Origin of the sequence: Hymenobacter negativus (genome assembly GCF_016056375.1) — a bacterium.
GTDB lineage: Bacteria > Bacteroidota > Bacteroidia > Cytophagales > Hymenobacteraceae > Hymenobacter > Hymenobacter negativus_A.
In genome coordinates this window covers 109,929-166,679 of record NZ_JAEDAE010000001.1, presented here as the reverse complement: position 1 = coordinate 166,679, position 56,751 = coordinate 109,929, and the positions used below count along the sequence as shown (strand labels likewise).

Below are 56,751 nucleotides of genomic sequence, written 5' to 3'. Positions count from 1 at the left end.
CGGGCACGATGACGCGGTCGCGGCCCTTAGGCTCCTGCGGCGCGGCAATTTCCTTGAGGGCCAGGTTGGGCATTTTCACCTTCTCAAACCAGCGAACAGCTCCTTCAATGGCGGCTTTTTCGGTGGCCGTGGGCTGTTCGATGTCCATGAGAAACCGCACGATGCCGACGGATTCTTCGCCGCTGAGCGAAGGCAGTTCGAAGGCGCGGGCCTTGGCGGGCAGCAGGCTCACTTCGTCGTACTGGGCGCACCAGGCGGTGGGCTGGCCGTGCTGCACCACCTGGGTTTTCAGGATGCAAGCCACGCCCCGGGCCACGGCTTCCTTGGCCGGGGCCACCAAATCGGGGCTCACCAGGGCGTACCGCTCCTGCTGCCGGGCCACGCGGCGCAGCACGGTCAGGGCCCGAATCATGGCGTCGTCGTTGTAGGTAATTTCGTGGCGGTAGGCGCTCAAATCCGGGTAAAACTGCGGAAAGCCGCCGTTGGCGTACTGCATCTTCAGCAGGTAGCGGATGCCGTTTTCGGCCCCGGTGCGGTAGGCGGGGTTGTTGGTCTGTTGAAAAGCCTTCAGTAAGTAGTGGATTTCGCGGGTCGTGGCATCGTTGTCGATGGTGGCATCGTTCAGATTCTTGCTGTCTAGCAGGCCGGCGCGGGCCCCCGCGCTGATGCGGGCCGCGTAGTTCACTTTCACTTCGCCCAGGGCCTTAGGCCAGCCGCCCACGGCGCGCTGGTAGAGCAGCATTTTATCAGCTGTGGTATCAACCTGCGCGGCCGCTACGGGCTGGGTGGCGCGCACGGCCCCGGTCAGCGGGTTCCAGCGCCCGCCGAAGGTCCAGGCGGCGGTGAGGTCTTTGGGCTTAAGCGCGCCCTCGGCGGCGCTCAGGTTGTCCTGCATCCAGGCGTAGTCGCCGCCCTGGCGGTGGCAGCCAACGTAGTACACGCGCCGCCCCCAGAGCTTTGCCCCCGGCCCCGATACCGCATGGTAGATGTCAGCATCGGCCATATTGGCCGCAAACTGACAGTCAACCAGATAAAACTGGGCCTCGCGGTGAAAGCGGCCCAGTTTGAAGCCGTCGTCGCCGCTGAACGTGCAGTGGCGCAGCACGGTTTTCGAGTCGCGGTTGCCCGAGCCGTCGTGCCAGATGGCAGCCTCCTTGCTGTGGCAGATGAAGCGGCAGTTTTCGGCGTAGGCCCAGCCGCGCGGGCAGTAGAAATCCACGCCGCCTTCCATTGTGCAGTCCTTGAAATAATACGCGCCGGCCTCCGTGTCCCAGGGGCTCACCGTGTCGCCGCCCAGCGCCCGGAAGGTGCAGTGCCGCGCAATGAGGCGGGTGGCGCCGGGCAGGGCGCGCAGGGCCATCTGGTGGCCGGTTTTGCTCACGGTTTTCTTGCCCGTGGGGGCGGTGGGGCAGTCAATGGTGACTTCTCCGGTTGCATCGAAACCGTAGCTGTTGATGACGCTCAGGTTTTCGAGGGTGATGTCGGGGCTGTTGCGCAGGTTGAGGGTGGCCACGCCCCAGTCGCCGGCCATAGCGCCGGGGCCGCAGCTCCACTCGTCGCGGGCCTGCGGGTAGGTCAGGATTACGCCGGCTTCGCTCTGGCCTTTGAGAATGAGGTTGCTCTTGCCATCGATGAAGACTTTCTCGCGGTAGGTGCCGTTTTTGATGAAGATGGTGCGGGGCTTGGCCGCCGTTTCGGGCACGCTGTTGATGGCCTCCTGAATGGTGCGGAAGCTACCCGAGCCGTCGGCGGCTACGGTGATGGTTTGGGCGCGGGCCGGCAGCAGGCACAGCCCCAGCAACAGCAGCATGGCCAGCCCCAGCAGACGCAGGAAAGTCGTTTTCATCGGAAAGAAAATAGCCGCCGAATGGGCAGGGCGTTAGCTCAAAAAATCGTCGCGGCGGGGTGTAAAAGCATCCACCAGCACGCCGGCCTCGATGCACGCCACGCCGTGCCAGGCTAGCGGTGGCACGTAGCAGCTGTCGCCGGGCCGCAGGGTGTGCGTTTCGGCTTCGATGGTGTACTCGAACACTCCGCTTTCCACATAGCTGAGCTGGGCGTGCGGGTGCTGGTGGCGGGCTCCTACCCCACCGGCCTCAAAAGCCACGCGGGTGAGCATGAGGTCGGGGCCGTGGGCCAGCACCTTGCGGCGCACGCCGGGGCCGGTGGTTTCCCAGGCCGCGGCGGCATCGGTCACGAAAGTGGGCTGGGCAATGGGTTGTGGCGTCATGATATCAGGTAAAAAGAACAGGTCGGACCTTAAAAGTCCGACCTGTTTGGGAGTGCCGCCAAGGTCAGCGGGCTTTTTAATTGCGCAATCGTTCCCGAAAACTGCGGAGCCGGGGAGGGAAAAAGGCCGTCATGCTGAGCGCAGCCAAAGCATGACGACTTATTAAACACGGTATCTTAATACCCCTCGTTCTGCTTGAAGCCAGGGTTTTTGTTCGTGTCCACCGTGCCCTGCGGGTATGGCAGCAGCTCCTTGCCTTTGCCGGGCACGTACTCCGACGCTACGTTGGCGATGCTCGCGGCCGTCACGGCCGTGCGCCAGGCTACGGCCGTGGTGCCAGCGGGCGCGGTGGCCGGCGAAGGCCGGTAGAAGGAGCGCGCCCACACCACCTGCCCGCCGGTGACGCGGTAGTACATGGTGGCCGGCACGAAGGCGTAGGGGGCCTGCGCATTCATCAGCTTGGTGAGGTTGGCGCGGGCTTCGGTGATTTTGGTATCGAGCAGGTTCCAGCGCAGCAGGTCGTATTTGCGGATGCCTTCGCCGCCAAACTCCAGGAAACGCTCGTTGGCAATGGCGTTGAACATATCGGTCTGGTTGGCCGGCGTCGGAATCTGACCCAGCGTGGTGCTGCCCCCAAATCCGCGCTGGCGCACCTCGCGCAGGGCCGCCACGGCCGCCGCCGTCGGGCCTTTGTTGATTTCGTTGTCGGCTTCGGCAAACATCAGCAGCACATCGGCGAAACGGATGAGGGGCCAGTTGTAGCCCAGGTAGTTGCCCGCGCCGTTGAGGGTGGGCACGCGCCAGTCGCGCCGGAACTTGCCGTCGGTGAGGGCATTCAGCAGCACCCCCTTCTGGTTATTAGCTCCGTCGATGCTGTAAGTAGTCAGGGTGATGTCGCGGCGCACGTCGGTCGAATCGAAGGCGTAGAAGTAAGTGGGCAGGGGCCGAATCTGGGCCTGGGTGCTGCCGTAGAGGGGCGAGGCGCTCAGCAGCGGGCCGCTGTAGTAGCCCAGCTTGCTATCGCCCGAAATGCTGGACCCGCCCATCGCCACCTGGAAGATAATTTCGTTGGAAGACGACTCCGGCCGCAGCTCGTTGATGCTCTTGAAAACCTCGCGGTAGCTGGGGTTGAGGGTGTGCTCGCTGCGCTTGTTCATCAAGTCCAGGCACTCCTGCCGGGCAATGGCGTAAAAAGCCAGGTAGTCGGTGGGCCGCGTCATTTGGGTGCCGTGCAGTGAGTAGCCGCCCCGGAACAGTGCCAGGCGGGCGCGCAAGGCCTTCACCGCACCCTTGGTAATGCGCTCGTTGGTGGTGCCAGCCTGCGAGCGCCAGGGCACCAGCTTTTCGGCTTGCAGCAGGTCGGCGATGAGGCGGTCGTAGGTGGCGAGGCGGTCGGCATTGGGCTGGGTAAGCTCGCCGCCGGCCAGGGCTGTGGTGTAGGTGGGCACCAGGGGCGCGGGCACGTCGCCCCAGTTCCGCATCAGCTCGAAATAATACTGGGCCCGCAAAGTCAGCACTTCGCCGTACAGGCGGTGCAGGGCGGCGGTATCGGCCGACGAGCCGGTGGTGTAGAGCGGCATCTTCGGGATGCTCTGAATGCAGATATTGGCTCGCTCCACGCCCTGGTACAGATTGTTGAAGGGGTTGGTCACTTCGGGGTTGGAGGGCTCGGCGGTGTAGCGCGAGATGCTGCGCGAGCGGCCGTCGAACGGGCCGGGCGCGCCCTGCATCTCGTCGGTATCGTAGGGGTAGTAGCAGCTCAGGCGCGTGCCGTAGCCGGTATCGCCCGAGAGCATGTCGTAGGCGCCAATCACGGCGCTGGTGGCGCTGCCCACGCTGTTGAAGGCCTGCTCGTTGGTGTACAGCGAATCTGGCTTCACGTCGAGGTAATCTTTGCAGGCAGACAGGCCGGCGGCCGAAGCCAGCGCGGCGGCCACAGCCAGGGTGGAACGGAAAAATATCGGTTTCATCGGAGGATGGGAATTTTCGGGTTGGGAGAATTACAGCGCTAGGTTCACACCGAACAGCAGCAAGCGGCTGCGCGGGTAGCCGGCGTAGTCCACGCCCGGCGTGAGCGGCGAGGCGCGGCGGGTGTTGGCTTCGGGGTCGTAGCCGCTGTATTTGGTCCAGGTGTAGAGGTTGCTGCCGGTCACGTAGAAGCGCAGCTGCGTGAGCTTGGCCTTCGCAATCAGGGCTTTGGGCAGCGAGTAGCCCAGCGTGATGTTGTTGAGGCGGATAAACGAGCCGTCTTCAATGGCCCAGCTGTGCACGAACAGCGTGCGCGTAGGCTGCCAGATTTTGGCGTTCTGGTTGAGGTTGCGTGAGGTTTCGAGGTCGGTAATCGGCACGCCGTTGTTGTCGATGGTGCGGTACCGGTCGTTCATCATCGTGAGTAGGTTGCTGAACGGGTTCACGGCCGTGGTAAACTCTACCTTGTTGGCATTGAACACCTGGTTGCCGTACACGAAGTTGAAGAACACGCTGGCATCAAAGCCCTTATAAGTGAACTGCTGGTTGATGCCGCCGGTCACCTTGGGGTTGGCGTTGCCGATGGCCACCCGGTCGTTGGCGTCCACGATGTTGGCGGCCGCACCGGGCGTGTCCACCACGTTTTTCAGCTTGATGATGCCGGGCGCCAGGGGCTGACCCTGCACGGCCACGTCGTTCGCCACGCCGGGCTTCAGCGTCCAGGTACGGGTGGCGGCGTTGTAGCCCGTGAAATCATCCACGGTGTAAAAGCCGTCGGTCTGGTAGCCGTAGAAAATACCCACCGGGTCGCCCACGCGGGCTAGGAAGTCGCTGGCAATGGTTGTGCTAGCCCAGCCCGAATATACGCCGGGAATGGCCGTAATCGGCCCCAGCTCCTCGATGCGGCCCCGGTTTATGGAGGCGTTGCCGCTAGCCGACCAAGTGAAGTCCGGCGTCTTAAGCACGGTGCCGGCCAGCTGGAATTCCAGGCCGCGGTTGGTGGTCGAGCCCACGTTCTGGAACTGGGTCTGGTAGCCCAGGGTGGGCGAAATCGGCACGTTCACGAGCAGGTCGTGGGTCGAGTTGTAGTAGGCATCCACAGAAAACTGCACGCGGTTGTTAAAAAGCGCCAGGTCCACGCCCACGTTGCGGGCGGTGGTGGTTTCCCATTTCAAAAACGGGTTGGGCAGGCCCGTAACCACCGTGCCCAGCGAGATGGCGTGATTGAGCGAGTACTGGCCCAGGCCGGTGCGGTAAAACTCGCTGTAGCCGAAGTCATTGATGCGGTTGTTGCCGGCCAGGCCGTAGCTTAGGCGCAGCTTCAAATCCGAAATCGTGTTCGACAGCGACTTCATGAAGTCCTCCTTCGACACGCGCCAGGCCAGCGAGGCGGCCGGGAAGTAGCCCACCCGCCGCCCGGGGGCAAACTTGGACGAGCCGTCGGCCCGGAACGTCACCGTGGCCAGGTACTTGTCATCAAACGAATAGTTGAACCGCCCGAAGCCAGACAGCAAATGCTGGAGCGTGGGGTTGTCGCTGGTGGGCGTGGGCTGCTGGAACGAAGCCGACGGCAGCACCCCCTGGTTGATGTTGGCAATGGCCTGCTCGGCGGTGATGTCGAGCGGCAGGAAGTTGGTTTGCACCGTCAGAATGCGGCTGCTCTGCTGGTAAATTTCCTCGCCCAGCAGCGCATCGAAGGAATGCTTGCCGATTTGGTGGGCGTAGCTCAGCACGTTGGACTGGTTGATGGACAGCGCCGAGCCGGTGGCGATGGACACAAACGGCTGCAGGTTGAAGCCGCCACCGGGCTGCCGGATGGCCGGCGAGTTGCGCCCCGAGAAATTCTCCAGCGTCGAATTACCGAAATCGAAGCCTACCGTGGACCGGAACGCTAGGTCCTTGGTGAAGTTATAGGTGGCATTGGCGGCCAGGTTCAGGGTGCGCTGCTTGTCGTGCCGGATGTCGCTGCCAATGGCCAGAATGGGGTTTACCAGCGTGGTGTTGGTGGCGAAGGTTTCGTCGAGCGTACTGGGGTCAAAGCCGCCGGGCAGGTTGATGGCCAACGGGATGTACTCGATGGCGTTGCGCAGGCGCGTGGTGGTGGTCGAGAGCTGCGACGAAGTGCCCAGGCCCTCCACCTTCTGGTCGTTGAAGCGCACGTTCACGCCGAAGCGGAATTTTTCGGTGGCCTTGTTGTCGAAGCGGAAGTTTACCAGGTTGCGGATGAAACCCGAGCCCAGCTGAATGCCGTCCTCGTTGTTGCGGGTCACGCTCAGGGCATAGGTTGAATTAGCGCCGCCGCCCGAGAGCGAGATGTTGTGCGTTTGCTGAAATGCGTCGCGGCCAAACACTTGGTCCTGCCAGTCGAGGAAGGGCGAGTTGCGGCTCTGGTTCAGCGTGTCGCTGTTGTAGTTTTTCGATTTGAAGAACGATTTGAAGGTGTTCAGACCGCCAAACGTGGTGGTGTTGCCGGCGGCGCGGTCAATGTTCACGGCGCGCTCGTACTGGTAATTCACGAAGTCAGTGGGCTGCATCACGTCCAGCTTGCGCGAGAGCTGGCGCACGCCCGCGAAGCCGTTGTAGGCCACTACCAGCTTGCCTTCCTTGCCGCCCTTGGTGGTGATGATAACCACGCCATTGGCGCCGCGCGCCCCGTAAATGGCGGTGGCAGCGGCATCCTTCAACACGTCCACCGACTGGATGTCCTGGGGCGAAATCACGTTCAGGGCGTTTTCTACCTGCACGCCATCCACCACGTACAGTGGCGAGTTGTCCTGCGTCACGGACCCGCCGCCTCGAATGCGAATGTTCACGCTCTGGTTGCCGGGCGTGCCTTCCGAGCTCGTGACCTGCACGCCGGCCAGCCGGCCGCTCAGCGCCTCAGCGGCCGAGTTTACCGGTACGTCCTTAATCTGCTGCGCGCTGACGGACGATACCGAGCCCGTCACGTCGCGCCGCTGCACGGCTTGGTAGCCAATCACCACCACGTCATCGAGCTGCTTGGCGTCCACGGTCAGCGTCACATCAACCTGGCTCTGGCTGCCCACGGCCACTTCCTTGTTGGCATAGCCCACAAAGCTGAAGCTGAGCGTGACGTTGCCCGTGGCGGGCACGTTCACCTCGTAGTTGCCGTCGGCCCCGGTCGAGGCCCCGTTGTTGGTGCCTTTCACCAGCACCGTCACGCCGGGCAGGCCTTCCTTAGAATCCGAAGCCCGCACCGTGCCGGTGAGGCGGCGCGTGGCCTGCGCCCAGGCCCGCGAGCCGTGCGCCAGACAGCTGACTAAAATCAGCCAGAAGAGTAGAGTGTAGCGGTTTTTCATCAGGAAAAAGGGTTAGGGTGAGAATTGGTGACGTGAAGGAAGACCGGCTTAACTGCGGGCAGGCAAACGCAGCAAAGCAAATATCAATAAATAGATATTTTTATTCCTATTAACCCTCTAAAAGTCTGGCTTTATTAGCCATACGCCAAGCAAACCACCTTTTTTAGTTGCGCAATCGTTCCCGGCAACGATGCCACTCGCTTCCCTCCTACCATCAGCTCCCCCCAAAGCACTGCCCAGCTGATAAAGCACAAAAAAAGCCCCCGCATTGGCGGGGGCTTTTTCACAGGTACTGACCGGTTCCGGTCAGTTCGCACCAAGACTTAGTTCTTCTCGATGCGGCGCACAGCGAGTACATCGCCCTGCTTCACCTCGAGCATATAGACGCCGCGGGCCAGCGAGGCCGGCAGCACTACCTGCTTGTCGGCACCCAGCGTGGCCGGGGCCAGCACCACGCGGCCGGTGAGGTCGCGCAGGGCTACAGTAGCAGCGCCAGCCGAAGGCAGCGCCACGGTGATGCGGTCGGTAGCCGGGTTCGGGAACACCGACAGGCCGGGCAGCGCTTGGCTGGCGGCCGTAGCCGTGCCGGTGAAGTTGGTGATGTTCAGGTCGTCGAGGTTGATGCGGGGGTTCTGGCCCGACGTGGTGTTGGTCGTGCTAAAGCGCAGCCGCACGTTGCCGCTCCGGTTTACCGTCAGGGTGTAGGGGGTCAGCGTGCTGGTGAGGGTGGCCGGCGTGCCGGCAATGGGCTGGTAGGTGGTACCCCCGTCGGTGGATACTTCGGCCGTGAACGTGGGGCCCGTGTCGGAACCGTACAAGCCAGCCGAAATGGTCACAATGCCCGCGCCGTTGGGCTTGTCGAAATTCATGGCAATAGAGCCGCCGCCGCGAATACGGGCCGACTTCGTCTGGTTCACACGGTCGTTGAACAAGTCTCCCAGCAGAGCCTGGGTGAAAGTCCAGGCGCCGGAGCGCAGCGCTACGGGCGCGGCATCGGTGTAGCCGGTGCGCGTGCCCTGCTCAAAATCTTCGTAGGCAACCGTCGTGGCAGCAGCCACTACCGCGAAGTCCAGCGTGTTGGAAGCCGTACCGCCGTTGTTCACCGTCACGGTGAACTGACCAACGGTGGCGATGGCGCTGGCGGGGATATTGACGGTAATGCTGGTGGTGCCGGTAACCGTAGCCGCCGTGTAGTTCTGGCCGCGGAAGTTCACCTGCGTGGTAGCCGTCAGGTTGGTGCCGCCTACGGTGAGTACGAAAGCAGGGCCACCTACCACAGCACGGGCCGGGCTCAGGGTCGTGATGGTGGGCACTGCGGCCACCGTCACCGTGAAGCTGGTGGTGCTGGTGGCCGTGCCGGCAGGCGTGGTCACTACGATGGGGCCGGTAACGGCCGTAGCGGGCAGCACGAACGTGATGGTCGTAGCATTAACCACCGTGAAGCCGGTGACGGCGATGCCGCCCACGGTCACCGCCGTAGCACCCGTGAAGTTGGTGCCCGTGAGGGTTACCGTGGTGCCAGCCGCGCCCGTAGTGGGCGTGAAGCTGGCGATGGTAGGAGCCGATGCCGTTACGGTGAAGGTACCAGTGCTGGTAACCGTGCCGCCGGGCGTAGTCACGGCAATGGTGCCGGTGGTAGCAGCGGCGGGCACCGTGAAGGTGATGGTCGTGGCGTTCACCACGGTGAAGCCGGTGATGGCCAGGCCATTCAGGGTAACGGCGGTGGCGCCGGTCAGGTTAGTACCGGTGATGGTAACAGTAGTGCCGGCCGCGCCCGTGGTGGGCGTGAAGCTGGTGATGGTGGGTGCGGGCGTAGCCACGGCGGTCACGGTGCCGGTCACGTTCACGTTCACGGAAGTAGCGCCGGTGCTGTTCAGGGCCACGTTGCCGGTAAAAGTGCCGGTAGCGGCACCGGTCAGGCGCACATATACGGGCGTGTTAGCGACGGTGCCGCTGGCCTGGGGCACCGTTACGGTAGCGGCAAAGCCGGTGGTGGCACTCAGCGAAACCTCGTAGCCGGTTGGGGCCGTCACCACGATGTCAGCGGTGAGCGACGTGCCACCCACCGTGATGGTCTGGGTGGCCGAAGGCGTGCCCACAGCCGTGGTGAACGCCGTGAGGCTGGCCGGCGTGCCGGTGATAGTGGCCGTAGCGGCCGAGCTGCAGCCCGCGTTCAAGGGAGTGTCGGTGGCGGTGAGCACCACGGCCGCAGTGCCGCCGGCGGGGTTCACCGTGTTGGCACCCGAAGGCCAGATGCCGTCGGCATCGCTGTTGCAATTCAGCACGGCACCGCTTACGATGCTGCGCTCTTCTACCCGGCGCACGCCGGTGGCGAGTGTGTTGGGGATAACGGCGGTGTAAGAGCCGCTGGTGGTGCTGTAGGTGTAGGCGTTGGCACCAGTCTGGGTGGTGCCGGTAGTTACGCCGATGCTCTCGACCACTGCGCCGCTGAGCGGCCGGCCGGTACCCGCCGTGTTGTCATAAGTAAAGACCACGTTGTTGGGCGTGGCCGACGACGAGCCGGTGAGCAGGGTGCCGTTGTTGGCGCCAGCGCCGGGCAGGAAGCCCAGCAGGGTGATGCTCTGGTTGAGCGCACGGCGGGCCACCACGGTAGCCGGCACCGCGTCGGTAGCCAGCGTAATGGTGGGGAACAGCACGGTGCCCGGCGTCTGGAAGCGGGTGGCGTTGTTCGAGTTCACGAAGAAAAACCAGCCCGTGTAGCTGCCCGACGCGTCGGTGGTGAAGGTGGCATACGAACCCGCCGTCGACAGGCTGCCCGTGCTGGAGGTGGCATAGGTAGAAGTAGCCGGCGTGGTGCCCGGTGTGGCCGAAAGCACAACCCCAGCCCCCGAAGCCGAGTTGCCGAATTCCGTCGCCGTGGCCGCCTGCACATAGTAGCGGTACATGGTGCTGGCGGTCAAATTAGAAACGGTGGCGCGGAAGGCCACGCCCAGCCGCGGGCCGGGAAAAGTGGTTGTGCCGCTGTTGTTGCCGTTGCTCAGGTACTGCGGTACCACTACGCCGGTAAAATCGGCCTGGGTGAGGGTTTGGGCCTGCGTTGCCAGGGTGGGCCACGTCAGGGCCAGCACCGCCAGGCAGGAGCGCAGGCGCGTTGTGAAGAATTGCTTCATAGTGAAGAAATAAAGTGAAAAAGGAAGGTGAAAAAAGTGAGTGACGTAAGTATTGCATTTGCGCTTATACACCCCAAAGATAGAGCGACGCAGCGCGGTTGGAAAGTTACGGAATTATCTCCTGCCCAAAGCCGGGATGCCCGCGCTGCCGAATGTCACCCCGGGCCCGGGGCTTTGCGGCGAAGAACTCCTGCTTTTTATTCCCACAACGGGTAATGCTCCAGGTGCACTTCCTGCTCGAAGAATATCCGCGTACTCTCTTCAAAAGAGCGGGTGAAATCGGACACGTAGAAATGGTGCGCGGGCGGCGTGGCCGACGCGGGGGCCAGCAGGCCATGGGCTGCTAAGTATGATTCGGCCGCCGCCGCCACTACGTCCGAAGCATCCAGCACATCCACACGGCCGGCGTAGAAGCGCGCAATCTGCTCCTTTATCAGCGGGTAGTGCGTGCAGGCCAGTACCAATGCGTCGATATCGGCCAGGGCCGGGTTGCCTAAATAAGTGCCGATGATGTCGTCCGAAATGGAATTCCTGAAGAAGCCTTCCTCAATCATGGGCACCAGCAGTGGGGTGGCCAGCGACTGCAGGTCGACACCCGCATCGAGGTCGTCGACTTTCTTCTTGTACACGTTGGAATTCACCGTTTGCTTCGTGCCGATGAGGCCCACGCGGCGGCCGGCGTAGGCCTGGCCCAGGTGCGCCACAATGGGGTCAATGACGCTCAGCACCTGGGCCTTGCTGCCCACGTATTCGCGCACCAGTTCGTAGGCGGCGGCCGAGGCCGAGTTGCAGGCAATGACAATCAGCTTGCAGTGCTGGCGCAGCAGCAGGTCGCAGATTTTGATGGAGTAGGCCTGGATGGCGGCCGTGCTTTTGTCGCCGTAGGGCAGGTGGGCCGTGTCGCCGAAATACACGATGCGCTCGTGGGGCAGGCGCTGGGCCACGGCCCGCGCCACCGTAAGGCCGCCAATGCCGGAGTCGAACATGCCAATGGGCCGGGCGGCCAAAGCCACCGAAACGGCCAGCGTGGGAGCAGCAGTAGTCATTGGGCAAAGGTAGCCGGGTTGGCAGTGAACAGTTTTCAGGCAATAGCCAGCATTCAACCGTTGGGCCTTGCTATTTACGGCCAACTGAAAGCTACACAGTATATTTCCGCCAATTTTCAGCTCAACTCTTTTTCCATGAGCATCATTCTGGCCGAAATCGACCACGCCCTGGCCGCGCACGATGCCCGCCTGGGCCGCCCCGTCGCCATTTACCTCGGCGAGCGCAAGCTCACCCAGCTCACCCTCGACGCCGCCCGCGCCGCCCTGCCCAACCTCAGCACCGATGCCGGCCGGCCCCTTGCATACCGCCACTTGGAGCTGCTGCGCGATGAAGTGAACCTCGACGGACTGCGGGTGATATAGAATGGGTATAAGGGCAGGAGGGTGTGAGGGTAAGAGTTGCCCATCCTGACCTCACACCCTCCTGCCCTACTTCAACAGCGGCTGTAATACCGCCCACACCGTGCGGGCCACAATGCGGTGCCCGGCCGGCGTGGGATGAATGCCATCGGCTTGGTTCAGGCTACGGTCGCCGCCCACGCCTTGCAGTAGAAAGGGAATCAATACCAGGTGGTTTTTGGTGGCTATTTCCTGGTAGAGGGCTTTGAAATCCTGAGCGTAGTCCTGGCCCATGTTGGGCGGTATCTGCATGCCGGCCAGCACAATTTGCGCGCCGGGGCTGCGCCGCCGCACCGTGTCGATGATGCCCTGCAGGTTGTCGCGGGTGGCCGAAAGCGGCAGGCCACGCAGGCCGTCGTTGCCGCCCAGCTCCAGCACGAATACATCCACCGGTTGCTTCAGAATCCAGCCCACGCGGCTGCGGCCGCCGGCAGTGGTTTCGCCGCTCAGCCCGGCATTTATTACTTCATAGGGCAGTTTGAGGGAATCGATTTTAGCACCAATGAGTCCGGCAAAGGCTTGCTCGGGCTCCACGCCGTAGCCGGCGGTGAGGCTATTGCCGAAGAATAGCAGGCGCTTTTTGGTAGCGGGCGTAGCCGCCGGAGCGGTAGTGGTGGGAGCCTCGGCAGCAGCCGGCTTTTCGGCCGTGGGGCCGGTATTGCAGGCGGTGAGGGCCAGCCCGAGCAGGGCGGCCAGGGATAAATTAAGGAATTTCATAAGCAGCTTTTTGGGCACGAAACCATAAAGCGGGAAAACATGCCAAGGGTTTCAACGTCTTGGGTAACGAACGGGGGGCGGTGCGGTTGTGCGGGGCGGGCTTTGGTAATCGAAAGAACATCAACGAAAGCACATCCCCCCCTACCCGCTCACCCCCACACCCTCCTGCCCTAATCCAATGTCCATTCTTCGCGTCGATAACCTCACCAAAACCTACCCCAGCGCCGGCCAGCCGCTCACGGTGCTCCACGCCGTCAGCTTCGACCTCGCCGCCGGCGACACCTTTGCCATTGTCGGCCCCTCGGGCTCGGGCAAAACCACGCTGCTGGGCCTCTGCGCCGGGCTCGACCGTGCCACTTCGGGCAGCGTTTGGGTCAACGGCATTCAGCTCGACAACCTGAGCGAAGACCAGCGCGCCGCCGTGCGCAACGAGCACGTCGGCTTCATCTTCCAGAATTTCCAGCTGCTGCCCACCCTCACGGCCCTCGAAAACGTGCTGGTTCCGCTGGAGCTGCGCGGCCAGCGCGGCGCCACCAAAACCGCCCTCGACCTGCTCGACCGCGTGGGCCTGGCCGCCCGCGCCGACCACTACCCGGCCCAGCTGTCGGGCGGCGAGCAGCAGCGCGTGAGCCTGGCCCGCGCCTTCGCCAACCGCCCGGCGGTGCTCTTCGCCGACGAGCCCACAGGCAACCTCGACCCCGACACCAGCGAGCGGGTGGTAAACCTGCTGTTTGAGCTGAACCGCGAAGCCGGCACCACGCTGGTGCTCGTGACGCACGATTTGGAGCTGGCCGCCAAGACGCAGCGGACATTGCGGCTGCGCGGCGGCAAGGTGGTGGAAGAAATACTGGGGGCAAATCAAGTAAGCATCTGAATGGCAGGGCGAGGACATTCTCAGCAAGACGGTCTTCAATAAGCTATTACGACATCTCAAAAATGACTAATACCTCCTGGCTTTTTCGCATGGCGTGGCGCGACAGCCGCCGCAGCCGGGCGCGACTGCTGCTATTCATGGCCAGCATCATTCTGGGCATTGCGGCACTGGTGGGCATCAATTCCTTCGGTGACAACCTGGCCCGCAGCATTGCCGGGCAGGCGCGGGAGTTGCTCGGGGCCGACCTAGTGCTTAGCGCCAATCATCCCTTCGAACCCAAACTGGAACCGGCCCTTAAAAACCTTGGCACGGCCCGCATGCGGGAAGTATCCTTTGCCTCGCTGGTGCAGTTCCGGCCGGGTCGGGGCACGCGGCTGGCGCAGGTGCGTGCCCGGGACGGCGGCTTTTTCTACGGCGACTGGGACACGCAGCCGCAGGCCGCCGCCCGGCACTTCGCCGATACCGCCGCCGCCCCCGGCGCGCTGGTCGATGACGCACTGCTGGTGCAGTTTGGAGCCAAAGTCGGCGATTCGGTGCAGGTGGGCAGCGTGGTGCTGCCCATCATTGGGCGGGTTTTGAAAACGCCGGGGCAGTCCGGCATCAGCACGGCGGTGGCGCCCACGGTGTTTCTACCGTTGAAGGAGGTAGCCGCCACCGGCCTGGTGCAGCGCGGCAGCCGGGTGAAGTACACCCGCAGCTACCAATTCGCGCCCGGCACCGATGTGGCAGCCGTGCTCAAGCCCCTGCAGGCCCGCCTCGACGCGGCCGATATCGACACCGATACCGTGGCCAGCCGCCAGCAAAGCACCGGCCGCGCCTTCGCCGACCTTACCCGCTACCTCAGCCTGGTGGCCTTTGTGGCGCTGCTGCTGGGCTGCGTGGGCGTGGCCAGCGCCGTGAACCTCTACGTGCGCGAAAAGCTGGCCGCCGTGGCCGTGCTGCGCTGCCTGGGGGCCAGCGGCCGGCAGGCGCTGCTTATTTACCTGATTCAAACGGCCGGCCTCGGCTTCATCGGCGCGGTGCTGGGGGCGGGCCTGGGCGCAGCCGTACAGGGCCTGCTGCCCCGGGTATTGGGCGATTTCCTGCCGGTGGATATTACGGTGAGTGTGTCGTGGGCCGCCATTGGCACGGGCTTGCTCACGGGGCTGCTGATGGCGGTGCTCTTCGCGCTGCTGCCGCTGCTGAGCATCCGGCGCGTGTCGCCGCTGCGGGTGCTGCGCACGGCCTTTGAAGATGATACCGCCGCGCCCGACCCGGTGCGGGGCGTGGTTATTGGCGTAATCGGCTTGTTTATTCTGGCCTTCGCCTACGGCCAGATGCGCGACTGGAAGCTCACGCTGGGCTTCGGGGCGGGGCTGCTGGCGGCGTTTGGGGCGCTGGCCGGCCTGGGCCGCCTGCTGATGCTTGCGGTGCGCCGCTTCTTCCCCGCCGGCTGGGGCTACGTGTGGCGGCAGGGCCTGGCCAATCTGTATCGGCCCCAAAACCAAACGCTCACGCTGGTCACGTCCATTGGGCTGGGCACGTTTTTGCTGGCCACCCTTTTCCTCACCCAAGCCATGCTGCTGGGCCGCGTGCAGGTGGCCGGCCAGAAATCAGCGGCCAATCTGGTGCTCTTCGATATTCAGCCCGAGCAGCGTGCTGGTGTGGAGGCCCTGCTCACTTCGCAAAAGCTGCCCGTGCTCCAGCGCGTGCCCATTGTCACGATGCGCCTGACGGCCATCAACGGCACGTCCGTTTCCGTTATCAAAAAGGATACGGCGCGGGGCATTCCGGCCTGGGCGCTCACCCGCGAGTACCGCGTGACCTACCGCGACTCCCTGAACTCCTCTGAAAAGCTCGCCGCCGGCACTTTACCAGGCATTGGCCCCGATAAAATCCCGCGCATATCCGTCGAGAAAGGCTACCTGGAACGCACCAAGCTCAGCCTCGGCGACACGCTGGATTTCAACGTGCAGGGCCTGCCGCAGCGCACCATCATCGGCGGCACCCGCGAGATTGACCGCAGCCGGGTGCAGCCCAGCTTTCTGGTCATCTTCCCGGCCGGGGTGCTCGAGGGCGCGCCGCAGTTCCAAGTGGTGCTCACGCACACGCCCAGCACGGCCGCGCTGGCCGCCGTGGAGCAAAAGCTGGTGCAGCAGTTTCCCAACGTGTCGGCCATCGACCTGGGCCTGATTCTGCAAACACTCAATGACATCGTCGACAAAATCTCCTTCGTGATTCGCTTCATGGCCGGGTTCAGCATCCTCACCGGCCTGCTGGTGCTCGGCAGCTCCGTCGTCATCAGCCGCTACCAGCGGGTGCGCGAAAGCGTGCTATTGCGCACGTTGGGCGCCAGCCGGGCCCAGATTCTGCGCATTACACTGGTAGAGTACGGCCTGCTGGGGCTGCTGGCGGCACTCGCCGGCATTGCGCTGGCGGTGCTGGCGGCGTGGGCACTGGCCGTGTGGGTGTTCGAAGCCAGCTTTGGGCCGGCCGTGCTGCCGCTGCTGGGACTGGCGGCGCTGGTCACGGCCCTCACGGCCGCCATCGGCCTGTTTAACAGCCGCGACGTACTGCGCCGCTCGCCGCTGGAGGTGCTGCGGGCCGAGGGATAGCCGGGAATTTTCAAACCGGCTGCGCGGCCCAGAAAAAAGGCCATCTGAATAGTTCAGATGGCCTTTTTTCTCCTACTTACACTAATGCTAATTTATTACATGCGGATAATGCCTACTACGTGCGGCTGGCCATTCAACGGGGCAAAAATCTCTACAATAGCCTCCCAAATAGCCGTGCCCTGCGGCAGCGTGGCCGAGCATTTGAACTTATAGTTGGTGCCGGCCACTACCTGCGTCGAAACCACTTGCGGCGTATATTTCACTCCCACGAAACCGTGCATGGCCTCGTTAAATACCTGCTGGTCCTGGGGGGTGAGGGGGTGGTAGGGAGTCCAGCCGCCGGGCAACGTATTTGCCTGGCCGTTTGCGGTGGGTGCTGCTGCGGTTGAATTTGACATGGGTTTATTGGGTTATTATTTTTCCTACTCGTAAGGCTTTTCGGAATCATCGCCCCGTTTGGCAAAGTGGTTGCTGCTCCACTCGCTATTACTGAAAAACCGCTGCCTGTTGCCCATGGGTAGCTTCAGCAAACCGCCTGTTTCTCCGCGCAATAACTGATGCAAACCTAGCGCGCTACTGGGTGCTGAAATCGCGTAAAATCACCTATTTTTAAAGGCAGGTATTTGTACGTGCGTTGGGGAGGGTAGAAATACGGGCTTCGTCAGGAGGTCTGCTTCAACAGAAAACGGCCGGCCGGTTTTCATTGCATAGGAGGTCATCATACCCGCGTTTTTCTCATGCCCAAGGGCGCTTTTCAAGTAGAAGTAGCAACGGTCATTGGGTAGGCTTTTCAGCACCACTGTTACGCTGGTAGGATGCCAGCCGGCGTAGTAGCTTTGGGGCTTTCCACAACCCTTTATTCGACATGTTCTACCGATTAAGCGGCCTTTTGGCCCTGCTGGTGCTGTTGGCCGCGCCCACCCACGCGCAGCTTATCACCGACCCCGCCCGCGCTGCCGCCGCCCGCGACACCCTGCTGCAACAAGCGGCGCAGCTTCGGCTGCACGCGGAGCAAACCAGCCCCATATTCAACACCAATGCCCGGGCTCGCGGCCGGCGCCGCGTGGTGGTGCAGGGCATTTCCCACCAGAACAGCGGCACCTTGCCCAACGACGGCGTGCGACAGACGCAGTGGGCTCCCGATAACATTGCCTGGCGCCACGTCACCCGCTACCGCCGCGATGGCCGCGTGCAGGAACGTTACCGCCTCAGTGCTGGCCACCAAATGCTACTAAACGAGCGCCGGCTAAACGGCGCTGTTATCTGGCTATCCGTTCCTGTGGCTTACACCAGTGTCCCCGGCATGGTCGTTCGGCATCGGGGTTTGTTCCTGCGCACCGGCTACGTCATGCTCGACAAAGACCAGTACGTGCTGCCCAAATCATTGCAATAGCTCCCTGCCGCATTGCCAGACACGGCGCGCCAAAGGCCCGTTTACCAACCGGTAAACGGGCCTTTGACTTTGGTTGAAATCATGGCGCTGCGATGCGTCTGGCCCCTCCTACCGTTGCGCGACGAGCGTTGCAGGCTACCTGTGGCACGGGCCGGACTGCTTTTTACCAGGCTTCCTCAATCTGGAATAATGAATTGAGGCGCAGCAGGTCAAGGCAGCGTCGCAGGGGGGCATTCACGTTGCGCAGCCACACCTTGGCCCCCGCTCGATGCAGCAGCAGCAGCTGCGAAACCACGTAGCCAACCCCCAACGCACGCTGGCACGCCAGCCGCGAACAATCGATGTGCAGTGACGATGCGCCAAGCGAAAATGCCAGCGCCCGTGCCCGCAACACCGCATTGGGCTCATCCAGATTGAGGGTGCCCGGCGCAGCTGTCCAGGAAGTTGAGGTCCGGAATGGCAAAATGAATGATTTCATGATTATTGAGGACTTAGTGAATAGTAAACATAGTAAATATTATTAAAATATATACAATCTTTCTCCCAAAGCGCCGAAGCTTGCCTGGTGCGCCGACCGCCCCGGTTGCTAGCTCACGCAGCATCAAACCGATTGCCGGCCGTAACCAATGATTTCGCGTCTGCCGATGCGCCGCAGGCCGCTAGGAGCTGGCGCAGCTCGGTTCCGCTGTGCACCGGGCCACTATAGTGTAGCTTCCCGCCACACAAGCTGCCCGTGAACAGCTCCAGCTCTCCACGCTAGGCCAGCACGAAGGCCCGAAGCACGCCCCTGGCACCGGGCCGCACGTAGGTGGTACCCGGCGTGGCTGTCTCAGCCCAACAAATGGGGAAGAAACCTTCTTCGTGCAAATGCAGCGTCAGCATAAGAATGAATAGCTGGTGAATACTATAGCTTCACAAAGCTCTCCAACTCGCAGGCACTAGCCCTACCGCACAAATGCGGAAACGCACATGGGCAACTACGTATTTATTGACTAGGTATTTTACAAGGCGATTCTTTGGATGATGCAATAAACAACCCATACCCGGTATTCAGCCAACAGCCGGACCTACGAATCAAGCCAAAAGCTGCACGAATACCTCGTTTGCATTAACCAGCAAGCCATTCAGAAATGCTACATTTCCCCGCCGCGCCGAGGCGTGTCGGGCGCCGCGACAGGGGCTGGGGAAGTTTTCAGTAACGGTACACAAGTCTGTTTCCTGACTTTCGCCAGACACCTCTGAAATTAAACAGCCACAATCTTCCTTTTTTATCACAGCGCAGGTATCTCTGGTCTTCATCAGGAAGAACAGTAGTATCTCGAACTTGTCCATTTGCAATTCGCAGCAAATAATGTGGCGTGGGACTGACCGCACCGTTATAGCCAACCACATAGGTGCTACCAGCGCAAGAGCAAACATCATTGACTTCATTGATGAATCCCGCAGTCACAATTGGGTGCCAGCCTTTTATGGTTCGAGAAAACAACTGACCTGTTTCAAGGAATTTAAATTGCCCGCCAGAAAAAAAAGAGTCGCCTGGTATAGTGTCATTAACGGAGTTATCTAATTCAACAACCGTCTTGACAGATTTCCACTTTTTTCCTGCTCGGTCTTGCATCTGAGAAACCGTTCCATCATAGGCAATAATTCGGAGCGGTTTGCCCGGCAGAGAATAAAACTCATACGGAAAGAACTTATGCGTATCAAATTCGAGATGCTTCCATGTATTCCCAAAATCGGCGGAATAAGCAAGGCGTGAGTACGCAGGTTCGTGCATACCGGGCCAACTGTCTAGCCCCCATAATATATGGTGCTCGTCAATAGTTAGGTGTTTGAAATATAAAAAATCGTGCTTCTGTGGTTGGTCGTGCAGGTTTTGCCAATGCAAACCGGCGTCCGTTGTGATGGCTAAACCGCCGTGCCATTTCACCGCAATAAGTGTATCGCTATTAACAGGCAATAAATCATAAATTGCTTTGTCGGGACCAGTCGGCTTATAAACTAGTTTAGGTTTAGCCACTGAAGAGGTTTGTGGCTTCTTCACCTTATCAGCTTGGTTTGATTCTGAGTTACACGAACTGCTCAAGCAACCCAAAGCAATGAGCCCTAAAAACCGGCAATGTCGAAAGGATTGGGAAAGATGCATGGCGGCGAATGTAAGTGTAATCCCTAAACGTCCCCGCCCGCCCCGGCCGTACCTTTGCGGCCTATGAACCTGTTATCCGCCGAGAACATCTCGAAGAATTACGCCGACCGCTGGCTGTTTAAAGACCTCAACTTCGGCCTCAATCAGGGCCAGCGCGTGGCCTTTGTGGGCATCAACGGCACCGGCAAAACCACCCTCATGAAGGTGCTGGCCGGCCTCGAAGCCCCCGATACCGGCGAGGTGAGCGTGCGCAAAGGCATCCGCGTCACCTACCTGGGCCAGAACCCCGTGTTCGACGAAAGCCTGAGCGTGGAGCAAACCATCTTCGCCAGCCAGAACGACACGCTCAAGGCCATCCAGGAGTACGAGCACGTCGTGAACGACCCCGACCACAAGCCCGACGACCTGCAGCGCGTGCTCGAACGCATGGACGCCCTCAACGCCTGGGACTACGAAGCCCAGGTGCAGCAAATTCTCGGCCGCCTTGGCATCCTCGGCGAGCTGCTCACGCGCCAGGTGAGCATGCTCTCGGGCGGGCAACGCAAGCGCGTGGCCCTGGCCCGCGTGCTCATCGAAGAGCCCGACGTGCTGCTGCTCGACGAGCCCACCAACCACCTCGACCTGGCCACCATCGAGTGGCTCGAAAACCGCCTCTCCTCCCCCACCCTCACCTTGCTGATGGTGACCCACGACCGGTATTTCCTCGACAAGGTGGCCAATGAAATCGTGGAGCTCGACAAGGGCCAGGTGTACCGCTACCAGGGCAACTACGCCTACTTCGTGGAGAAAAAGGCCGACCGCGAGATGCGCGAAGCCACCGAAGTAGAAAAGGCCCGCCAGCTCTTCAAAAAGGAGCTGGAGTGGATGCGCCGCATGCCCCAGGCCCGCGGCACCAAGCAGAAAGCCCGCATCGACGCCTTCTACGTAACCAAGGAAAAGGCCAGCACCAACCTCAGCAAGCAGCAGGTGGAGCTGAGCGTGAAAACCACCCGTCAGGGCGGCAAAATCATCGAAGCCAGCCACCTCAACAAGCGCTTCGGCGACAACGTGGTGCTCGACGATTTCAGCTACGTGTTCAAGAAAAAGGACCGGATTGGCCTCGTAGGCCCGAATGGCGCGGGTAAGTCGACGCTGCTCAACATGCTCACCGGCAAGCTGCAGCCCGACTCCGGTACCATCGACGTGGGTCAGACCACCGTGTTTGGCTACTACACCCAGACCGAGCTGGAATTCGACCCCTCGCAGCGCGTCATCGACATCGTGAAGGAAGTGGCCGAAGTGGTGGAGCTGGCCAACGGCGACGTGCTTACCGCCAGCCAGTTCCTCAACCTGTTCCTGTTCCCGCCGGCCCAGCAATACACGCTGGTGAGCAAGCTGAGCGGGGGCGAGAAGCGCCGCCTGCAGCTGCTGCGCGTGCTCATCAAGAACCCCAACTTCCTCATTCTTGACGAGCCCACCAACGACCTCGACCTGGCCACGCTCAACATCCTGGAAGACTTCCTGCTGCACTTCACCGGCTGCCTGCTCATCGTGAGCCACGACCGGTATTTCCTCGACAACCTCGCCGAGCACCTCTTCGTGCTGGAGCCCGGCGGGGCCGTCCTCAACTTCCCCGGCAACTACACCGACTACCGCGAGTACCTGGCAGAGCGCGAAACCGAAGCTGCTCTCCTTGAAGAAGAGAAAGCCGCCAAAGCCGCCCGCGCCGCCGCCAAAGCGGCCATCACGCCCGCACCCGTGAGCACGGCTGTGGCCCCCTCGCCCGCCAAACGCCGCGCCACCTTCGCCGAGAAAAAGGAGTATGAGCAGCTCGAAAAAGCCATGGCCGCCCTGGAAACCGAGAAGCAGGACATCACCGCCAAGCTGAACGGCGGCGCCGGCAGCCCGCAGGACTTCGCCACTTGGGGCGCCCGCCTGTCAGCGCTGAATGAGGAGCTGGAGGAAAAGGAAATGCGCTGGCTGGAGCTGGCCGAGCTGGGGTGAGCACTCCCAAGCGGTTCATTTTCGCGGACCCAAGCTCCGTAAACAACAAAAAGCCCCGGCAGACTGCCGGGGCTTTTTGTTTAGCCAAATATCTGGACCAATACGGCAGCGGCAATTAATATACCGCTCAAAATCAATCCGTTTCTCTGCGATTTTTTCTGGTGTCGGGCGCTTTCAATGAGCCACGAAGAAGGCGGTGTGTACATAGCGGTAAAGGCGTATTGCGTGGAAAGGAATCGAAATATACAGCACGTAGTGTTGCATTTAGCAATTATTTTTTATTGCCGCCGGCGTACCTGCGCAAATTCCAGCGGCACCATGCTACCTCCAATTGGGGCCTTCACCACCAGGCCATCGGCCGCGTCGTAGCGGGGGAAGTAGAGGTAGCCGCGCACTTGCTGGCCGGGTTCCAGCGTCACCTTGCGCAGGGCGTAGTCCTGGAGCATGGCGGCGCGCTGCTGAAGTACGTCGGCCGTCACGGCGTGTTCGACTTTATTGGCAGCCGAAACGACGTTGTAGGCAAACGCTGCGTCGCGGATGCTGGCGCGGCTTTGGTACTGCGCCACTGTTTCGCGCTTGCCTATGCTGGCCACGTCGGTGGCCAGGCTGGCTGCGCTCAGCGCGATGCCGAACCAGTCGATACGCGCGGCTTTGGCGGCTTCATTTTCGGCCTGGTTGTGCAGGGCGGCTATTTCAGGCTCGGGGTCGAAGGCCGAGACGGGTTTGGGCGGCAGCGGCGGCAGCGCCAGCCACTGGCTGGCAGCCGCCACGGCGGCCGACACCTCGGTGCCGGGCAGTGGCTTGGGGCGGCGGCCTTTGAAGTCAAAGCCGGCATCAGCCCGGCGGCTGGCTTCGTACTGAAATGCGGCCGGGTCGACCACCAGCGCGTGGCGGGTGGGGTTGCGGTATTCGGCCTCGAACACTACCCGCGTGGGCTCGTAGCACACGAAGCTCAGGCGCACTTCCACGCTGTCGGCCACGGCCTGAGCCTGCTCACGGCCCTCCACAAAAAAGCCGGTGGCCCGGGTCGGCTTCATGCCCAGCTGATAGGTGGGAGCGCAGGCCGTAGCCAGCCCGGCCAAAGCCAGCCAGCGAAACGAACGAACGTAAAAAGGCAGCATACAACTGACGATTTGGGGTGAGCTTCTGGTCGGAAGATGCCTCCGCCCGGGACGAGGTTGCACGGCGGTAAAAAAATTATTCCCCCAAAACAACCAGCTCCGGCGGCAGCTGAAAACCACCGCTTTCATCGGCTCCAAGTAGCCAATGGCGGCACACCGCTCCCAGCGGCACCGGCCCAAAAACGTGCGCAAAATGTTGTTGCCGGCTCGCCACCCACTCGCGCTCCACGCGCACGCCAGCAGCGGCCAAGGCAGCTTCGTCCCATTCCAGCAAAACCAAATCGGCCCGCCCGGCATAGTACCGGCGGGCCGTTTCGAGAATCTGGTGCGGCTCCGAGGAATGGATGAAACCTTCGGCGGCGAGGTCGGCGCTGGCGAAAAAGCCGGTCTGCTGGGCGTGGTGCCAATCGGCGGGCTCGGCGATGCGGTAAAGCATAACTTCTGTCATTGCGAGCGAAACGCAGTGGAGCGCGGCAATCCGTCCTCTCGATGCGACTAGCCCTGTGCTGTGATAAGTCAATTAATTAGCTCGTCACATTATCAGGTTGACCGCTGAGAACAGGACGGATTGCCGCGCTCCACTGCGTTTCGCTCGCAATGACAATTAAGCCATTACGCTTTCCACAGCTCCTGCTGCACCTGCTTGCCCACAGTAAGCATGATTCGCACCGGATTGGGAACCAGGGTAATGCGGGCTTCCTTGCCGGGGTATTTTTCCGAATCAACCCAGACACCTTCTTTGGGCGTGGGCGTAGAGCCGGGGTTGCTGGGCAGGTAGGCAGTGGGCAGCAGCACGTCGGTGTCCGATTTCAGGTCGGTGTGCACTTTGTCGAGCGCCGTTTCCAGGAAGTCGCCATACTCGTCGTTGAAGTCGTCTTCGAGGTCGTGCAAGGCCTCTTCCACGTCGTCGTAGCGGGCGTCGTCGTACTTAAGGGTGTGCAGCTCGGCCTTTTTTTCAATCAGGGCCACGAGGGCGCGGTTCAGTTCTTCGGTATTCATGGGAGCGCTAAGGCAGATGATTGGGCACAAAAATGGGAATGAATTGGCAAACGCGCGCCGTTCCGGCTCCGGGTTTGGGCGGGTTTCGGCCAATAGTCGCGTCAAACCGACAGAAGCTGTATTTTTACCCTGTCATTCACCCCGCTAATTTCCTCCTCCCACCCATGCAAACCATGACCTCGCCCGAAGTGCTGGCCCAACCCGCCCAGGATTTCCTCCCCCTCAAAGGCACCGATTTCGTCGAATTCTACGTCGGCAACGCCAAGCAGTCGGCCTACTACTACCAGGCCGCGTTCGGCTACGAGCTGGTGGCCTACGCCGGCCCAGAAACCGGCCTGCGCGACCGCGCCAGCTACGTATTGCAGCAGGGCAAAATACGCCTGGTGCTCACCACCTCCCTCCTGCCCGATTCCGAAATCACGCAGCACGTGGCCAAGCACGGCGACGGCGTGAAGGTGATGGCCCTGTGGGTGGACGACGCCCGCAAGTCGTGGGAAGAAACCACCAAGCGCGGCGCCAAGTCGGCTTTCGAGCCCTATACCCTTGAGGATGAGCACGGCAGCGTAACACTCTCAGGCATTTATACTTATGGCGAAAGCATCCACACCTTCGTGGAGCGCACCAACTACAGCGGCCCGTTCCTGCCCGGCTACGTGGCCAAGAGCAGCGGGGTGCCGCAGGGCGCGCCGGTGGGCCTGCTGCACGTCGACCACTGCGTGGGCAACGTGGGCTGGGGCGAAATGAACCAGTGGGTAAAGTTTTACGAGGATGTAATGGGCTTTAAGTTGCTGCTCACCTTCGACGACGAGGACATCAGCACCGAATACTCGGCCCTGATGAGCAAGGTGGTTTCCAACGGCAACGGCTACGTGAAATTCCCCATCAACGAGCCCGCCGAAGGCAAGAAAAAGTCGCAGATTGAAGAATATCTCGATTACTACCACTCGCCCGGCGTGCAGCACATTGCCATTGCTACCAAGGACATCCGCGCCACGGTGACGGAGCTGCGCCGCCGCGGCGTGGAGTTCCTGACCGTGCCCGGCGCGTACTACGAAGACCTGCTGGAACGCATCGGCGCGATTGACGAGGATTTGGAGTCGCTGAAAGCGCTGAATCTGCTCGTGGACCGTGACGAAGAAGGCTACCTGCTCCAGATTTTCACCAAGCCCGTGGAAGACCGGCCCACCGTGTTCTACGAAATCATCCAGCGCAAAGGCGCCAAGAGCTTCGGCAAAGGCAACTTTAAGGCGTTGTTTGAGAGCATTGAGCGCGAACAGGCGCTGCGCGGCAACCTGTAATTTATTTCTTTTATTCTGAGGTAGAGACGCATATTTGCGTCTTGTCGTCCGCGCCGCTTTGCCGGCCGTTCAACGACGAGACGCAAATATGCGTCTCTACCTTTATCACCCAACCGAACCAAATCCCTCCCATGCCGCTCACCCCCGAAATTCAGCATACCATCAGCACCTGGCTCACGCCCGAGTACGACGCCCAAACCCAGCAGGCCATCCGCGACATGCAGGCTGCCGGCCAGGACGATGCCCTTACTGATGCCTTCTACCGCTCCTTGGAATTTGGCACCGGCGGCCTGCGCGGCATCATGGGGCCGGGCTCGAACCGGATGAACCGCTACACGCTGGGCATGGCCACGCAGGGCCTGTGCAACTACCTATTGCGGAGCTTTCCGGGGCAGGAAATCAAAGTTGCCATCGCGCACGATAGCCGCAACAACAGCACCGAATTTGCCGAAATCGCGGCCGGCATCTTCTCGGCCAATGGCATCACCGTTTACCTGTTTGAAGCGCTGCGCCCCACGCCCGAGTTGTCGTTTGCCATCCGGGAGCTGGGCTGCCAAAGCGGCTGTGTGATAACAGCTTCGCATAATCCCAAGGAGTACAACGGCTACAAGGTGTACTGGAACGACGGCTCGCAGGTAGTGGCCCCGCACGACACCAACATCATTGTTGAAGTCAACAAAATCACCAGCCCGAGCGAGGTGAAGTTCGCAGCCGATAACTCGAAAATCATTCGCATCGGGGCCGACATCGACGCCCGGTATTTTGCCGCTGCCAAGAAGCTCAGCATCGACCCGGCCGCCATCCAGCGCCAGCACGATTTGAACATCGTGTACACGCCCATTCACGGCTCGGGCATCACGCTGGTGCCGGGCTTGCTGCGCGAGTTCGGCTTCACCAACGTGAACGTGGTGCAGGCCCAGGCCACGCCCGACGGCAATTTCCCCACCGTGCAGTCGCCCAACCCGGAGGAGAAAAGCGCCATGCAGCTGGCGCTCGACCAGGCCAAAGCCACCAATGCCGATATCGTGTTGGCCACCGACCCCGACGCCGACCGCGTGGGCGTGGGCGTGAAAAACAACCAAGGCGAATGGGTGCTGCTCAACGGCAACCAGACGGCCGCCATGCTTACCAATTACCTGCTTTCGGCCCGGCACCGCGCCGGCCAGAGCACGCCGCAGGACTTCATCGTGTACACCATCGTGACCAGCGAAGTCCTCGGCGACATTGCCCGCGAGTACAACGTGAAGAGCTACCGCACGCTCACCGGCTTCAAATATATCGCCGGCCTCATCCGCGACCTGGAGGGGCAGGAGAAATACATCGGCGGCGGCGAGGAAAGCTACGGCTTCCTCATCGGCGACTTTGTGCGCGACAAGGATGCCATTTCGGCCTGCGCGCTGGTGGCCGAAATGGCCGCCGTGGCCAAAGACCAAGGCCGCACGCTCTACCAGGAAATGGTGGCCATGTACGCCCAGTACGGCCTCTACGTGGAGGATTTGATTTCGCTCACCAAAAAAGGCCAGCGCGGCGCCGAGGAAATCCAGGAGATGATGGCCGGCCTGCGCGCCAACCCGCCGCAGCATATTGCCGGCCTGAAAGTGGTGGAAATCCGCGACTACAAAACCGGTAAAATCCACGACCTGGCCACCGGCCTCAGCACCGACACCGGCGTGGAAAGCTCCAACGTGCTCCAATTCCTCACCGAAGACGGCAGCAAGATTTCGGCCCGTCCCAGTGGCACCGAGCCCAAAATCAAGTTCTATTTCAGCGTAAAGCAGCCCCTGAAATCGGCCGTGGATTATGACCTGGCCAACCGCCTGGGCCACGAGAAAATTAAGGCAATTATTGCGGATATGAAGCTTGTTTAGAGCGTCAATAGTTGCATAAAAAAGGCCGTCATGCTGAGCGTGACGGCCTTTTTTATGCAATTAGAACAATTTTCATGCTGGCATAAGGATGTAGCGACGCAAAATATTGCGTCTCGTAGTTGCCGCGGTTATTGTGCCTGCGCAAATTTGGGCAGTTCCGGCCGTTCAACGACGAGACGCAATATTTTGCGTCTCTACTTAAAGCCCAATCCTACAGCGCCGGCACCAGGATGGTGCGCCGCCGCACCGAATGCGCGCTGAAATACCCCAGCACATCGCCCGAAAAGTTTGATTTCGGATTAGCCGGTGAGGCGGTGGCCATGCCGCCGCCCTGCAAGGTCAGGTTGAGGGTGCGGAAGTATTCGTACACGTCGGCGTCCACGTTTTGCATTTCCACGCGTAGGCTGTCGCCGGCCACCAGTTTGTCGGCATCGGTGCCGCGGCTGCCGCCACCCCCGGTGCCCAGGCCGCGCACGTTGGCCTTGCCATCGGTGAATTCGTCGTTTTGCAGGTAGATGTTGGGGTTCAGGCGGCCGTTGCGGTACTGCCGGAACAGGTAATAATTGCGCGTACCGGCTGGGTCCAGGTAGTCCGGCAATGCCTGGATGTTGGTGCCGATGGGCGCTTTCTGGGCGCGCAGGCCCGCCAGCGGCACCACCGGCGAGGGCAGCGTAGACGCGGCCACGTAGGCCTGGCCCTCAACTTCTACGCGCAAGGTGTAGCGCCGTCCCGGCTGGCCCAGCACGGTGCGGCCCCGGTACTGGCCGGGCGTGCTGGTTTCGGCCAGGGTTTCGAGGCCGCCCACGTCGTCGCTCAGCGTGACTTTGGCCCCGCTCACGGCCGGAAAGGTGTTGGTTTCGGTGTAGCTTACGCTGCGTCCCAGCAGCACGGTGCAGGGCTGCCCGTCATCGGCCAGGTTGCCTTCGATGCTCAAGCGTGGGGCGCTTTCCTTGAGGTCGAGGGTGATGACCTTCTGGCAGGACGCGGCGAGCAGCACAGTGGCGGCAGCGGCAAGGAAGCGAAGGGAGCGGGTTGGGGTTTTCATAAAGAATAGCTGGAACGTCATGCTGAGCGAAGCCGAAGCATCTCTACCGCATAACTTTTCATTTGATTGGATTACTTGCGCGGTAGAGATGCTTCGACTTCGCTCAGCATGACCGTGCATCTTCACCTTTCAACCGGCACTTAAAAATTGAAATTGTAAGTCGCCGAGGGCACCATGCGGAACAGGGCGGTTTGCAGGGCCTGCGTGCGGCTGGGGTCGTCGGGGTTGGTCTGGAAGGTGATGCTGTAGGGGTTTTCGCGGCCTAGCACGTTGTAGATGGAGAAATTCCAGCTGTGGTGGAAGCGGCGGCCTTCCTTTTGGGGCTTGTCGAGGGTGGCGCCCACGTCGAGGCGGCGGTAGCCGGGCAGGCGGTCAGCGTTGCGCTGGCCGTAGAGGCTCACCACCTGGCCGGCCACGTAATACTTGCCCACGGGATAGGTCACGGCGTTGCCGGTGCTGGCCACGAAGGTGCTCGACAGGCTCCAATTGGGCGAGAACTGATACACACCCACCACCGAGAGGTCGTTGGGCCGGTCCTGCCGGGCGTTGAACCAGGTGCCGCTGTTGATGTCGGTAAACTGCCGCTCCGATTTGCTCAGCGTGTAGCCCACCCAGCCGGTGAGCCGGCCGGTTTCTTTTTTCAGCAGAAACTCCACGCCGTAGGCCCGGCCCTTGCCGTAGAGCAGCGTGCTTTCCACGTCCTGGTTGCCACGCAGCTGGGTGCCGTCGCGGTAGTCAATCTGGTTCTGCAGCCACTTGTAGTACACTTCGGCCGAGAATGAATAGCCCTGATTGGCCCCCAGCTTGCGGAAATAGCCGCCCGAAAGCTGGTCGGCCAGCTCGGGCTTCACGTTGTTGGTGGTGGGCACGTACAAATCGGTGGGCGACGACGCGGCCGAATTGCTCAGCAAATGCAGGTTCTGCACGTTGCGGGCGTAGCCGGCCTTCAGGGCGGTATTATCCGACAGTTGGTAGCTCACCGCCAGGCGCGGCTCCAGGTTCACATAGGTTTTGATGACTTGGCCCGAAGAATAGCTCTGGCTGCTAAGCACCGTGCCGGCCAGATTGTAGGTAGAATACGTGCCCGCACCCAACAAACTAAACGACGAGAGCCGCAAGCCCGTGGTAAAATCCAGCTTATCCGTGGCCGCCCATTCGTGCGAAACATAAGCCGTCGATTCCAGCGAGTAATTGGTTTTATCGGCCGTGGAATTCACCGGCCCATCCGAAGCCGCCGTGACGTGGCCCGGCGTGATGGTGTGGTAGATGACGTTGGCCCCGAAGCGCAGCGTCTGCTTGGTGCTGGGTGTGAACTCGAAATCCTGCTTCAGGTTCCAGTCCTTAATCTTGGAATCGATGCTGAAATCGGAGTCATTGGCCCGGATTTTTATCTGGTAATCGTACTTGCTGTACACGAGCGAGGTGTTCGAAAACAGCCGGTCGGTGAACAGGTGGTTGAAGCGGAGCGTGGCCGTCTGGTTGCCGTAGTTGTTTTCGAAGGTATTGATGCCGAGCACATCGCGCCCCAGGTAGCCCGAGAAATAGAGCCGGTTGCGGGCATCGAACGTGTAGTTGGCCTTGGCGTTGAAATCGTAGAAGTAGAGGCGGGCGCTTTTGGTAGTTTCGTTGTTCGACAGCTTCAGGAAAATATCGGCGTAGGTGCGGCGGCCCGTCACCAGAAACGAGCCTTTGTCCTTCACCAGCGGCCCTTCCAGCGCCAGGCGCGAGGCAATGAGGCCCAGGCCGCCGCTGCCGTGCAGCTGCTGGTTGTTGCCGTCCTTCATCTTGATGTCGACCACCGACGACAGCCGCCCGCCGTACTGCGCCGGCATCCCTCCCTTGTACACGGTCAAATCTTTGATAGCGTCGGAGTTGAAGGTGGAAAAAAAGCCCAACAGGTGCGAGGCATTGTACACGGGCGCTTCGTCGAGCAGAATCAGGTTCTGGTCCACGTTGCCGCCGCGCACCGAGAAGCCACTGCTGCCCTCCCCCGCCGTTTTAATGCCGGGCAGCAAGGTCAGGGTTTTGATAACATCCTTCTCGCCAAACAGCACCGGCACCTTGGCAATCTGCTTCATATCCAGCGTTTCCACCCCGGACTGGGCTTTGCTGATGTTGGCCTGGCTGCTGCGGCCTGTCACCACCACTTCGTTCAGTTCCTGCCCGCCGCCAGCCAGCTTAAAATCGAGGCGCTGGCTTTTGTCGAGGGTGACTTTGCGCGGCTGGGCGGCATAGCCTACGAAACTGGCCTCCACCGTGTAGGTGCCCGCTGGCAGCGTGAGGGTGTAAAAGCCGTAAGCATTGGCGGCCGTGCCGGTGCCCGGCAGCTCCACGATGCGAATGGATGCACCGGTCAAATCCTCCCCCGTTTTGGCATCCTTAATCGTGCCGCTGATAGTGACGCGGCCCTGCGCCTGGGCCATTTGCGGCAGCACGCCCGCCACCAGCAGCCCGGCGGCCAGCCCGCGCCAGCGTCCGCTGCCAAGGGTTTTAGTCAGACAAAAAATGGACAACGCAGCAGCACGGGGTGATTTCATGCCCCAAAACTACCGCCGAACTACGCCTACCCTTCTGCTTTTTCTGCCAATGACCGGAAAAGCCGGGTGATTGCCACCATTACGCCCGCGTTGCCGACGCTACAGCCGCACCCCAATGCCCGGACCCAGCATGTAGAACCAGCGGCTGGTGCCTAGCAAAAACCCGCCCCCCAGGTACAGCGGAAAGGTGAATTTCGCCTCGCGCCGCGTGGGGTACACCGAGCCGAGAATAACCACGCCGAGGTCGCGGTTGGTGCTGCTGCTGCCCAAGTTGAAGGCGTTGAGCGCCACAAAGCCGGCCCCGATTTTATAGGGCCGCAGACGGTTGATTTTGTTGGGGCTGTAGAAGCTGAACTGCGCCAGCGTGGCCAGCGAAATGCCGCCCAGGTCGCCAAAGCCGGAGTCGCCCTGCTTGCGGGTGAGCAGGCCGGCCGGAAAGCTCACATCAATGTCAAATTTGTAGCGGCGTTTCAGCACCAGCTCCACGGTTTGGGTGTAGCCGGTTTCGCCATATTGGCTGGATATATGTTTGACCGTAACCACAATGCGGCTCCACTCGTCGAGGTCGTAGGTTTTGCGGCCCAGCAGGGAGTTGAGGCTCAGCGGGTCGGTGCGGCACTGTTTGTCCTGGTAGAAGGCGGCACGGGGCGAATTATCGCCCGGGCACACCAGCAGGCTTTCCACGTTGCGCAGCTCAATGAGCTCGCCCTTGCTGTTGAGGGTGCGGATTTCGAACGTCAGGTACTGCTTGCCGAACAGCAAATCGGGCGTGTCGATGGCGTTGGGGTTGAACTGAAACACCACGTCGCGGATGGTGCCGTCGTACAGCACCGGGCCGTTGAGCCGGGTGATGGGCCGGGCCGCGTCGCCGTAGGCCACCGACACAAAATCGAGCGGATGTGGGCGCTGAAACTCCTTGATGCTAAGCGCGTAGCCGGTGGCCTGGCCCGCGTTGTAGATGTTGCTTTTGCGCTTGTCGTAGCTCACGGGTACCCGCACCCGGTACACCAACCGGGCATCGGTCCGCACCGACGAATCGGACGGAATTACCGGCAAATCCTCAAACGAAATCCGGGCTTTTTGCAGACCCTCGCCCTCCAGGCGCACGTCCACGGTTTCGCCGGGGCTCACGCTCAGGCCGGAGGTCCATTCGCCGCCGCGGTGCAGCACCTGCACGTTCCGAATCACGGTTTGGGGCGTGATATCAAGGTTGGTGAGGTAGCGGGCCACATCGTTTTCCTTGATGTAGAGGTAGCCTTCGGTCTGGCGGTGAGTGTTGTAGGGGCGTAGGTAGCACAGCACCCGGTCGTTGCTGAGGAACTGGCGGGTGAAGATTTCAGCGATGAGCGTGCCGCCGGGCTCCTCCTGGTCTTCCACGCGATAGGTGCGGTGCAGCTCGAAGCTGCGGCCGTTGTCGAGAATCAGCTCGGCGCCTTTGCGGCGGCTCACGTCGTCCAGGGTCACGCTGCGCTTGTCGGGCGAGAGGAAGCGCAGGCGGCTGGCTTTCACGTTGAAGTCCTGCTTCAGCACCGGCAGCTGGTAGCTGATGCGGTTGCCGGCCAGCAGAATGGGACGCTCGGTTTGCAACTTCACCGCCAGCGTGCGGGGGCCAAGTTGGTTGGGCAGCACGTGCAGGCGCAGGGTGCCGTTGGCCTCGGCTACCAGGCGGTAATCGAACTCCGTACCGCGCACCCATTCGCCGCTGGCGTGCACATTGCGGGCGTTCGAGCTGGTTAGCTCAAACACCTTTTCTTCGCCGACAAACAGCTCGTTATCAGCCACGCGCAGGGCCAGCGTGGTGCGCACCAGCGGCAGCAGTGGCACCACCTCGCGGCTCGGCTCCCGCCCGGCCGAGTCGGCGGCCTGCTCCACCACCAGACGCAGAAAACGGCTGCTGGTCAGGTTTTGAAACTTGAGGCGGGTGCGAAAGCCGCCATCGTCTTCTTTGGTCAGCGAGTCGAGCTGCTGAAAATCGGGGTTGCGGCGCAAGCGAAGCGGCCGGGCATTGGCCGGGTACAGCCGCAGCTCCACGGTCTCATCATCGCGCCGGTACCAGAAATACAGCGCCGACACGCCCTGCACAGCCACGGTATTCCGGCTCAGCAGGTAGGTGGCAGTATCGGTTTGCAGGCTGGCTTCGCGCAGGATGGGCGAGCCGGCCGGGGCCGTCTGGGCAACGGAAATTCGCGGCATTGCTCCCCATAAAATCCCAAAAACAGCAAGCGTAACGCGGACGACGAAGGAAGCAGACATTGCAGCAGGCGGGCCGAAATACAACCGCACGGCCGCAAAGGTCGCGCCGCGCAGGGCCCGGCGCCAAACCTTCAGTCCAAATTCCGTGCTTGTGCTTACTTCTCGCGCCGCCGGGTACCCAGCAGCAGGAGTATTAGCAGTAGGAAGCCGGTGGCTCCCAGGCTCCACCAGGTTATTTCGGGCACGCCGCGGTGGTAGGGCATGTCGGGCGAGTAGCGGCCCAGCAGCGTCAGGCCCGAAAACAGCAGCCCGCCCACGCCCAGCAGCGCCAGAATGGTGCGGCTCACGAGCTGGTCGGCCTTGCGCAGTAACGTCGTATAGCCCACCAGCTCAAACTTGAGCCGCAGCTCGCCCTTGCTGATTTTGCGCACAATCTGGCGCACGTCGGCGGGCAGGGTTTGCAGCAGCGCCAGCAGCTGCGTGCCGGTGTATTCGGCCTCGGTGAGCAGGTTTTCGCGCGAGTATTGCTCCCGAATAATCTTGGCCCCGTAGGGCGCCACGAACTCGAACGTGTTGAAATTCGGGTGCAACACCTTACCGATGCCTTCCAGAATTACCAGCGCCCGCAGGATGAGGAATACCGCGCCTGGCACCTGCAATTTGTAGGTGTAGATGATGTTCTGGAGCGCGTCGGCCAGGTCGCTCATGCTCATCTCCTTCACGTCGAGCATGGCAAAATCCTCAATCAGCTGGCTCAGGTCCGACTCGAAAGCGCGCATATCCGGGATTTCGGCCGTCAGGGCTAATCGGCGGAAATTCAGCGCCATGCTGCGGGCATCCTGCCGCGCCATGCCGATGAACACGCCCGCAAACGCGTATTTCTGCTGCTTGGTGAGGCGGCCCACCATGCCGAAATCGATGAGCACGATGGTGCCATCGGGCCGCACCAGCACGTTGCCGGGGTGCGGGTCGGCGTGGAAAATCCCGAACTCAAAAATCTGGGTCAGGTAGATGTCCATGCCGTTTTCGGCCACGTCGGCGGGGCTCAGGCCCCACTCCTGCAGCTGCGCCTTGTCGGTAATCTTGCAACCGCTCACGAACTCAATCACCAGGATGCGCGCCGTGCTCAACTCGCGGTAAGGCTTGGGCACGTAGAAGGTGGTGTAGTCCTCGTAGAGCTTGCGAAACTGCTCCATCGACCGGGCTTCGGCCGTGTAGTCCAGCTCTTTGCTCATGCTGCGCTCGAAAGCATCCACAATGTCCTGCGGGTTGGCGAGGCCCTGCTTTTGCAGAAAGCCGGCCGTGAGACGTACCAATTCGTGCAGCAAGGCCAGGTCGGAGTGCACCTTTTCGCGCACGCCAGGGCGCTGCACTTTCACCACCACTTCCTCACCGGTGAGCAGCCGCGCCCGGTGCACCTGCCCGATGCTGGCCGAGCCCAGCGGCACGTCGTCAAACTCGCTGAACACCTCCGCAATTGGCCGGCCCAGCTCCTCCTCGATAATCTGGCGGGCCACGGCGGTTTCGAAGGGCGGCACGTTGCTTTGCAGCTTCTCAAATTCGTCAATCAGTGCCTCAGGAAGCAGGTCGGCCCGGTTGCTCATGGCCTGGGCCAGCTTGATGAAGGTCGGCCCTAACTCTTCGATAATCAGGCGCACCCGCTCCCAGCGCGTGGTTTCGAACACCTGCCGCTCGGCCCGCTGCCAGCTCAGGCGGCGCGCCTGGCTCACGAGGCGGCGCAGGGGCGTGGTCGTCACCACATCCTCAAAACCATAGCGCAGCAGCACCTCGGCCACCTGCCGAATGCGGGAGAGGTTGGAAATCGTATTTTTAAACATCAACCGCAGATTTACGCAGATTAATCTGATTTCGCAGGTTTTGGCCGGTTACCACGCCTGCCAGACTCATTTCAGAGCCGATTATTTACGCTAAAAAACCCCGTTCGCTTCTGGCGAACGGGGTTTTTTCACGATAACAGGAAGCTGCTTACGCGTTGCCTTCGCTGCCAGCCGAAGCCGGGGCAGCAGTTTTCGCTGCTGGTTTGGCAGCGGGCTTAGCAGCCGGTTTGGCGGTAGCTTTCGCGGCGGGGGCTTTGGCAGCGGGCTTAGCAGCTGATTTGGCTGCTGTTGCAGATGGCTTAGCGGCAGCTTTGGCGGCGGGCTTAGCGGCCGGTTTGGCAGCAGCTGCTGCCGTGGCGGCAGTGGATTTTTGGGCGGTTTCGGCAGCGGCGCTCACGCGGTCGGCCACGTTTTTCACGGCGCCGGCGGCGCGGCTGGCGGCTTGGTTGGCGGTGGTTTTGGCGGCGCTTACCACGCTGGAGGTTTTGGCAGCAGGCTTGGCAGCAGCTTTAGCAGCGGGCTTTTTAGCGGTGGCTTTGCCTTTTGCGGGTTTCGAGTCGCCGAGGCCCACGGTGCTGCGCACACGGTCGGCCAGGCCCTGGAATTGCTTTTCGAGCTCGGCGCGCTTGGTTTCGCCGCTTTTCAGCAACTCATCCACAATTTTCTTACCCTCGGCCTGGGTCATTTTGTTGTCCTTCACCAGCTTATCGATGGTGCTTTGAACCGACTTGCTGCCCTGGGCGATGTAGCCGACGCCAGCATTTACGAACTTTTTAAACAAATCTTCCATGGTGCGGGAAACGGGTTGGAGTGAAAGAAAAAAGGGAACCTACTGTAAGAAAGCCCATTGCCATACCAAAGTAGTATGCAAGCCGACTAAATTCGATGCAAACCTACGAACACTCGCTAACATAGTTGAGCTGTGTACGCCGGATTTCTTTAAAAGTGGCTTAAAAATCACCAAAAAGAGAATTTATTTTTCCGATTTGCTGAATATTTGAGGCCGGCGGTTGCGCTTCGTAACCCCTTCACCCCCAACCTATGCGGCACGGCGGCGCAGGGGCAAGCGCCGTTCGCCCAGCAACAGGTGGGCAGGCTTTGCAGCTGGCCGGGCCCACATTTCCGTCAGGAAGGCCGCTACCTGGTCGAGGGCCTGCCGGGCTTCGGGCACCACGCGCCAAAACAAATGCCACCAATGCACCAGTCCCTCAAATGGTTGAAGCGTGACTGACACGCCGGCGGCGCGGGCTTTGCGGGTGAATTTTACCACGTCATCGTACAGTACCTCGGCCGTGGAAATCTGGATGAGCAGCGGCGGCAGGCCGTGCAAGTCGGCCTGAGCGGGCGAGAGCAGCGGGTGCGTGATGGGCGTTTTGTGGGCGTAGAGCGGTCCCCAGGTGCGCATTTGCAGGGCTTCGAGCAGGAGGCCTTCTTCGCGGGCCACGCGGCGCAGGGCGGTGATGGGCAGGTTGAGGTCGGTCCAGGGCGAGAGGCCAATGCCAGCGGCGGGCAGGGTTTCGTCGGCGTCGCGCAGAGCCAGCAGCAGCGCGAGGGCCAGGCCGCCACCGGCCGAGTCGCCGGCCACCACGATTTCGTGGGGCTGGTGGCCGTGGCGCAGCAGCCAGCGGTAGGCCCGGCGGGCATCATCGAGCGCGGCCGGGAACGGATGGTCGGGCGCTTTGCGGTAGTTGATGGTGAGCACGTTGAGGCCCGTACGCTGGGCCAGGCTGCCCACCAGGCTGCGGTGGGTATTGAGCGAGCCCAGCACGTAGCCGCCGCCGTGCAGGTAGAGCAATACCCGCGTAGGGTGCGCAGCGCGCGGCCGCAGCCACTCGGCTTCGAGGCGGTTGTCGAGCTTGAAACTTTCCAGATTCACCTTCCAGGGCATAAACTGGAAGAGGGAGCCGGCCTCCATGGCCAGGCGCATGGCCCCTACGCTGGGCTTGCGACGGGCCAGCGGGGCGGCCGCCGCCGTGAGAAACTGCTTGAGCAGCAGGTGTTGGAAAGAGGGCATTCGGGTGGGATTTGGGAGGAGGGGGTGAGGTGCGCGGCTGTCATCCTGAGCTTGCGAAGGACCTTATCCAGTGAGAGCAACTTATGCAAACGTGACAAGGTCCTTCGCAAGCTCAGGATGACAGCCGATTTTGGAAGCCCTAGCTACTGCGGTAGGACTTCTGCTTTTCGCCCAGCTTGTTGCCGCGGTAGCCTTTGATGGCCAGCGGAATCCAGCCTAACAACGGGACGAAATAAGCCAGGGTTATGGGGTTGCGCCAGAGCATCCGCAGCCACGCGCCGGGCCGGTCGAGCTGCATGCGGAAATTGCGGCGGCCTTCTTTCACGTAAAGCCGCTCGAACTCGGTGAACATGGCCGGCCAGGCGAAGGGCAGAAAAAATGGGAAGAAGCGGCGATTTTCCTTGATGCGCTGCCAGAGCTCGGCCCAGCGGTAGGGCTTCTGGCCGTGGGCTGCTACGGCGGCGTCCATTTCGGCCTGCATCTGCAGCCGGATTTGCTCACTCAGGGCCAGGTATTCGTCGCGGCTTAGCTCGTCCACGGTTTTGCTGGTGAGGTCGGAGGGGCGAATGCGCGTGCCCATCACGAAGACGAGCTTGGCGGGAAACGCGAGATAAAAAGCCCAGGGCTGCACCAGGACCAACAACAGCAACAGCGTGAGCGGCAAAAACGGAATACCGATTTTCTTGGTCAGGTTGTTGATGCCGTCCCAGCTATAGGCGTAGGGGTTGAGGTATTCGGCGTTGATGGTGTAGAAGGGCACGATATCGGTGCCGTGTTGCAGGGCCAGGCGCACCATGCTGGTGGCCAGGCGCTGCAGCTGGTACTTGCGATTGAACCCCTTGCCGATGCCGGGCACCCCCTCGGGGTAAAGCATCAGGTTGTGGTCCTGGTAGTACATCATGGTTTCAAAATTCAGCGTCGTGGCATCCACGCAGCCGCATTTTTTCCAGAAGTCCTTGACTAGATAGGGGTTCATCAGAGCCGTTTGCGAGAGCAGCGGGGCCGAGAGCGGGCGCGGCAGGTCGCTCATGTTCTCGTGCCGGGGCAGGTAGCGGAATAGATGCGACAGGGCCACAATGGCATCCCAGGGAAAGGCCATGCCGGAGTGGTTGCTGGCGAAAATCAGGGGCCGGTCGGGGTTGTTGCGCTGAGGGTAATTCTCGAAGCCCACCAGCTCGGAGCGAAACCAGACACGGTCGAGCAGCTGCAGGATGTTTTCGTCCACCGTGCGGGTGAATTCCTCCTCGAAATAGTCGTCGTAGATGTGCTGGTTAGCCACAATAGCCGGTGGAGGCGGCGAGGACGCAGTGGTGGCGGGCATGGTGGGAATTTAGGGACGGAAGATAGGCGAATTTCTACCGTTGTGGTTCCAGGGTTGTTCTAACGGTGGTTCCCGCAGTGGGCGCAGTGGTTTACGCAGAAGTACGCAGTGCGCGAAAGGCCCCTACCCCCGGCTGCCGAAAATGGCGCTGCCCACCCGCACCAGCGTGCTGCCTTCGGCCACGGCCAGCTTGTAGTCGCCGCTCATGCCCATCGAGATGTCGCGGAAGGCCGGCGCATGCGCAAAATACGTGTCTTTGAGGTGGTCGAAATAGCCGTGCAGCATTAGGAATTCCTGCCGCAGCTGAGCCTCATCGGAAGTAAAAGTGGCTACCCCCATCACGCCGGTGAGGCGCACGTTTTGCAGCTGCGGGAACTCGGTCGCGGTCAGGATTTCCTCGGCTTCGGCCAGCGTAAGGCCCGATTTGTTTTCTTCCTGTGCGATGTGGAATTGTAGCAGGCCGTTGATAACGCGGTTGTTAGCGGCGGCGTGCTTATTGATTTCGCGCAGCAACTTCAGGCTGTCGATGCTCTGGATGGTGTGCACGAAGGGGGCCAGCAGCTTCACCTTGTTGGTCTGGAGCTGGCCGATGAGGTGCCATTCCACATCGGGCGGCAGTTGGGGCTGCTTGGCGGCCATTTCTTGGGGCCGGTTCTCGCCGAAGCAGCGCGCCCCGGCGTAATAAGCCTCTTGCAGCAGCTCGACGGGGTGGGTCTTGGTGACGACACACAGGCGGGTGGCTGTGCCGGCCAGCTCAGCATTGAGGCGGTGGATGTTATCGGCGATGGACATCTTTTCAGTTAACAGGTAATAGTTATCAGTGAGCAGTTAACAGTCCGTATCGCAATTTAAACAACACTGTTAACTGCTCACTGGTAACTATTAACTGCACTTTAATCCTCCAGCGGGTTGCTCAGAAACGTGTTTTTCAGCAGCAGCCACAGCAGCCACAGCCCGATGCTGAGCCACAGGTACGGCCGGTAGAAATCCTTGGTATTGCGGAAACGCAGCTGCTTGATTTCGGACTTTTCGAGGCGGTTGATTTGGGCGAAAACCTCGCGCAGCGCGCCCGTATCGGTAGCACGGAAAAAGCGGCCATCGGCGGCGGCGGCGAGCTGGCGCATGGTGGTTTCGTCGAGGCGGGTGTTTACGTAACGGGTGCGGCCCAGCGAATCCTGGCCGTAGGGTACGAAGCCGTCTTTGCCCAACCCAATGGTGTAGATGCGGATGCCAAAGGCGTGGGCCAGCTGCGCGGCCAGCTGCGGGTCGAGGCTGCCGGCGTTGTTCTCGCCATCGGAGAGCAGGATGCAGACCCGCGATTTGGCCGTGGACTCGCGCAGGCGGTTAGTAGCCACGCCCAGGGCAGTGCCAATGGCCGTGCCGTCCTCTTTAATCATGCCCACGCGCAGGCCGGCGAGGTCTTCGCGCAGCAGGTCGTAGTCGGTGGTGAGGGGAGCCAGCGAATAGGCTTCGCCGGCAAAGGCCACCAAGGCCAGGCGGTCGCCAACGCGGGAACTCACAAAATCGGTGGCCAGGCGCTTGGCGGCTTCGAGGCGGTTGGGGCGCAGGTCCTGAATTTCCATCGAGCCCGAGACGTCGAGGGCCAGCACAAGGTCGATGCCCCGGCCGGACTGCTCCACGCGCTCATCGGTGCGTTGCGGGCGGGCCAAGGCCACAATGGCGAAGCTCAGGGCCAGGCCCAGCACCACATCGGGCACGAAGCGCAGGGCAGCCGACCAGTCGCGCCGCACAGGGCCGGGCGCAAAGGCTACTGCCACCTGCGCCCGCCGCCGCGCCAGCACCCAGCGCAGCCCAAAAAGCAGCGGCACGGCCGCAATGAGCAGCAGCAGCCGCGGCTGCTGCCACTGGTAGCCGGCCAGCGTGGTGTAGCGCAGAAGGTTGAAAAAGTCGTTCAAGCGGGGGCGAAGATAGGGAGAGGGGATAGGGAATAAGAGGTGAGGGATAGGAGAGCATCTGTCATCTTTCCCTTATTCCCTATCCCTTATCCCTACTCAACCTTAGCCCCTACCCCACCACCGAGGCATACCGGCGCTCGGCGAAGCCGCGCAGGCGCTGAAAAGCACGGTCGACTTCGGCAGCTTCCTCGGTTTGCACGTTGCCGTAAATGACCTTGTCGGTTGCATTTAGGGCTTTGCGCACGTCGGAGTCGTTCTCGAAATAGGCCACAATTTCGCGGGTGGTGAAGGAGTTCAAGCCGCTGTTTTCGAGGCCGGCGAGGTAGTTTTTCCAGAGCACCACGGCCCGCTCCACATTGGTGGCCGAGCGCGAAAGCTCGAACCGCTCGACGTGCCGCGCAAATTGTGCCAGGAAGTACCCGTGGTTTTTGCGCCGCTTGTAGGCCGCGTAGCGCTGCACCAGCCGCCGCCGAAACAGCGCCGCCCCGCCCGCCAGCAGCAGCAGTCCGGCTAGCCCCCCGGCCAACCAGTACGGGTAGTTGAAAATGGGCTCGACGGGTACCAGCACCAGATTTTGGCGCAGGGCGGGCAAGGACGCAGCAGCGGACTGCGGCGCAGCCGTGCGGCGCAGACGCACCCGGCTGGGCAGCGGCAGCACGCTCAGCGTGTCGGGGCCTTGCAGCACGGCCACGGGCAGGGCCAGGGCCTGCACCGAATCGAGCCGGAAGGTGCGCAGGTGGTACACAGCGCGGTCGAGGCTGATGCCGCGCCGGGTGCGGGTGGGGTAAAAGGTCTTGCCCGCGTACTCAAACGGCGCAAACCTGGCCAGCGAATCGGGAAACACCACTTCCAAATCGGGCGCGTGCTCGTAGCGCAGTTCGTAGTCGAGCGGCTCGCCCACCAACACGGTCTGCTTCAGAAAGCGGCCCTGCGGAATGGGCGGCGGAGTGGTTTGGGCCAGTGCCAGCCCCGGCAGCAGCAGCAGCAGCAGCGGGAGCAGCCGGCACAAACGCGGAAGAAAGCAAAAGGACATAACGGGCAGGGCGGCCAACGGGCGGCAATGGCCCAAATGTAGCGGCGCCGTCCGGTTTTGGGACGCGGGTTGTGGTTTGGGCCGCGTTTCTCCTGGCTCCACAAACGCCTTGCTCTACTTCAGGTGCGGAGCTGTCGCGGCGCCGCGACCGGTTTGGAGCAAATCGGGTTAAGTAAAAGAAGCGCGGAACTCCAACGGCGACAGGCTGGTCTTGGCCTTGAATAGCTTGCTGAACGAGGGCGCGTGCTCGAAGCCCAGCGCGTAGGCAATTTCGCTCACCGTGAGCGTAGTGGTCGATAGTTTTTCCTTGGCTTTGGCTATCAGCTGGGCGTGAATGTGCTGCTGGGTGTTTTGGCCGGTGAGCACGCGCAGCAGGTTGGTGAGGTATTTGGGCGAGAGCTGCAGGCCGTCGGCCACGTGCTGCACGGTGGGCAGGCCCCGTTCGGCGACATTATTGCCGTCGAAGTAGGTGCGCAGCAGGGTTTCCAGCCGTTCGAGCACTTCGTGGTTGGCCTTTTCGCGGGTAAGGAACTGGCGGTGGTAAAACCGGTCGGCGTACTGCAGCAGGCTTTCGATGTGCGAAACGATAATCGGCTTGCTGAACCGGTCGATGGCCGAGTTATACTCCTGCTGGATGGCGAGGATGACGGCCAGCATGGCCGCTTCCTCCCGAGCCGACAGAAACAGGCCCTCCCGGAGCGAATAATCCCAGAAATCGTGCTGCTGTATGGTTTTGGCTAGCGGCGTGTTCCACAGAAAATCAGGGTGTAGGTAGATAACCCACCCCGATTTTTCCACCTCTTCAGCCGGGTTGGCCACCGCCATGCTAAACACCTGATTGGGGGCCATAAAGGACATAATGCCTTCGTTGAAGTCAAACGAATGCTGCCCGTATTTGAGGTTAACATTGTGCATTCGCTTCAGGGAGATGGAGTAGAATTCGAACACCATGCTCGTGGGCTCCGGGCCGTAGCGGTGGGTCACGGTGCTCACGTCTACCACGCTCAGGAGCGGGTGCTGGGGCTTGGGCAGCTGCACGAATTCGTGAAACTCGCTGATGGTAGTGAAGCGCCTCATGCCGGCTCGTTGTTGGGGCGGATTTGCAGCACCAGCTTGCCGTGCACGTGCCAGGTCTGGCTTTCGCGGTGAGCCTCAGCCACCTCAGCCAGCGGAAATACCTTGCTGATAAACACTTTCACCTGGCCCGCGTCAATGAGTCGGGCAATTTCCTGGAGCCATTCCTGCCGGGGCTGGTTGTTCGAAAGCTCGCCCCTGGCCTGCTTGGCTGCCAGGGCCGCATGCACCGCGTCGTCGAAGGGATGGTCGAGGTTGACGGTGACGAAAGTGCCACCGGTTTTCAGCACCGATATGGCCTTCACCCGCTCGGCGTTGTCGCGCAGCGGCGAGGCTTCCAGCACGAGGTCGAGGTCGTGCACCAAGTCTTCAAACTTCTGGCTGCGGTAGTCAATCACCTCATCGGCCCCGAGCTGCCGCACGTAGTCGAGGTTGCCGGCCGAGGCGGTGCCGATGACGTAGGCTCCTTTGGCTTTGGCAAACTGCACGGCGAAACCGCCCACTCCGCCCGATGCGCCCTGAATGAGAACGCGCTGGCCGGCCTGCAACTGGCCGTGTTCGAAGAGGCCCGTCCAGGCCGTGAGGCCGGCCAGCGGCACCCCGGATGCTTCGGTGAAGCTGAGCATCTTCGGTTTCAGGGCAAACTGGCTGGCTTTGGCCGCGCAGTACTCGGCGTAGCTGCCATCGCCGGGGAAATTGGGCTCGCCGTACACGGCATCGCCTTTTTGAAAGCCGGTGACGGCGCTGCCCACCTCCTCCACCACGCCGGCCGCGTCCCAGCCCAGGGTCATGGGTAGGGTCAGATAGGCTCGCAGCGCGTCGTTACCGCCCTCCCGCACCACCCAGTCCACGGGGTTTACGCCGCTGGCGTACACCTTGATGAGAATTTCATCTGGCGCCGGCACCGGCCGCGCCACGTCTTCTACGTTGAGCACCTCCGGTCCGCCAAAGGCCTGAATTCTTACTGCTTTCATGAGTCGTTGATTTCGGTTTGTTGACGATACAAAGGTCCCGCCTGCCCAAACAGCAGGCTTAACCAAAATGCCTTTTGTCTTAGCCAAAACGACTGGCTGCCACCTCCTACCCCGCCCGTCCCGACTGTCGCCGGTGCCGAAACAGGTTCACGAGCTGCGGCACGAAATCGCCCTCCGTGCTCAGGGCCAGAAAGCCGGTGCGGTGGCGGCGGCAGATGTTCACCAGCTCGGCCTCCTGGCGCTCGGCCTGGGCCTCCATACGGGCCCGAAAATCGGGGCTGGAGGTGTTTACCCAGCGCACCTGGCCGGTTTCAGCGTCGCGCAGGGGCAGGATGCCCAGGGCCGGAAACGTGCGCTCGCGCGGGGCCTGCAGCTGCACCACAATCAGGTCGTGGCGCTGGGCCAGCATGGTAAGCTCCCGCTCGTAGTTGCCGTCAATAAAATCGGACACCAGCACCACCAGGCTGCGGCGCTTGAGCAGCCCCAGCGCCTGCCGGATGCCCGCCCCCACCCCCGTGCGGGCCGAAACCGGCACCAGCGAGTACAGCCGGTTGATGAGCGCATATGCCGCCCGCGGCCCTTTGCCGGGCGGTAAATACAGCTCCTTCTGGTCGCTGAACGCCAGCAGGCCCAGCGCCGAGCCCTGCCGTGCGGCCGACAGCGCCAGCAGCCCCGCGATGTCGCGGGCCACATCCAGCTTGCGGCGCTGGCCGTCACCTACGTCCAGCGAGCCGCTCACGTCCAGCAGCACCAGCACCTGCTGCTCTTTCTCCTCCTTATAGGTTTTCACGAAGGTGCCGTGGCCCTTGCTGCTCACGTTCCAGTCGATGGCGCGCACTTCGTCGCCGTACTGGTAAAGCCGCACATCGTCGAATTCGAGGCCCGTGCCTTTGAATACGGAGTGAAAATCACCCTGGAGCTGGGCCTCCACCGCCTTGCGAATGCGGATTTCGAGGTGGCGCAGGCGGCGCACCAGGTCGGTGAGGGCCGAGGGCACGGAGGGGTTCATGGCGGCGAAGCTACGGCGCGGGACTAACTTTGTGGTGTGAACTCATTCCGCCGCCGCTGCCTGGGCCTGGTGCTGGCCCCTCTCCTGCTGGTTTTGCCCGCCTGCCAGCGCCCCGAAGAAGCGCCCTTGCCCGCCGATTTGGTCCCCCGGGAAAAAATGGCCCAGATGCTGGCCGACCTGCACCAGCTCGAAGCCCAGATAGAAAGCAGCCATCTTTCGCCCGATTCATCCCGGGCGCTGTTTCTGGCCCAGCAGAAAAATCTGCTTTGGAAACACGAAGTGTCCGACTCCACTTTCCAACGCAGCTACCGCTACTACGGCATTCACAACAAGGATTTGAACGAAATCTACGCCGGCGTTATCGATACGCTCAATAAGCGCGAAGCCCGGCTAAACCCCGCCAAAGCCAACCAGCCCGCCGACCAGTGGGGCCCGCCCCCCAAAACCAACTAAACCAGCCGCTGCCCGTTGGGGACCGGCCCGGCCACGGCGGCCAGCACAATGTGCCCGTCGGCATCGGCAAAGCCGGTTACCAGCACTTCGGAGCGGAATTTCCCAATTTGCTTGGGCGGGAAGTTGACCACGGCCAGCACCTGCCGGCCCACCAACGCCTCTGGCGTATAGTGGTGCGTGATTTGGGCGCTGGACTTTTTGAGGCCGATTTCCGGCCCGAAATCAATCAGCAATTGATACGCCGGCCGGCGTGCCTCCGGAAAAGCCCGCGCCTCCAGCACGGTGCCCACGCGCAGGTCGACGCGCTCGAAATCGGCCCAGGAGATGGGAACGAGGGGAGTTGGTGTGGATGTCATGGGGTGGGTTTGAAATCGTCTGTCATCCTGAGCTTGCGAACGTGATAAGGTCCTTCGCAAGCTCAGGATAACAGACGATTCCTAATTAATTATTGCACCGCAAACGGCTTCAGCTGCTCCAGTTTCAGCTGCGTCTGCTTTTCCCAGTAGGCCTGGCGGGCGGCGTTGAGGCCGTGGCCGGTTTCCTGGTCGTAGCGGTTCTGCTCCTTGTCCCATTCGGCGTACACGGCTTTGGTCACGTTGTTGAAAGCCGGCTGGAGCTTGTTGCAATCGGCTTTGGCCGCAAAGGCAGCCAGCTTCTGGCGCATGAGGCGGGCGTAGGCTTCAGTAATGTCGAAGTGCAGCTGCTCGTGGCGCAGTAGAGCATCGGAGGCCAGCTTGGGGTTTTGAAACCACGAGGTATTGGGGTCGAACGTAGCCTGCACGGTGGCGCTGAACACGAAATCGCGGCAGGCCGCGTTCGACTTGATATCGGCCGAAGTGAGGGCTGCCAGCCGGTCCGACGGCCCGGGGTGTCCCTGGAAGTCGGCCACCGTGAGCCGCCGCGTGGCCGACCACGGAATGGGCGGCGCAGGGGCGGGCTTGGCGATGGTGGCTGGCTGGGGTTTCACGGCCGGGCCTTGCAGCAGCGCGGCGGCCGTTAAGAACGAAGTCAGAAGAGAGAGCATGAGGGCAAAATAAGAAGCTGGATAAAAAGTCTGTCATCCTGAGCGGAGCGAAAGACCTCATCACGACTTGTTGCCGCCGCAATAAGGTGCTTCGTTCCGCTCAGGATGACCAACGCCTGACAGCCTCGAATAATTAGCCGGATTTAATAAAATGTGCTACGGCACGGCCACCGGCGTGGGCACGAAGCCCGGCGCAGTTTCGCGCCGGAAGCGCACGATGAGCACGCCCGCCACAATAGTAAGTCCCAGCAGCAGCCCCGTCCACACGCCCGGCGCGCCAAAATGCAACCGAAACCCCAGAAAATAGCCCAGCGGCAACGCCACTGCCCAGTACGCCAGCAAGGCCACCACAGAAGGCACTTTCACATCCTCCAGCCCACGCAGTGCGCCCAGGCCCATCACCTGCAAGCCGTCGGATATCTGGAACAGAGCCGCAATAAGCAGCAGCGTACCGGCCTGCGCCACCACCGCCGCATCGTGGCTGTAGAGCAGCGGGGCCTGGTGCCGCAGCACGATAAACAGCGCCCCCATCGTGGCCATAAACCCAAAGCCCAGCACGTAGGCCGCGAAGCCAGCCTGCCGGGCCGCCGGCATGTCACCGCTGCCCATCAGCTTGCCCACCCGGATAGTGGCCGCCGCTGCAATGCCGCTCGCCGCCATGTAGGTTATCGAAGCGAGGTTGATGGCCACCTGGTGCGCGGCCAGCGGCACCGCGCCCAGCCAGCCAATCATGATGGCCGCCGTGGCGAAGGCTCCGACTTCAAAGGCCATCTGCACGCCAATGGGCGCGCCCACATCGAACAGCCGGGCCAGCGTGGCCCAATCGGGCAGCCAGCTATGCACGGCGGCGCGGTACGAGTGCAGGCGCTGGGCCAGCAGCACATACGCCCCCATGAGCCCGGCCATGAGCGTGCGGGCAATAAGCGTGGCCCAGGCCGAGCCCATCAGGCCCATCTGGGGTGCCCCCCAATGGCCGAATACCAGCGCGTAGCATAGGGCGGCGTTCACCACGTTGGCCAGCACCGAAAGCCACATGGCCTGCCGCGTGAGTCCCAGCCCTTCGGCAAACTCGCGGAAGCCCTGAAAAATCATCAGCGGCAAAAACGACCAGCTGATGACCCGCACCCAGGGCGCGGCCAGCGCTTCCACGGCCGGGGCCTGACCCAGGTAGTGCATGAGTGGCGGCACCAGTTGGCCTATTCCGGCCAGCGCCAGCCCAGCCAGCACACTCAGCCAAACGGACGAAACCAGGAGGCGGGCCAGGTCGGGCAGGTCGCGGCGGCCATCGGCGGCAGCCACCAGGGGCACGCTGCCCATGCTCAGGCCAATGCCCAGAATCATGATGACGTTGGTGCTGTTCACGCCCAGGCTCACGGCGGCCAGCGGCACGGTGCCCGTGCGCCCCACCAGCACCGAATCGACAAAACTCACCATGATGTGCCCCAGCTGCGACAGCACTACCGGATACGCCAGCAGCAGCGTGGGCCGCAAATGAGGACGAATATTATTCAGCATAATTCCCTATAAAAAGCCCGACAAAGGTACGGACAGGCCACTCGCAAGGGCGGTCAAATCGAAATCGCAGGGCGTTGAATCGCCCTTGCAAGGCCGATGCCGAGACGCGACCCTTCGCGTCTTGCCATTGAATGATTCCCAAACGGCACATGCGCCGAGACGCGAAGGGTCGTGTCTCTACATTCCTACCACGCTCCCGATGATGGCCAGCGCGCGCCGCAAATCGGCCTCCGCCACGGCGTAGGACAGGCGCAGAAAACCCGGCGCGCCGCAGGTAGCCCCATCTACCACTTCTACACCTGCGGCGGCCAGCTGCCGCACCAGCGCGGCGGAGGCTTCCTGAGCCAGCAAACCGGGCGCAAGAAAGCGCGTGAAATCAGCAAAAACGTAGTAGGTGCCTTCGGGCGCAGCCGCGCCGGGTGCGCCGGGCAGGTCTGCCAATGCATCGAGCAACAGCTGGCGGGTGGGCTTTAATTGCGCACACAACGCCGCCCCAATGGCTTCGGCGTGCTGCGTGGCGGCTAGTGCGGCCATTTGAGCCGGCACCGGCACCGCCAGGCCAGTGCTGAATATGCGCGCCGCCACGGCCTGCGCCATAGCGGGCGGGGCCACCAGGCAGCCCACGCCCCAGCCCGCCAGCGCCAGCGACTTCGAGAAGCCGCTCACCACCACGTGCCGCTCGTGCGGGCCGGGCAGCGCCAGCAGCGTAGGCACCGGCTCCGGCCCGAAGCTGATGCCTTCGTAAATCTCATCGCTGAGCACCCAAAGGTCCGGGAATTCGGCCGTCACGGCCAGCAGGGCGGCCCACTCGGGCTGCGAATACACGCGGCCGGTGGGGTTGTTAGGGTTGCTGATGATGAGCAGCCGCGTGGCCGGCGTGAGGGCCGCCCGCAGCATTTCAGGCGTGAGGGCGTAATTATCGGCCGCACGGAGCGGCAGGGGGCGCAGGATGCCACCGGTGCGCCGCACTAGGTCGTAGAAACCAAACCAATTGGGCGTGGGCAGCAGCACCTCATTGCCGGGCCGCAGCATTTCGCTGAGCAGGGCAAACAGGCCGGCTTTGGTTCCGGCCGTCACTACCGCCTGTTCGGCCGTAACACCAGCAGCGCCGCGCTGGCGGTAGCGGTGGGCCAAGGCTTCGCGCAGCTCGGACAGGCCGGCCACGGGGCTCACGGGCAGCGGCAGGCCATATTGCCGGGCGGGACGCATGGCTGCATCGGCCGCGGCCAGAGCAACTGCGGGCACTGCAAAATTTCCGTAGCCGGAGGCAAGGGTGAGCATAGGAGATTTTTATCGGGGTGAAGACAAGAATCGTCTGTCATCCTGAGCGCAGCGAATGACCTTATCGCGGCTGCTTTAGCGGAATCACTGCAAAATATTCAACTGTGACAAGGTCCTTTGCTGTGCTCAGGATGACAGGCGCCACGCTACCTAGCAGCCAGCACTACGTCGGCAAAATCGGTGGCCGCATCGGTGAAATACTCCACCACCCGCAGGCCGGCGTCGGCAGCCAGGGCTTTAATCTGGGGCAGGGTGAATTTGTAGGAGTTTTCGGTATGAATCACCTCCCAAGCCGCAAACTCAAAGGTTTCATCAAGGGCCGCCACGTGTACCTGCTGCGCGCGGTTACTCACCAGAAAGGAGCGCACGGCCCCATTCAGGGGGTTGTAGTCGGTGTAGTGCTGCCAGTAGGCAAGGTTGAAATCAGCCCCTAGTTCCCGGTTGAGGCGGGTGAGCAGGTTGAGGTTGAAGGCCGCCGTTACGCCCTGAGCGTCGTCGTAGGCGGCCCGGATGCGGCGCGGGTCCTTCTGCAAATCGAAGCCGATGAGCAGGCGGTCGGCTGGGGCCAGGGGCGCGGCCAGTTGCCGCAGAAAATCAAGCCGTTCGGCCGGACCGAAATTGCCGATGTTCGAGCCCAGAAACAGCACCGCTTTGCTGCCCGGCCAGGTGCGCAGCTGCGTGAGGGCCGTGGCGTAGTCCTCCACCACCGGGGCCACGTTCAGCGCCGGCAGCTCTTCTTTCAGGGTGGCTACCAGCCCCGTCATGGCCCCGGCCGAGATGTCTACCGGAGCATAGGTAAACGGGGTGCCGGCAGCCAGCAATTCGCGCAGCAGCAGCTTGGTTTTGGCTCCGTCGCCGGCTCCTAGCTCCACCAGCGCGAAGTCGCCGCCGCCCGCTGGGCTCAGGGCCGCCGCAATGGCCGGGCCGTGTTCCCGAAAAATGGCGAATTCAGCCCGCGTGGGGTAATACTCCGGCAAATCCATGATTTGCTGAAACAGGCGGCTGCCCGCGTCGTCATAGAAATACATCGACGACAGGGCTTTAGGTGCGCGGTGCAGGCCCTCGGCCACGTGCCGCGCCAGCTCGGTTGCGGAGGGGCTCAGGATAGAAGAAATGGGCATAGAGGAAACTGAAGAAACGAAGAAACGCCGCACGCCTAGCGCGCCAGGCGAATACCTGTGAACTGCCAGCGCTTATCAGCGTGGAAAAAATTGCGGTAGCTCACGCGAATGTGGTTTTCGGGCGTGGCGCAGGAGCCGCCGCGCAGCACCAGCTGGTTCACCATAAACTTGCCGTTGTATTCACCCAGCGCGCCGGCGGCGCGGGCGTAGCCAGGGTAGGCGTGGTAGGCCGAGTAGGTCCACTCCCAGCAGTCGCCCAGCAATTGGTGGCACTGGTCGGGTTCGGCGTCGGCGGGCAGGGGCTGCGGGTCGAACAGGTTGCTTTCGAGCCAGGTACCAGCGCTGGTGGTGGCCCCAAAGTGCCGGGCGGCGGCCTCCCATTCGAACTCGGTGAGCAGGCGTGCGCCGGCCCAGTTGGCGTAGGCATCGGCCTCGTAAAAGCTGATGTGGGTGACCGGCGCTTCGGCCACCACCGCTTGCATGCCGTGGTGCGTGAAGCGGTGCCAGCCATCGGCGTGCCGCACCCAGTAGAGCGGCGCTTCCCAGCCCTGGGCCTGCGCTAAGTCCCATCCCTCGCCCATCCAGTAGCGGAAATCGCGGTAGCCGCCGGCCTCGATGAAGGCCTGGTATTCGGCATTGGTCACCAAGCGGTTTTGCAGCTCGAAGGGAGCCAGCAGCACGTCGTGCGCCGCCAACTCATTATCAAAGCAAAACCCATTTTCCTGAAAGCCCACCCGGTGCACGCCGCCGGGCACGGGTAGCCAGGCGGCTGGTACCGTGCCGGCGGCTTCGTTGACTGGCAGGCCGGCAGCAGGCAGGTATTCGGGGGCCAGTGGGCTGGTGCTGAGGATGTATTTGATGTCAGTGGCCAGTAACTCCTGGTGCTGCTGCTCGTGCTGGAGGCCCAGCTCCAGCAGTTCGAAAAACAACGGGGGCAGGTCGCGTCGCTCGGTGAGGAGCTGGGCCAGCGCGGCATCGACATGGGCGCGGTAGGCCATCACGTCGGCCAGGGCCGGGCGCGAGAGCGTGCCCCGGTCGGCCCGGTTCACGCGCGAGCCCAGTGAATTATAGTAGGAGTTGAACAGGTAAGCGTAATCCGGATGAAACAGCTGGTAGTCATGAGCATACTCCTTTAGCAGGAAGGTTTCCCAGAACCAGGTGGTATGGGCCAGGTGCCATTTGGGGGGGCTTACGTCGAGCATGGGCTGCACCACGGTGTCTTCGGGCAGCAGCGGCGCGCACAGGGCCTGGCTTTGGGCACGCACGGCGCGGTAGCGGGCCAGCCAGGTGGGTGCCACACGGGCAGCGGCGGGTAAAACGGAGACGTGAGTCATAGCTGAAACGCAGTGGAAATAGCAGCGCCTGCATCACTAACCGGATTAGCAGTTCGGAGGTTGTACGGGGGCGCAAATATTCCGGGGAAAACCGGCCGAACCCGGTCCGAATCAAACACGCATAGCCAGGGAAAAGTACGTAGAAGCTCCTCGGTAAAAAGCGGTATTTACGACCAGTTTCAGCTATAAAAGCAACATTTCAAGGTAGGAAGGGTAGGTAATGTTGACCATTGACGCTACCATTGCAACACACAAAACCTTCTCCCCTTAATCATATGAAAACGAACACACTCACTGCCGAGGAAACTGTTGCTCCAGCCCTGAAAAGCGCTACTCGTCCTGCTAACCGCGTGGGCACTAAAAGTCGGCGCGGGTTCGCCGCCATGAGCCCCGAAACCCAGCGCCGCATTGCCAGCGAAGGCGGCAAGGCATCGCACGCCAGCGGCCGCGGCCACCGCTTCTCGGCCGATGAGGCCCGGGATGCCGGCCGAAAGGGAGGCCTCGTGAGCCGGCGCGGCAAAAGCGCCCAGGTAAAATAGCGCTGCAACCCACCGCTGATAAGGCCAGGCGCGCATCTTTGCGCCATGCTTCATCTCCGATTATCGCAGCGTACGCTGCGCTTCAGCTTTTCGGCACGCACCTCGCGGGGCGCGCTGGCCGAGCACGTGGCCTGGTACCTGCACCTGACCGATGACACCCGCCCGATGGTGGAAGGCGTTGGAGAGGCCGCCCCGCTGGCGGGCCTCAGCCCCGATTACGGCCCCGGCTTTGCCAAGGCCATTGCTGATTTATGCCAACGGTTCAACGCCGGGGCATTGGCTGCTTTTTCGGCAGCCGATGCCCCGGCTTTTGTGGGTCCGGGGTGGCCGGCGCTCACCTTTGCCTTGGAGACCGCCGCGCTGGACCTGGCCCGGGGCGGACGGCACCAGCTTTACGACAATGCGTTTAGCCGGGGCGAAGAGGCTTTGCCCATCAACGGCCTGGTGTGGATGGGCGACGCGGCCTTCATGCGGGAGCAAATCCGGCAAAAGCTGGCGGCGGGCTACTCCTGCCTCAAACTCAAAATCGGGGGGCTGGACTTTGCCACCGAGCTGGAGTTGCTGGCCGAAATCAGGGCCGTAGCGCCGCCTGAGCAGCTTACGCTGCGCGTCGATGCCAACGGGGCGTTCGCGCCGGCCGAGGCGCCGGCTAAGCTGGCGCAGCTGGCCGTGTTTGATATCCACTCCATCGAGCAGCCCATTGCGGCGGGCCAGCCGGCGGCCCTGGCCGAGTTGTGCCGCACCTCCCCCATTCCCATTGCCCTCGATGAGGAGCTGATTGGCGTGACCAGCCCGGCCCGGCAAGCCGCCCTCCTCGACGAAATTCGTCCGGCCTACGTCGTGCTCAAGCCCACGCTCCTGGGGGGCCACGCCGCCACCCGCCAGTGGATTGCGCTGGCCGAAGCGCGTGGCATCGGCTGGTGGATTACTTCGGCCCTGGAATCCAACATTGGCTTGAACGCCGTGGCGCAGCTCACGGGCGAGTACAATGTGCACGGCTTTGCGCAGGGATTGGGCACGGGACAACTCTATCACAACAACGTAGCGGCGCCGCTGCACATCAGCGGCGGGGCGTTGCGCTACGCTCCTTCCGAAGCCTGGGAGGCGCTCGGGTAAGCTTAAAAGCGCGGACTACGCCCCAACCTCGGGGGCAACTTGTACCCTAGGCGAATAATGGCGTGTCTTTTCGCTTTATTTACCGGTTGCTTGAGTTGTCCCGATTATGCGTAGCCCGCACTTGGTGTTTTTGCTGGTTGCCTGGGCCCTTTGCGGGGGGCTGCATTCGCCCGTTCGCGCCCAGACGGGGCCCTTGCTGCCCGGCCCGTTCGAGTTCACCCGTGCCAATGACCACCAGACCTCGCTAAGCTTTCAGGTGCAGCGCAACCTGCTGGTGGTGAAGCTGCGTCTGAACGGCGCCGGCCCCTATAATTTTCTGCTCGATTCCGGTGTAGGCACGTCCATCATCACCTCGCCGCAATTGGCCGACTCGCTGCGCCTGCACCACGGGCAGTATTTCCGGGTAATTGGCATGGGCGGGACCGATACCGGCCTGCTCGCCTACCAAACCGACAGCGTGCGCGTAGAGCTGCCGGGCGCGGTAGCCCCGCGCATGAGCTGGCTGGTGATGTCGGAGGATGTGCTTAATCTGTCGGGCTACGTGGGGGTGCCCATCAGCGGCATTCTGGGCTCCGAGTTGTTTCGCAGCTTCGTGGTCACCATTCATTCGGAAATGTCCACGGTGGTGCTCAACGACCCGACCACCTATCACCCTCCCCGGGGCCGGCGCTGGTCGAGCGTGCCGCTCTCGCTGGAAAATAACAAGGCCTATTTCACCGCGCCCGTGCAGCTCAACGACTCGCTCACGATGCCGCTAAAGCTGGTGCTGGACACCGGAGCCAGCCACGCCCTCTCGTTGGAGCTCGACTCGGACCCGCGTATGGCGCCCCCCGCCCACCGCCTGCCCGCCGACCTGGGGCGGGGGCTATCGGGCACGGTGCGCGGCTTTCTGGGGCGGGTGCCTACCCTGCATTTGGGCCGCTACGCCTTGCGTTCGGTCCTCACCTCCTTTCCCGATGCCGGCGACGTGCACCGGCGCATCGACGTGCAGCGCAACGGCAACATTGGCTACGAGCTGCTGAAACGGTTTTCCCTCGTTATCGACTATCCACACCGCCGCCTGCTGCTCCGCCCCAACACCAAGTTTCGCGAGCCGTTCGAGCACGACATGTCCGGAATTGACCTGCTGGCTACCGGCGACGACTACCACCGGTTTCTGATACTCCGGGTCATGCCCAACTCGCCGGCCGCCACCGCCGGCATCGAAGCCGACGAAGAGTTAGTCAGCGTCAATTTCTTACCCGTCAATACGTTCTCGCTGACGCAGCTCGACCGCATGTTGCATTCCGAAGACGGCCGCGTGCTCCTGCTCGTGCTACGCCGGCCCGACGGCAACCTCCACACCGCCTCTCTGCGCCTCAAACGGCAAATCTGACGCCCGGGCTTGCGAGTAGGCGGGCTACCTTCGTGCCTACATTCTCCCCTATTCTTCTTTATGACTGCTCGACTTTTGATTCAGCTGGCTGCCGTGTTTGGCGGCCTGGGCGTGGCCATCGGGGCCTTCGGAGCCCACGCTTTGCACGACATGCTGGTGAAAGCCGGCCGCGCCGATACCTTCGAAACCGCCGTGCGCTACCAGTTTTACCACGCCCTGGCCGCCCTGGCCGCGGGCATGCTTTGGGCCGCTCGCCCCGAGCTGCGCAGCCTCGGCACCACGGGCGCACTCTGGCTGGGCGGCATCGTGGTGTTCAGCGGCTCGCTCTACGCCTTGTGCTTCACGGGCGTGACCAAGCTGGGCGCGGTGGCCCCCATCGGCGGACTATTGTTTCTGGCCGGCTGGGTTAGCCTGATTTTGGCCGTGCGCGAGCTCTAAGGCTTTGCCAGGACGCAAAAAGGCCGTCTGCTGGTGCAGACGGCCTTTTTTATGGGGTTTTAGCTTTGGCGAAAGCTTATTTCACTTTGGCTTTCAGCTTGGAGTCGCCCACTTTTTCTTTCACTTTCTTACCGTTGTCTTTCGCGGCCGGAGCCATCGGCGTGGTGTCGGTCACGCTCATGCCGGGAGCAGCGTTGGCAGCGGCCGTGGTGGCCTCTTTCACTTCGCCAACCAGCGAAACGGTGGTGCTGCCAGCAGTGGCGTTCGACTCAATGGTCAGCACTTTGTTCTGCATGCCCATTTTGCCGGCCGAGTTGAAGTGGGCGGCGATGGTACCGGTTTTGCCAGGGGCTACGGGAGCCTTGGTCCACTCCGGAGTGGTGCAGCCGCAGCTCACGCCAATGTTGGAGATGATGAGGGGAGCCGTGCCCGTGTTCTTGAACTTGAACGTGTGGTCAACGGTACCACCCTGCACCACCGAACCGAAGTCGTACTTCACTTCTTCAAACGTGATGGCGGGGCCGGCCGTGGTGGCGGCTTTGGCAGCCGGAGCCTGGGCCTGGGCGGAGTAGGCGGCAGCGGTCAGGCTCAGGGCGAGAAGCAGGGTTTTTTTCATAAAATTCAAAAAGAAGAAACGTTGATGAGCTGAGGGATGAACAAATTTAGTGCTTTCGGGCGCACTCACAAATTTCTGACCAAACTAGCCGGCCATGCCTGAAGAAACGGTGAAGTCTTTCTCAACGAAGCGGCTTGCGTTATGATTCCGTGTTGTTCGGGCGACTTAGTCCTCCTCCACCGGGTCGCTTATCAGCTTTTGTTGAAAGTTGAGCAGAAACAGCCGCTCCGAGGCCCGCGTGATGGCCGTGTAGAGCCAGCGCGCAAACTCGCCCGCCAGCGGCTCGTCGGGCTTTAGAAAGCCGTGGTCCACGAACACGGCCTGCCACTGCCCGCCCTGCGCCTTGTGGCACGTCAGGGCGTAGGCAAATTTTATTTGCAGGGCGTTGAGGTACGGGTCTTTGCGCATCTCCTTGTAACGCTCGGCCTTGGTTTTGAGGTGGGCGTAATCCTCACTCACGGCCATATACAGGGCATTGTTGCGGTCCGAAGGCAGGGCCGGGCTTTCGGTGTGCAGCGTGTCGAGCAGCAGCTTCACTTCGATTTCGGGCTCGTCAGGATAGTCCACCAGCCGCACCTGGGCCTGCGCGAAATGGAAGCCGTACATCTCCTCGCGCCGCACCACTTTGGTGATTTGCAGGAAGTCGCCGTTGGCCAGGAAGCCGATTTCGGAGTCCTTCGGCAGCCAGTAGTAGTTGTTGCGCACCACCATGAGGTAGTCGCCGCCCTCAATCTCCTCCTCGGCATCGAACAACGCCCGCCGGATGAGCTGGTTATATTGATTGGCGTTGCGATTAGAGCGGCAGATGATGGTGGTGTTTTCGTGACCGAACTGGCGGTAGGCCCAGCGCAGGCCGTCCTCCAGCTTGTCGCCGCCCATCTTGAAAATATCGCGGAAGCCCTTGGTATGCAATTGAATATTGGGCGTTTCCTCGCGCAGCTCCTCGCGCAGCTCGGTAGCATTCACCAGTATGCCCGACTGCTGGGCCTGACGCATCACCTGGCGCAGCTCCACGTGGGCCACGTCGGCGCGGAAGCGGTGGGCCAGCAGCTCCGGGTCGAGGGCCGGGCTTAGGAGCTGGCCCACCGGCGGCAGCTGCGCCGTATCACCGATAACGAGGAGCTTATTGCTGGTTTTCTCGAACACGAAGCCCATCAAATCATCCAGCAAGCCGTTCTCGCCGAAGGCTTTCTCGTCCGAAATCATCGAGGCTTCGTCCACGATGTAGAGCGTCTGCTCGGCGCGGTTGGGCTGGCGCTGGAAGTTGAGCCGCTCGGAGGGCGAGCCGCTGGTTTGGCGGTAAATCTTTTTGTGGATGGTGCTGGCGGCCACGCCCGCGTAGCCGGCCATCACCTTAGCGGCGCGGCCGGTGGGGGCCAACAGGGTGTATTTGCGCTGCATCTTATGCAGCCACTGCACCAGGGCGCTCACTACGGTGGTTTTGCCGGTGCCTGCGTAGCCGCGCAGCACAAAGACCTTGCGCCCCGGCAACTGGTCCTTCAGAAAAGCGTCGAGCTGCGTGAAAAGCAGGGCCTGGTCGTCGGTGGGCTCGTAGGGAAAGTAGTCGCGGACGGAGGGAGTACGGAGGGAGAGCATTATTTTATTCGATACAAATCACCACTTTCAAAGCCGGTATAAACAGGAATAGTGCCTCCTAAAAAGGAGCTTTGCACTAGCATTTTTCTTAACGCTCTACCTAGCACATAAATAACATCCAGAAGTATCCAGTACCATTCCCGTCCGTCATCCCCTGAGATGATAAGTTCTTTCGCAGCAAGAAATTCTGGAAGATTAGCGGCCCATTCGTCATGTTCTTCATTATAGATTTTCGAACCGGCCAAATAGAGAACATATCCCTCTTCTACTTCACCAAGCCCAAAACGATAAGCAGAGATTCC

48 protein-coding genes (2 of these 48 running past the window's edge) are annotated in these 56,751 nt (G+C 61.8%); 12 read left to right on the top strand and 36 right to left on the bottom strand.

The annotated features are described in order from the left end of the window. The 6 genes from pelA to murI form a co-directional block, all read right to left on the bottom strand. Positions 1–1,846 carry the 5' portion of a pectate lyase gene (gene pelA / locus I7X13_RS00800; RefSeq protein ID WP_198073993.1) on the bottom strand. 212 nt of this gene lie to the left of the window's left edge, so only the first 1,846 of its 2,058 coding nucleotides appear in the window; its start codon is at positions 1,844–1,846; its stop codon lies off the left edge, out of view. Between the two features lie 33 nt (positions 1,847–1,879). Then, a complete protein-coding gene (locus tag I7X13_RS00795; protein WP_198073992.1) occupies positions 1,880–2,230 on the bottom strand; it encodes a cupin domain-containing protein in 351 nt (116 codons plus the stop codon). 176 nt (positions 2,231–2,406) lie between these two features. After that, positions 2,407–4,200, bottom strand: a complete 1,794-nt coding sequence (locus tag I7X13_RS00790) for a RagB/SusD family nutrient uptake outer membrane protein (protein ID WP_198070268.1) — start codon at positions 4,198–4,200, stop codon at positions 2,407–2,409. A gap of 30 nt (positions 4,201–4,230) precedes the next feature. After that, positions 4,231–7,518, bottom strand: coding sequence for a SusC/RagA family TonB-linked outer membrane protein (locus I7X13_RS00785; RefSeq protein ID WP_198073991.1), 3,288 nt, complete (start codon positions 7,516–7,518; stop codon positions 4,231–4,233). A 323-nt stretch (positions 7,519–7,841) separates the two neighbouring features. Continuing rightward, positions 7,842–10,649 carry a beta strand repeat-containing protein gene (locus I7X13_RS00780; protein WP_198073990.1) on the bottom strand — a complete coding sequence of 936 codons (2,808 nt, stop codon included), beginning with the start codon at positions 10,647–10,649 and terminating at the stop codon, positions 7,842–7,844. A gap of 197 nt (positions 10,650–10,846) precedes the next feature. Beyond that, the gene (gene murI, locus I7X13_RS00775) at positions 10,847–11,695 is read right to left on the bottom strand and encodes a glutamate racemase (protein WP_198073989.1); all 849 of its coding nucleotides are present in this window, start codon (positions 11,693–11,695) and stop codon (positions 10,847–10,849) included. Positions 11,696–11,830: 135 nt separating this feature from the next. Here murI and I7X13_RS00770 point away from each other — a divergent pair, with 135 nt between their 5' ends. Further along, positions 11,831–12,058: a hypothetical protein gene (locus I7X13_RS00770; protein WP_198070264.1), complete on the top strand. Its 228-nt coding sequence runs from the start codon at positions 11,831–11,833 to the stop codon at positions 12,056–12,058. A 66-nt stretch (positions 12,059–12,124) separates the two neighbouring features. On the opposite strand, the gene I7X13_RS00765 is transcribed toward I7X13_RS00770, so the two are convergent. After that, positions 12,125–12,811: an arylesterase gene (locus I7X13_RS00765; protein WP_198073988.1), complete on the bottom strand. Its 687-nt coding sequence runs from the start codon at positions 12,809–12,811 to the stop codon at positions 12,125–12,127. Positions 12,812–12,989: 178 nt separating this feature from the next. On the opposite strand from I7X13_RS00765, the gene I7X13_RS00760 reads away from it, so the two are divergent. Continuing rightward, a complete protein-coding gene (locus tag I7X13_RS00760; RefSeq protein ID WP_198073987.1) occupies positions 12,990–13,685 on the top strand; it encodes an ABC transporter ATP-binding protein in 696 nt (231 codons plus the stop codon). Positions 13,686–13,747: 62 nt separating this feature from the next. Then, positions 13,748–16,279 (top strand): ABC transporter permease, encoded by a 2,532-nt coding sequence (locus I7X13_RS00755; protein WP_233454622.1) that lies wholly within the window; start codon positions 13,748–13,750, stop codon positions 16,277–16,279. Between the two features lie 95 nt (positions 16,280–16,374). Here the strand turns inward: I7X13_RS00755 and I7X13_RS00750 are convergent, their stop codons facing one another. Further along, positions 16,375–16,677: a hypothetical protein gene (locus tag I7X13_RS00750; protein WP_198070261.1), complete on the bottom strand. Its 303-nt coding sequence runs from the start codon at positions 16,675–16,677 to the stop codon at positions 16,375–16,377. A gap of 467 nt (positions 16,678–17,144) precedes the next feature. Here I7X13_RS00750 and I7X13_RS00745 point away from each other — a divergent pair, with 467 nt between their 5' ends. Beyond that, positions 17,145–17,672: a hypothetical protein gene (locus I7X13_RS00745; RefSeq protein WP_198073986.1), complete on the top strand. Its 528-nt coding sequence runs from the start codon at positions 17,145–17,147 to the stop codon at positions 17,670–17,672. Positions 17,673–17,835: 163 nt separating this feature from the next. Here the strand turns inward: I7X13_RS00745 and I7X13_RS00740 are convergent, their stop codons facing one another. The 3 genes from I7X13_RS00740 to I7X13_RS00735 form a co-directional block, all read right to left on the bottom strand. Next, positions 17,836–18,150, bottom strand: coding sequence for a hypothetical protein (locus I7X13_RS00740; RefSeq protein WP_198073985.1), 315 nt, complete (start codon positions 18,148–18,150; stop codon positions 17,836–17,838). Positions 18,151–18,428: 278 nt separating this feature from the next. Further along, on the bottom strand, positions 18,429–18,554 hold the full coding sequence (locus tag I7X13_RS21710; RefSeq protein WP_262895080.1) for a hypothetical protein: 126 nt from the start codon (positions 18,552–18,554) through the stop codon (positions 18,429–18,431). A 310-nt stretch (positions 18,555–18,864) separates the two neighbouring features. After that, positions 18,865–19,818: a WD40/YVTN/BNR-like repeat-containing protein gene (locus tag I7X13_RS00735; protein WP_198073984.1), complete on the bottom strand. Its 954-nt coding sequence runs from the start codon at positions 19,816–19,818 to the stop codon at positions 18,865–18,867. Between the two features lie 63 nt (positions 19,819–19,881). On the opposite strand from I7X13_RS00735, the gene I7X13_RS00730 reads away from it, so the two are divergent. Further along, positions 19,882–21,801 carry an ABC-F family ATP-binding cassette domain-containing protein gene (locus I7X13_RS00730; RefSeq protein ID WP_198073983.1) on the top strand — a complete coding sequence of 640 codons (1,920 nt, stop codon included), beginning with the start codon at positions 19,882–19,884 and terminating at the stop codon, positions 21,799–21,801. Positions 21,802–22,079: 278 nt separating this feature from the next. On the opposite strand, the gene I7X13_RS00725 is transcribed toward I7X13_RS00730, so the two are convergent. The 3 genes from I7X13_RS00725 to I7X13_RS00715 all read right to left on the bottom strand — a co-directional run bounded on the left by I7X13_RS00725 (position 22,080) and on the right by I7X13_RS00715 (position 23,921). Next, entirely contained in the window at positions 22,080–22,922 is an 843-nt protein-coding gene (locus I7X13_RS00725; protein ID WP_198073982.1) for a hypothetical protein, read from the bottom strand. 76 nt (positions 22,923–22,998) lie between these two features. Then, positions 22,999–23,370 (bottom strand): DUF952 domain-containing protein, encoded by a 372-nt coding sequence (locus I7X13_RS00720; protein ID WP_198073981.1) that lies wholly within the window; start codon positions 23,368–23,370, stop codon positions 22,999–23,001. Positions 23,371–23,534: 164 nt separating this feature from the next. Beyond that, positions 23,535–23,921: a hypothetical protein gene (locus tag I7X13_RS00715; RefSeq protein ID WP_198070253.1), complete on the bottom strand. Its 387-nt coding sequence runs from the start codon at positions 23,919–23,921 to the stop codon at positions 23,535–23,537. A 164-nt stretch (positions 23,922–24,085) separates the two neighbouring features. On the opposite strand from I7X13_RS00715, the gene hppD reads away from it, so the two are divergent. After that, positions 24,086–25,219 (top strand): 4-hydroxyphenylpyruvate dioxygenase, encoded by a 1,134-nt coding sequence (gene hppD / locus I7X13_RS00710; RefSeq protein WP_198070252.1) that lies wholly within the window; start codon positions 24,086–24,088, stop codon positions 25,217–25,219. Between the two features lie 131 nt (positions 25,220–25,350). After that, a complete protein-coding gene (locus I7X13_RS00705; protein WP_198073980.1) occupies positions 25,351–27,087 on the top strand; it encodes a phospho-sugar mutase in 1,737 nt (578 codons plus the stop codon). A gap of 211 nt (positions 27,088–27,298) precedes the next feature. On the opposite strand, the gene I7X13_RS00700 is transcribed toward I7X13_RS00705, so the two are convergent. The 13 genes from I7X13_RS00700 to I7X13_RS00640 form a co-directional block, all read right to left on the bottom strand. Beyond that, positions 27,299–28,132: a DUF4249 domain-containing protein gene (locus I7X13_RS00700; RefSeq protein WP_198073979.1), complete on the bottom strand. Its 834-nt coding sequence runs from the start codon at positions 28,130–28,132 to the stop codon at positions 27,299–27,301. 140 nt (positions 28,133–28,272) lie between these two features. Next, positions 28,273–30,669 (bottom strand): TonB-dependent receptor, encoded by a 2,397-nt coding sequence (locus tag I7X13_RS00695; RefSeq protein ID WP_233454621.1) that lies wholly within the window; start codon positions 30,667–30,669, stop codon positions 28,273–28,275. 99 nt (positions 30,670–30,768) lie between these two features. Next, positions 30,769–32,862, bottom strand: a complete 2,094-nt coding sequence (locus I7X13_RS00690) for a hypothetical protein (RefSeq protein ID WP_198073978.1) — start codon at positions 32,860–32,862, stop codon at positions 30,769–30,771. Positions 32,863–33,017: 155 nt separating this feature from the next. Continuing rightward, a complete protein-coding gene (locus I7X13_RS00685; protein WP_198073977.1) occupies positions 33,018–34,700 on the bottom strand; it encodes an ABC1 kinase family protein in 1,683 nt (560 codons plus the stop codon). A 148-nt stretch (positions 34,701–34,848) separates the two neighbouring features. Next, complete coding sequence (locus I7X13_RS21850; protein ID WP_198073976.1) at positions 34,849–35,490, bottom strand: phasin family protein; 642 nt, start codon at positions 35,488–35,490, stop codon at positions 34,849–34,851. A gap of 249 nt (positions 35,491–35,739) precedes the next feature. Beyond that, positions 35,740–36,714 carry an alpha/beta hydrolase gene (locus I7X13_RS00675; protein WP_198073975.1) on the bottom strand — a complete coding sequence of 325 codons (975 nt, stop codon included), beginning with the start codon at positions 36,712–36,714 and terminating at the stop codon, positions 35,740–35,742. Between the two features lie 139 nt (positions 36,715–36,853). Beyond that, positions 36,854–38,035 carry a lysophospholipid acyltransferase family protein gene (locus tag I7X13_RS00670; protein ID WP_213018999.1) on the bottom strand — a complete coding sequence of 394 codons (1,182 nt, stop codon included), beginning with the start codon at positions 38,033–38,035 and terminating at the stop codon, positions 36,854–36,856. A 123-nt stretch (positions 38,036–38,158) separates the two neighbouring features. Beyond that, on the bottom strand, positions 38,159–38,827 hold the full coding sequence (locus I7X13_RS00665) for a YggS family pyridoxal phosphate-dependent enzyme (protein ID WP_198073974.1): 669 nt from the start codon (positions 38,825–38,827) through the stop codon (positions 38,159–38,161). A gap of 101 nt (positions 38,828–38,928) precedes the next feature. After that, positions 38,929–39,951, bottom strand: a complete 1,023-nt coding sequence (locus tag I7X13_RS00660; protein ID WP_198070244.1) for a VWA domain-containing protein — start codon at positions 39,949–39,951, stop codon at positions 38,929–38,931. Positions 39,952–40,060: 109 nt separating this feature from the next. Then, positions 40,061–40,984: a hypothetical protein gene (locus tag I7X13_RS00655; RefSeq protein WP_198073973.1), complete on the bottom strand. Its 924-nt coding sequence runs from the start codon at positions 40,982–40,984 to the stop codon at positions 40,061–40,063. A gap of 168 nt (positions 40,985–41,152) precedes the next feature. Further along, entirely contained in the window at positions 41,153–42,061 is a 909-nt protein-coding gene (locus I7X13_RS00650) for a helix-turn-helix domain-containing protein (RefSeq protein ID WP_198070242.1), read from the bottom strand. Beyond that, on the bottom strand, positions 42,058–43,032 hold the full coding sequence (locus I7X13_RS00645; RefSeq protein ID WP_198073972.1) for an NADP-dependent oxidoreductase: 975 nt from the start codon (positions 43,030–43,032) through the stop codon (positions 42,058–42,060). Before I7X13_RS00645 ends, I7X13_RS00650 begins: the two co-directional genes overlap by 4 nt. 106 nt (positions 43,033–43,138) lie before the next feature. After that, positions 43,139–44,041: a DUF58 domain-containing protein gene (locus tag I7X13_RS00640; RefSeq protein WP_198070240.1), complete on the bottom strand. Its 903-nt coding sequence runs from the start codon at positions 44,039–44,041 to the stop codon at positions 43,139–43,141. A gap of 36 nt (positions 44,042–44,077) precedes the next feature. Here I7X13_RS00640 and I7X13_RS00635 point away from each other — a divergent pair, with 36 nt between their 5' ends. Further along, on the top strand, positions 44,078–44,494 hold the full coding sequence (locus tag I7X13_RS00635) for a DUF4296 domain-containing protein (protein ID WP_198070239.1): 417 nt from the start codon (positions 44,078–44,080) through the stop codon (positions 44,492–44,494). Here I7X13_RS00635 and I7X13_RS00630 read toward each other — a convergent pair. The 6 genes from I7X13_RS00630 to egtB all read right to left on the bottom strand — a co-directional run bounded on the left by I7X13_RS00630 (position 44,491) and on the right by egtB (position 50,769). Continuing rightward, entirely contained in the window at positions 44,491–44,850 is a 360-nt protein-coding gene (locus I7X13_RS00630) for a tRNA-binding protein (RefSeq protein ID WP_198073971.1), read from the bottom strand. The genes I7X13_RS00635 and I7X13_RS00630 overlap by 4 nt on opposite strands. A gap of 89 nt (positions 44,851–44,939) precedes the next feature. Continuing rightward, positions 44,940–45,518, bottom strand: a complete 579-nt coding sequence (locus I7X13_RS00625; protein WP_198073970.1) for a DUF922 domain-containing protein — start codon at positions 45,516–45,518, stop codon at positions 44,940–44,942. 156 nt (positions 45,519–45,674) lie between these two features. After that, positions 45,675–47,033: an MATE family efflux transporter gene (locus I7X13_RS00620; RefSeq protein ID WP_198073969.1), complete on the bottom strand. Its 1,359-nt coding sequence runs from the start codon at positions 47,031–47,033 to the stop codon at positions 45,675–45,677. A 177-nt stretch (positions 47,034–47,210) separates the two neighbouring features. Further along, positions 47,211–48,314, bottom strand: coding sequence for a pyridoxal phosphate-dependent aminotransferase (locus I7X13_RS00615; RefSeq protein WP_198073968.1), 1,104 nt, complete (start codon positions 48,312–48,314; stop codon positions 47,211–47,213). A 146-nt stretch (positions 48,315–48,460) separates the two neighbouring features. Continuing rightward, the gene (gene egtD, locus I7X13_RS00610; protein ID WP_198073967.1) at positions 48,461–49,435 is read right to left on the bottom strand and encodes an L-histidine N(alpha)-methyltransferase; all 975 of its coding nucleotides are present in this window, start codon (positions 49,433–49,435) and stop codon (positions 48,461–48,463) included. A 35-nt stretch (positions 49,436–49,470) separates the two neighbouring features. Then, complete coding sequence (gene egtB, locus I7X13_RS00605; RefSeq protein ID WP_198073966.1) at positions 49,471–50,769, bottom strand: ergothioneine biosynthesis protein EgtB; 1,299 nt, start codon at positions 50,767–50,769, stop codon at positions 49,471–49,473. A 275-nt stretch (positions 50,770–51,044) separates the two neighbouring features. Between egtB and I7X13_RS00600 the strand changes: the two genes are divergently transcribed. From I7X13_RS00600 to I7X13_RS00585, 4 genes are all read left to right on the top strand, one after another. Next, positions 51,045–51,308: a KGG domain-containing protein gene (locus tag I7X13_RS00600; protein WP_198070232.1), complete on the top strand. Its 264-nt coding sequence runs from the start codon at positions 51,045–51,047 to the stop codon at positions 51,306–51,308. A gap of 45 nt (positions 51,309–51,353) precedes the next feature. Then, a complete protein-coding gene (locus I7X13_RS00595) occupies positions 51,354–52,424 on the top strand; it encodes an o-succinylbenzoate synthase (RefSeq protein WP_198073965.1) in 1,071 nt (356 codons plus the stop codon). 106 nt (positions 52,425–52,530) lie between these two features. Continuing rightward, on the top strand, positions 52,531–53,799 hold the full coding sequence (locus I7X13_RS00590) for an aspartyl protease family protein (protein WP_198073964.1): 1,269 nt from the start codon (positions 52,531–52,533) through the stop codon (positions 53,797–53,799). A gap of 60 nt (positions 53,800–53,859) precedes the next feature. Continuing rightward, entirely contained in the window at positions 53,860–54,237 is a 378-nt protein-coding gene (locus tag I7X13_RS00585) for a DUF423 domain-containing protein (RefSeq protein WP_198073963.1), read from the top strand. Between the two features lie 76 nt (positions 54,238–54,313). Here I7X13_RS00585 and I7X13_RS00580 read toward each other — a convergent pair whose 3' ends face one another. From I7X13_RS00580 to I7X13_RS00570, 3 genes are all read right to left on the bottom strand, one after another. Next, positions 54,314–54,853 carry a DUF1573 domain-containing protein gene (locus I7X13_RS00580; protein ID WP_198070228.1) on the bottom strand — a complete coding sequence of 180 codons (540 nt, stop codon included), beginning with the start codon at positions 54,851–54,853 and terminating at the stop codon, positions 54,314–54,316. Positions 54,854–55,018: 165 nt separating this feature from the next. Then, entirely contained in the window at positions 55,019–56,449 is a 1,431-nt protein-coding gene (locus tag I7X13_RS00575) for an ATP-dependent DNA helicase (protein ID WP_198070227.1), read from the bottom strand. Next, positions 56,449–56,751, bottom strand: the 3' portion of a protein-coding gene (locus tag I7X13_RS00570; protein WP_198073962.1) for a hypothetical protein. Its footprint extends 78 nt past the window's final position; only the last 303 of its 381 coding nucleotides appear in the window; the start codon falls outside the window, past its right edge — the gene reads right to left on this strand; it ends in the stop codon at positions 56,449–56,451. Before I7X13_RS00570 ends, I7X13_RS00575 begins: the two co-directional genes overlap by 1 nt.

What these genes read in the sequence shown, in the direction of transcription:
- I7X13_RS00700 (WP_198073979.1), bottom strand. Translation starts at nt 28,132, where the DNA reads ATGAAAACCCCAACCCGCTCCCTTCGCTTCCTTGCCGCTGCCGCCACT.
- murI (WP_198073989.1), bottom strand. Translation starts at nt 11,695, where the DNA reads ATGACTACTGCTGCTCCCACGCTGGCCGTTTCGGTGGCTTTGGCCGCC.
- egtD (WP_198073967.1), bottom strand. Translation starts at nt 49,435, where the DNA reads ATGCCCATTTCTTCTATCCTGAGCCCCTCCGCAACCGAGCTGGCGCGG.
- I7X13_RS00730 (WP_198073983.1), top strand. Translation starts at nt 19,882, where the DNA reads ATGAACCTGTTATCCGCCGAGAACATCTCGAAGAATTACGCCGACCGC.
- I7X13_RS00620 (WP_198073969.1), bottom strand. Translation starts at nt 47,033, where the DNA reads ATGCTGAATAATATTCGTCCTCATTTGCGGCCCACGCTGCTGCTGGCG.
- I7X13_RS00735 (WP_198073984.1), bottom strand. Translation starts at nt 19,818, where the DNA reads ATGCATCTTTCCCAATCCTTTCGACATTGCCGGTTTTTAGGGCTCATT.
- I7X13_RS00665 (WP_198073974.1), bottom strand. Translation starts at nt 38,827, where the DNA reads ATGTCCATCGCCGATAACATCCACCGCCTCAATGCTGAGCTGGCCGGC.
- I7X13_RS00720 (WP_198073981.1), bottom strand. Translation starts at nt 23,370, where the DNA reads ATGACAGAAGTTATGCTTTACCGCATCGCCGAGCCCGCCGATTGGCAC.
- I7X13_RS00780 (WP_198073990.1), bottom strand. Translation starts at nt 10,649, where the DNA reads ATGAAGCAATTCTTCACAACGCGCCTGCGCTCCTGCCTGGCGGTGCTG.
- I7X13_RS00690 (WP_198073978.1), bottom strand. Translation starts at nt 32,862, where the DNA reads ATGCCGCGAATTTCCGTTGCCCAGACGGCCCCGGCCGGCTCGCCCATC.
- I7X13_RS00595 (WP_198073965.1), top strand. Translation starts at nt 51,354, where the DNA reads ATGCTTCATCTCCGATTATCGCAGCGTACGCTGCGCTTCAGCTTTTCG.
- I7X13_RS00575 (WP_198070227.1), bottom strand. Translation starts at nt 56,449, where the DNA reads ATGCTCTCCCTCCGTACTCCCTCCGTCCGCGACTACTTTCCCTACGAG.
- I7X13_RS00770 (WP_198070264.1), top strand. Translation starts at nt 11,831, where the DNA reads ATGAGCATCATTCTGGCCGAAATCGACCACGCCCTGGCCGCGCACGAT.
- I7X13_RS21710 (WP_262895080.1), bottom strand. Translation starts at nt 18,554, where the DNA reads ATGCTGACGCTGCATTTGCACGAAGAAGGTTTCTTCCCCATTTGTTGG.
- I7X13_RS00705 (WP_198073980.1), top strand. Translation starts at nt 25,351, where the DNA reads ATGCCGCTCACCCCCGAAATTCAGCATACCATCAGCACCTGGCTCACG.
- I7X13_RS00715 (WP_198070253.1), bottom strand. Translation starts at nt 23,921, where the DNA reads ATGAATACCGAAGAACTGAACCGCGCCCTCGTGGCCCTGATTGAAAAA.
- I7X13_RS00645 (WP_198073972.1), bottom strand. Translation starts at nt 43,032, where the DNA reads ATGAAAGCAGTAAGAATTCAGGCCTTTGGCGGACCGGAGGTGCTCAAC.
- I7X13_RS00655 (WP_198073973.1), bottom strand. Translation starts at nt 40,984, where the DNA reads ATGTCCTTTTGCTTTCTTCCGCGTTTGTGCCGGCTGCTCCCGCTGCTG.
- I7X13_RS00795 (WP_198073992.1), bottom strand. Translation starts at nt 2,230, where the DNA reads ATGACGCCACAACCCATTGCCCAGCCCACTTTCGTGACCGATGCCGCC.
- I7X13_RS00675 (WP_198073975.1), bottom strand. Translation starts at nt 36,714, where the DNA reads ATGCCCTCTTTCCAACACCTGCTGCTCAAGCAGTTTCTCACGGCGGCG.
- I7X13_RS00590 (WP_198073964.1), top strand. Translation starts at nt 52,531, where the DNA reads ATGCGTAGCCCGCACTTGGTGTTTTTGCTGGTTGCCTGGGCCCTTTGC.
- I7X13_RS21850 (WP_198073976.1), bottom strand. Translation starts at nt 35,490, where the DNA reads ATGGAAGATTTGTTTAAAAAGTTCGTAAATGCTGGCGTCGGCTACATC.
- I7X13_RS00630 (WP_198073971.1), bottom strand. Translation starts at nt 44,850, where the DNA reads ATGACATCCACACCAACTCCCCTCGTTCCCATCTCCTGGGCCGATTTC.
- I7X13_RS00695 (WP_233454621.1), bottom strand. Translation starts at nt 30,669, where the DNA reads ATGAAATCACCCCGTGCTGCTGCGTTGTCCATTTTTTGTCTGACTAAA.
- hppD (WP_198070252.1), top strand. Translation starts at nt 24,086, where the DNA reads ATGCAAACCATGACCTCGCCCGAAGTGCTGGCCCAACCCGCCCAGGAT.
- I7X13_RS00750 (WP_198070261.1), bottom strand. Translation starts at nt 16,677, where the DNA reads ATGTCAAATTCAACCGCAGCAGCACCCACCGCAAACGGCCAGGCAAAT.
- I7X13_RS00765 (WP_198073988.1), bottom strand. Translation starts at nt 12,811, where the DNA reads ATGAAATTCCTTAATTTATCCCTGGCCGCCCTGCTCGGGCTGGCCCTC.
- I7X13_RS00760 (WP_198073987.1), top strand. Translation starts at nt 12,990, where the DNA reads ATGTCCATTCTTCGCGTCGATAACCTCACCAAAACCTACCCCAGCGCC.
- I7X13_RS00685 (WP_198073977.1), bottom strand. Translation starts at nt 34,700, where the DNA reads ATGTTTAAAAATACGATTTCCAACCTCTCCCGCATTCGGCAGGTGGCC.
- I7X13_RS00670 (WP_213018999.1), bottom strand. Translation starts at nt 38,035, where the DNA reads ATGCCCGCCACCACTGCGTCCTCGCCGCCTCCACCGGCTATTGTGGCT.
- I7X13_RS00755 (WP_233454622.1), top strand. Translation starts at nt 13,748, where the DNA reads ATGACTAATACCTCCTGGCTTTTTCGCATGGCGTGGCGCGACAGCCGC.
- I7X13_RS00725 (WP_198073982.1), bottom strand. Translation starts at nt 22,922, where the DNA reads ATGCTGCCTTTTTACGTTCGTTCGTTTCGCTGGCTGGCTTTGGCCGGG.
- I7X13_RS00740 (WP_198073985.1), bottom strand. Translation starts at nt 18,150, where the DNA reads ATGAAATCATTCATTTTGCCATTCCGGACCTCAACTTCCTGGACAGCT.
- I7X13_RS00585 (WP_198073963.1), top strand. Translation starts at nt 53,860, where the DNA reads ATGACTGCTCGACTTTTGATTCAGCTGGCTGCCGTGTTTGGCGGCCTG.
- I7X13_RS00650 (WP_198070242.1), bottom strand. Translation starts at nt 42,061, where the DNA reads ATGAGGCGCTTCACTACCATCAGCGAGTTTCACGAATTCGTGCAGCTG.
- I7X13_RS00790 (WP_198070268.1), bottom strand. Translation starts at nt 4,200, where the DNA reads ATGAAACCGATATTTTTCCGTTCCACCCTGGCTGTGGCCGCCGCGCTG.
- I7X13_RS00785 (WP_198073991.1), bottom strand. Translation starts at nt 7,518, where the DNA reads ATGAAAAACCGCTACACTCTACTCTTCTGGCTGATTTTAGTCAGCTGT.
- I7X13_RS00600 (WP_198070232.1), top strand. Translation starts at nt 51,045, where the DNA reads ATGAAAACGAACACACTCACTGCCGAGGAAACTGTTGCTCCAGCCCTG.
- I7X13_RS00640 (WP_198070240.1), bottom strand. Translation starts at nt 44,041, where the DNA reads ATGAACCCCTCCGTGCCCTCGGCCCTCACCGACCTGGTGCGCCGCCTG.
- I7X13_RS00615 (WP_198073968.1), bottom strand. Translation starts at nt 48,314, where the DNA reads ATGCTCACCCTTGCCTCCGGCTACGGAAATTTTGCAGTGCCCGCAGTT.
- I7X13_RS00580 (WP_198070228.1), bottom strand. Translation starts at nt 54,853, where the DNA reads ATGAAAAAAACCCTGCTTCTCGCCCTGAGCCTGACCGCTGCCGCCTAC.
- I7X13_RS00745 (WP_198073986.1), top strand. Translation starts at nt 17,145, where the DNA reads ATGTTCTACCGATTAAGCGGCCTTTTGGCCCTGCTGGTGCTGTTGGCC.
- I7X13_RS00625 (WP_198073970.1), bottom strand. Translation starts at nt 45,518, where the DNA reads ATGCTCTCTCTTCTGACTTCGTTCTTAACGGCCGCCGCGCTGCTGCAA.
- egtB (WP_198073966.1), bottom strand. Translation starts at nt 50,769, where the DNA reads ATGACTCACGTCTCCGTTTTACCCGCCGCTGCCCGTGTGGCACCCACC.